This window comes from Flammeovirga sp. AWQ4_249 (assembly GCF_056161045.1).
Window position 1 is genome coordinate 1 of sequence record NZ_JBSWYJ010000030.1, and the last position, 57,671, is coordinate 57,671.

Consider the following 57,671-nt stretch of genomic DNA (forward strand, 5'->3'; position numbering starts at 1 on the left):
AACTTGCTACAGAGGAATATGTATTAGCCAACGAAAAAGTAGGTGCATTGATCGGTAAAGTGGGTGACACTAAATTCTTCATCGGTAACTATGCAACAATCCCTGCTGGTTTAGAAGGTGAATTAGAATTATGTATCAATGATAAAGCGGAAGAAGTAGCCAACAACCTTGGTGAAGTAACAATGAAAATTAGTATTGCATAATTTGCAATTGTAATTATACATTCAGAGCTACCTTTCCTATTTCTTAGTGAAAGGTAGCTTTTTTCTTTTAGACAAACTGAATAATACCTTTATTTGCATTATTAATTGTCAAAAGAAAGTATGGAACCTTTAGTTCAAGACCTATATCAAGCCATCAAACAAAGAGACATTCAGCAACTACAAGATAAACTGAATGCCATTGAAGAATTACCATTTTGGGCTGAAAATTTCTCTAAATTATTGAATAAATTAGTTCAAGATCATTCCAACCAATCAGTAGATCAAAATGAATCATTTTGGTTAGATGTTCAAAGAGCATTTATTGATGCAGTTCCTCAATAATTTAGAAGATTACTTTATGCAAACAATTGAATTGAATCGCACTATTATTAGAAAAATAAAAAGTGATGAGATAAAAATCGACAGCAGTTTGATCATATTTGGTTCTGTTTTTCTACTATCTCTTTTTTTGGGTACATACCGATATTTTACTGATGAAATATATAAAGGTTTAGTATTAAGTATTGGAATGTTAGCATTAATACCGTTAATCGTTTTTATTGCAACAAAAGTCAGATTCAATGATCAAATTAAAGAGGAAAATAAAGTCATTGGCTCAATAAATTTTGATGACAATTATTTATCAATAAATGATAAGGAGATTTCTCTACAATCTATAGAGAAGATTGCAATACATATCAATAATCATGGAAGTTTTGGATTTAGTTGGGAAAAATTACCTCTCAGCGAAAATCACTTTTTTAACCCTGATAATATAAGTATTGGAGGAAAACACGGTTTTCACCCCTCTAAAACATACAGTAATATCACTTTTTATCTAAAAGAAGGCCTGCCAATTAATAAAGCTTTTTATATTGATAGTCAATTAAAAAATAATACCATTAATAACTTTATATCAATTGTATATGATTGGAATATTGAAGTGCGAGAATACAATGATGGCTTAAAAGCCTATAAAACAAGAACCAATCTTACTTATGATGAAATCCAGGAAGTGAAATTAAAACACAACTTAAAATCATGGGTTTAGTAAGCATTTCAAATTATAATATTAAATTGAACTATGCTCACTCCTTAAAAAAATGATTACTTAAAAGCAATGAAGAAACGACTAATACAACTAACGATACTAGGTTTACTATATTTTCTATGCCAAGAATTATATATCATTTATGATGGATTAAATGATGATACTGAAAAAGCAAGATTCGCGGTCATTTTAGGATCAAAAGTCAATGAAGATGGTACACTTTCATCAAGATTAAAAGCACGTGTAGATAAAGGGTTAGCTCTTTATCAAAATCATCAAATCCAAAAAATATATGTTAGTGGTGGTCTCGGTAAAGAGGGGTATTATGAAGGAACTGAAATGGCGAATTATTTAATCCAAAAAGGAGTTAAAAGAAAAGATATTTTCATTGATGACGAAGGAATTAATACACGAGCGACAGCATTAAACTTTCATAGAGACTTCCCTAATGAGAAAGAAGTTATTGTCATCAGTCAGTATTTTCATATTACAAGATGTAAATTAGCATTACGTCAAGTTGGAATACCTCATGTTTATGGCGTACATTGTGACTTCTTTGAATGGAGAGATCCTTATTCTTTGTTTAGAGAATTTTTTGGCTGGTATAAGTATTATTTTTTCTATTAAAAAAAGGCGAAAGCATACTAAATTGATGCTTTCGCCTTTTTCATTTTTGTCAGAAATTATAAACTCTCAATATCTCCGTCAGTATAATTCGAGAAATATTCTACCGTACTCTCTTCCATTAATTTCTTCGGCCATTTCGCATACAATTCGCCCAACTTTCCTTTTGTATCAATAACCATATAATTTGGCATCCAATTGATTTTTAATGTTTTTAAAAGTTCAGCATCTGTTCCATTCTTGAGTAAATAATGATGATCTAGATCGGAATAAAACTGTTTTACATCTTCCCACTCATCGTCAACAGAAAGATTTAGAATTACTGTATTTTCTTCTGCTAATTTTGGTTTAAGGTTCGCCAAATAAGGTTGTGCTTCTTTACATGATGAACAACTCTTTGACCAAATATTTAGATAAACTACTTTTCCTTCTAGTTCTTTAATTACTTTTTCTAATTTAACTTCCTTATTTTCTTTCGTTAATAGTACCGTTTCATTAAAGTATTTTGGTAGTGCTTTTCCTAAAAGAGACTGTTTATAATTATATTGTTCGATTGCTTCTTCTACAGTATGTAAGGGCAATTTTTCTTTGGCTATTGCGTAAAAATTATGGATTGCTGTAGAATCGTAATTATTGAATGTCAATCTTGTATAGATCCATTGTGCTAAAACATACTCTTTTGTTTTTCCTGTTAATGAATCAGAGATAAAGTGTAATTGAGCATCCTTCATTTTCATTTCTGGGAATTGTTGTCGGATACTTGGAATACTTTGATACATCATACTTCTTACTTTTTTGATATAGTCGAAAGCATATATATTTTTATCGTTAAGTACATGTTCTAATGTATGTACTTTTTTATATTCCTCAGGTACATGAACATGATCTTCTTCCAAAGCTAGACGTTCCTCTAAAAGTTGATCATGAATAACCGATTCCTCTGCTAAAAAGTAATCCGTAAATTCTTTTTTCAACTTCGCCTTTTTCATCTTTTTTTCTCTTAAAGCAAAGAGTTGGCTCAACTTTATAGTATATAACGATAAATGTGTTTCCTTATTTAAATAAGTGGATTTAAACTTTTCAACACTAAAATTATCATGAAGAATAGACTGCAAGAAATTATTTCGATCTCCTCCATCGCCATTAAAAAAGAAATAATCTTGAACTAAATCAATATTTATAGAATCACCTGGAGTTGCCAATAAATCTATTTCTTTATCACTAATAGAAAATCGTATTCTAGCAAGATGATCAATATCTAATTTCACTAAGAAATCACCTTCATTATTTGTTTGTGATACATAATGTTTATCCTCAATGATCAATGGATTTTCTTCAATATCATAGATTTCAAAACGTACATTCGGCATCGTAGAAACACCTGTAATAATAACTTGATTTGATGTCCTTTTAGAAGTATTAGGTTGTTGCTTTTGACAAGCTCCAAATATCAGCAGAGAGAAAAAAATTAACGGTGAGTAGTTCATTATATAGTATTATTTAGTCCTATAACTAAATTAAAAAAAAGATTTTAAAATGAAATGCTTTCTCTAAAAAAAATACAATTAGACGTAATTGAAATGTATTCATAAAAAAATACCCTTCAACTGTTTACAATTGAAGGGCATCTCTCATCTATGTTATTATTAGTCTCTTTTAACTCCTAAAGCACTATCCAAGAATGTAACTATCGTTGAATAAACTAAAGAGAAAAGGAATGACATAAATAATGTTCCTGTGCTAAAACCATCTATTAACTCTCCAGCGAAATAAAACATTAAAGCATTGATTACTAATAAGAATAATCCTAATGTTAATATGGTAATAGGCAAAGTTAATAATGTAAGGATTGGCTTAACGAGTGCATTCATAAATCCAATGGCTAATGCTGCCCAAATAGCAGTACCATAATTAGTTACTCCAACACCAGAAGAAGGAATTAACCACTGAAAAAAGCCAGCACATGCCCACACTGCTACTGCAGAAACTAATAATTTTATAATAAATTCTTTCATTGTGTAAAAGGTTCAATTCTTATAATATATTTTCTTATTATACTTTAGAATGGTGTTTTAAATAGATAGTTTTCAATTCTTTTGTATAAAAATACAGTAATTTCGATAATTAACACTATAGTTAACGAATGATTTTTGTAATCTATCCTCTAATTTTCTCTAAAAAAATACCATTATAATGTTTCATTTCAAAAAATGACTTATCTATTTCAAACTTTGATTAAAATCTTCTTCTTTGGTAAAGTGATGTTAATCCCCTTATTTATCCTTTGACTTAACCCGTATTAGTATAAAAAACAATTATACTTTATACAGATGAAAAAGTTTATCTTTCTTGTTCTAATAGCGTTCTCTATGACTCACTTTGCTAATGCACAAGTTTATAGAAGAACTACCGTAACTAGAGCTTACCCACATTATAATTATCATGGTGCCACTGTAGTGCACACAGGTCCAACTGTTGTGCATTCTGGACCAATTTACGTTCATCATGGACCTGTATATGTTGGAGCTCCCATGTGGGGACCTTATTGGCATCCTGTTGGAGCAACTGTTGCTACAATTGCAGCTACAGCAGTTGTGGTGCATGCCATTGATGAAAATAATCAAAAACAAGATTATTATTGTGATAATGGAGTTTATTATGAAAAACAATCCAGCGGAAGTTATAAGGTAGTAGCGGCACCCATTGGTTCAACAATTGATAAATTGCCTAAAGAGAATGTAACATTGATCGTGAAAGGGAATACGTACTACTATTATGCTGGAAACTATTATCAAGCAAATGGAAAAGGGTATACTGTAATCGCTGCTCCTCAAGGAGCTGTTGTCAATGCTTTACCTGAAGGTACTAAAACTGAAATTGTCAATGGAGTTACCTATCATGTTTGTAATGGAGTTTGGTATATACAACAACAAGGGAACTCAAATTATGCTGTGACGACTGCTCCAGCTCAATAAAAATAAAGCCCACTTAATTTTTAGGATTAAGTGGGCTAATTTTATTATAAGAATGTATTGATTACTTCTTATACATTCCTTCAATCTCAGATTTATAATTCTCGTTGATTGTTTTTCTTTTCAATTTTAATGTTGGTGTCATTTCACCTTTTTCCATCGAAAATTCTTGAGGCAACAATGTGAATTTTTTCACTTTCTCAAAAGGAGCTAGATCATGTTGTAACATTTCTACTCTTTTCTCATACATCTTGATGATATCATGATCCTTAAGAAGTTCTTCGCGAGAATTGAAAGTAATACTATGCTCTTTTGCATATTCTTCGAGGTTTTCATAAGTAGGAACGATTAAAGCAGAAACAAAGTTTTTCCCATCTGCGATAATTGCAATTTGTTCTACGAAATGATCTTTACCGATTTTACCTTCTACGACTTGAGGAGCAATGTACTTACCATTTGAAGTTTTCATCAACTCTTTGATTCTATCCGTAATGAGCAAATTACCTTTTTCATCAAATTCGCCAGCGTCACCTGTTCTGAAAAATCCATCTTCAGTAAACACTTTAGCCGTTTCTTCCGGTTTGTTATAATAACCTTTCATGACAACATCTCCTTTTACAAGAATCTCATCATTTTCTCCGATTTTCACTTCTACACCTGACATCTGTGAGCCTACAGTATTCACATCAAATGTATCATTAATATGCCATGCAGTAACTGTTGCAGCTGTTTCGGTTAATCCATAACCTAGTACAACAGGAATACCAATAGCATGGAAGAATTCACCAATTTCTGGATCTAATTTAGCTCCTCCAGCAGGCATAAATTTAATATTACCTCCCATTAGTTTCTGGAATTTCGATAATACTAACTTGTTGGCCATATTGAATTGCATTTTTGCAAATACAGATGGCTTTTCACCTTTCCACTTCATATGTAGGTTTTTCTTCCCAACACCAACAGCCCAATTGAATAATTTTTGCATTGTTGGAGAAGCTTTACCTACTTTTTCGTGAATTGTAGAGTAAATTTTTTCATAGAAACGAGGAACCGCACACATTACATTAGGTTTCACTTCAATAAGTGCTTCTTTGATCAACTTTGTATCTTCAAGATAGCAGTTGATACCCCCCGTATACAATACATACGTTGACCATGCTCTCTCAAAAACGTGAGAAAGTGGCAAGAAGCTTAAGTTGACATCTTTATCAGAAAATTCTATAAAATTGTCATGTGCTTCAAATTGACGACCGAAATTGTGATAATCCATCATCACACCCTTTGGTTCACCTGTAGTTCCTGAAGTATATATTAATGTCATTAAATCCGTTAAAGATGCTTCTTCAACTCTTTTTAATAACTCTGGCTCTTGTTCTTTAGATCCTTTTTCTAAGAAATCATCCCAAAGAATACCTAATTTATGGCCTCTTCTATGGATACTTGATTTCATAGTAACAATCCATTCCAATGATGGACATTGGTCCGCAATTTCAGCTGCATTATCATATTGCTCTTGATCTCCAACAAAAAGAACTTTGATTTGAGCATCATTAATAATGTAAGCCGCTTGCTTTGATGTACTTGTTGCATAGATAGATACACTTACAGCTCTAATCTGCTGAGCAGCAAAGTCTGCAATTGTCCAATTAGGCATATTTTGGGCATAAATACCCACTTTGTCTTGTACTCCAATACCTGTAGACAGTAAACTTAAAGACAAATTGTCAATTTCTTGTGAAAAGTCAGTCCATGAGATGCTTTCCCAGATTTCATCTGCAACACGAAATCTAACGGCATCACGGTCTTTATATTTTTTAGCTTGTGAACGTATTTTATGTACTAAGTGCTCTAACTTCTTTGTCATTCTATATCGATATTATGTTATTTCAGTGCGAATTTATAAAAATTCGTTTGACATCAGCATAACAAGCTACGCTTCTTTTTTGTGACAAAAAATTGAATAAATATTCACAATAAGATTAAATATAAATATTTTAAGATATTTTATTGTTTTAATAATATTTAATATATCTTTGTAAAAACGTTTAACGATGTTATAAATAAGTCTAAATCAACAAAATGAACTTTACTAAATTAACCTTATTAACTTTTTCAATACTTTCTCTATTTTTTACAAAGAGCAAAGCACAAGAAAATCACTTTTTGGTCTCTTATTCTAATTCTCAAGGAGTAAGTGATATCCGATACCTCAACTTAAATGGTTTTCAAGTTGAGTGGCAACATCAGTTTAAAAATTCTCCTTTTTCACTAGGACTTTCTTTAGGATATCATTTTTCTAAAGAGGATGATTTTGTGGAAGTTATTCGCCCAATGCCATTACCATTACCGGCGGAAGGGAAAAGTATTATGAATAAAGATCAAATGACCAATGTCAAATCTATTCCTATTTTATTCTCTGCAAGGTATACATTTATAAAAAATAGATATCTAAAGCCCTTCATTGGTTTAGGTGCTGGATTATATCATCAATCACATGGCATTATCATTCAAACTTATGATGTAGGAAGTACTAAACGAACAATTTCTAAACAAGAATGGAGTTTTGGAGGAGCACCAGAATTGGGTGTTTTAACAGAACTTTTTCCTAGTGTTTCCATTTTTGCAAGCTTAAAATACAATTATATTTTTAATGATTTAGATAAAATTAATTACAATAATGTATCTTTCAATGTTGGTTTAATTTTATAATTGTTAGGAATGGATAAATTCTTCATCTTTTTTTTAGGCTTATTGATTATGATGACTTCTTGTAATTCTTCTAATGAAATACCATTAAGAACCGGGGTTTCGAAAGAATTAGCAGAGCATCGATTTAAGAATTTATCAGATTTAAGCTACAATTTACATTTCGAACTACCACTTCATAAAGAAGAACGCATACAAGCTGCTTTACATATTAAGGTGGAAATAAAAGATACTTCATCTCCATTAATATTAGACTTTAAAAGCGATTCTACTTCTTTAAAAAATCTTATCGTCAATAATCAACCTTCCTCCTATCAGTATGAACAGGAACATATTGTCATACCTGCTGATGCGTTAATTGAAGGAAAAAATAATATTTCATTCCAATTTATTGCAGGCGATCAATCACTCAATAGAAAAGAGGAGTACATGTATACCCTTCTTGTGCCAGATAGAGCAAGAACTCTTTTTCCTTGTTTTGATCAACCTGACCTAAAAGCTAAATACATTTTGAGTCTTAGTATGCCTGAAGATTGGCATGCAATTGCCGGTGAATATGGTACTACTAAACCTACTGACACAGGTAGAAAAGTAATTACTTTTGGGCAGACAAAACCTATTTCTACTTACCTTTTTTCATTTGTAGCAGGGGCATTTAAGAAGATAGAAAAAACCGTTGACGGTCGAAAATATACCATGCTTCACTTGGAAGAAGATGAAAAAATCAAAAAAAATGAAGCTCAGATTTTTGACCTACATGCTAAGTCAATTCAATGGCTTGAGGAATATACACAAATACCATTACCATTTCATAAGCTTGATTTTGCATTAATTCCTCCTTTTCAATACGGTGGAATGGAACATGTTGGAGCAATACAATATCGAGCTTCTTCATTGATTTTGGACGAGAATGCAGGCCCTGCAGAAAAACTTCGTCGTGCTCAACTTATTGCACATGAAGTGGCTCATATGTGGTTTGGTGATTTAGTGACCATGAAATGGTTTGATGATGTTTGGCTAAAAGAGGTTTTTGCAAATTTCATGGCCGCAAAAATTATCACTCCTTCATATCCTGAAATCAACCATGATTTACAATTCTATTTGTCACATCAATATAGAGCATATGTAGTTGACCGAACAGCAGGAACACATCCTATCCAACAGGAATTAGATAATTTAAATTTAGCAGGTACATTATATGGAGCTATTATTTATTGTAAAGCTCCCGTTGTAATGGCTCAATTAGAATTGATTGTTGGTGAAGAAAATTTGAGAAAATCATTACAGGTTTATCTAAATAAATATGCCTATAGTAATGCCACGTTTGATGATCTAATCCAGGTTATTTCTACCACATCCAAAGTCGATTTAAAAAATTGGGCAAACTTGTGGGTGAAAAATGCAGGAATGCCTCATTACCAATTAGAGCGTCAAAAAGATCAATTAGTGATTTCAACTTCTGATCATTCTAAATCACAAATTATTACTATTAATAATAATCGAGTTGATTTAGATAAAAATCAACTCTTAATCCCTCAAAAAGAAGGTGATTTCCCTATAGATCAAAGTGGTAAAAACTACGGCTATTTTGAACTGTCTAAGGCTTTAATTAAGGAGATTCAAGAGCATATTGATACGTATAATGAGACTGAAAAAGCAATTGCATACAGTACACTTTGGGAAAACTTTTTACATCAAAAGAACAATGCAAAAGAATTAGGTAATTTTCTACTCCAAAGAATTCTCAAAGAAGATAACTTATTGATTAAAAATCAATTATTGAGTCAGTATAATGAAATCTATTGGTATCATTTATCTGAACAAACACAAAATAATATTAGTACGGAGTATTTCTATAAGTTTAAAAATAAGATCCAGAAGTCATCTGAAAAGTCTATTCAATCCTTCTATTTTAAAGCGATTAGCAATTTAAGGCACCAACCTAATCAAATAAGTTTTCTTGAAAATTTCCTTTATTCTAAGTTCTCTAATCCTAACCTAAATGATAGAGAGAGGATCAACTTATTGATGAAAATAAGATTGGAAGGGTATATTCAAGATTCTACTAAAGTGAAAAGAGTAGAAGAGATGATTTCTTCTAAATATTATAAAGAATATTTGGCCTATATTCTCCCTTGTACCAGTGATGATGACCTTGTAAAAGATGACTTTTTTGAAAGCCTTAAAAAAGTAGAAAATAGAGGGAATGAACCTTGGGTAGAGAATGCTTTATACCTATTAAACCATCCTCTAAATGCGAAAAACTCTTTAAAATATACAAGAGCTACTTTAGCTTTACTTCCTGAAATTCAAAAAACAGGTGATATCTTCTTCCCCTATAATTACTTGAAAAATTCTATTGGGGTAAGAAGTGAACAGCAAGTCATTGATTGGACTAATACTTATTTAGAGAAAAATAAACTGGATGTAAAACTTAAAAATAAAGTACTCCAAAATTTAGATCCAGTGATCAGAAGACAACACTAAAAAAAATCCCAAGTTCTCATCAAAACTTGGGATTTTTTTATTTATAAACTTAACAAGACTCTTTCCTTCGTCCGTTTAAATTTAACATTATTATGTGCTTCCGCTATTTCTTCTAAAGGATAGACTTTATAGATAGCTAACCCTTTCCATCCATTTTCTAGAGAATCAGCTGCATCTTTCATTGCAATTTGTTTTGCTTTCAATGGGAAATCATCACTTCCCATAAAATGTACTGAAATATTATCGAATACGAGCTGCCAAAACGGTAAAGTAGGATCTGCTTTATCTGTTGCATAAGTCGCAATACTACCTCCAACTTTTAATAATTTTATGTTCGTTTCAAGATTTGCTTTAAAAGCAACTTCTACAATATGATCAACGGTATTTTCATAAAAGTTCAAGCAGTCAATTTGGTCATCACCAACATTAATCACTTCATCTGCTCCAGCATTTAAAGCAATTTCTTTGTCTTCTTGACTTCTTACGGTCGCAATCACTTTTGCTCCTCCTTTTTTCGCAAAATGAATTGCACATTGTCCTACGGCGCCTGCTCCACCACTCACTAAAATAGTTTTACCAGACGGATTTCCCGCTTTATAAATACAATAATGTCCTGTAATGGCAGGAATACCCATTTGAGCAGCCTGTTGTAAATCTACATTTTCAGAGAGTTCAACAATGTGTGAATCTGGAACACAACAATACTCAGCAGCAGTGCCAAATGCACGATAAGATTGAGCACCAAAACACATGACTTTTTTTCCTAGCCAATAAGTACTGACACCCTCTCCTATTTTTGTAACTACACCACTTCCATCACTATGAGGTATTACTTTAGGATATGGCATACTTCCACCAAATCTTGCTATTCTTTTCGAAATTTCACCAGGATTAATACCTGATAAAGAAATTTTTATCTGAACTTCTCCTTTTTTCGGCTCAATCTCATCGATCTCCCCAACTTTAAGAACGTCTTCTGCTTTTCCTTGTTGAGTATACCAAGCTACCTTCATGTGTATTTATCTTTAAAACCAAATTGTAAATTCACTACCGTGATCAACCTCACTTTTTACAGTAAGTCTAGCATTATTGTTCCTTAGAATTTGTCTAGAAATACTTAACCCTATTCCATTATGGCCTTTTTTAGTAGTGAAGAAAGGAACAAAAATACGGTTCAAAGCTTCTTCATCTATACCTACACCATTATCAATAATCTTAAGAATTGGTCTATTGGTAAGATCATCCTGTTTACAGATCAATTTGATTTGGCCATCATTTCTTTCACCAATAGCTTCTACTGCATTAGAAATGATATGTTGAATTACTTCATTCAATTGATGAGGATCGGTAGTTACCATTAGTCCTTCCACTTTTATTTTCAACTGCAATTCAATTCCACGGTGCTGATACGAAGATTCTGCTTGAAATAAAATCTCTTTACAAAGCTCACTAAGATTAATATGTTTGGATTCACTTTCTCTCAAATGAGCCATTTCCCTAAATCCTTGCGTAAGTTGAGACATATCTTTACTTCGTTGCTGAATTGAATTTAAGCCTAAAAGAAGATCTTCAAAATCCTCCACAGAAGGAGTTTCTCCATTTTCCTCTAGGTTTTCTTTCAAATATTTCACCTCAGAATGTACGGTATCACTTATGGATGAAATTGGAGCAATAGCATTCAAAACTTCATGCGTCAGTACTGTAATTAATGATTCCCAAGCCGTAATTTCTACAGCTTCCAACTCTTCTTGTACCCTTGTGATATTAAATATGGTAATGACTTCTCCCTTAACATAGACTGTCATTTTCTGAATTAAGAGTTTCTCAATACCATACTTACTTTTTACATCACAATAGTACGTTTCTATATCTTCTTCATTGGTGAAGATGTCATAGATTTCAGGGTAATGTGATTTGAAATTGGCTAAACTACTTGTTTTGATATCAGAAAAAATTCTCTTGGTCATTAAATTTGAAAAAATAACTTTTCCTGAAGGGTCAAAGGCAATTAAACCAGAATCAATATGTTGTGATATACTTTTATAAAACATTAAATCTGATTCCCTGTTAGACCGTATTTCTTTGAAACGATTTAATGCTTGAGAAAGAGATTTATTGAGTTCATTTTGAATATCGCCACTGGTATTTACAGAGAATGTTTGTGTAAAGTCATCATAATTGATTGCGTCTAAGAACTTTTTCATTTCAAAAGCAATTCCACTTAATTTTTGGATTAAGAGAAACACCTGATAAGATAAGAGTCCTAAAATAAAGAGCGTAGTTGCCCAATATTCCTTTAGGACAAAAAAGCTAAGGGCAATTGATGTTAGTACAATTAAAAATACTCTAAGGGATACTTGAAGTTTGAATTGTTTATAAACCATGCTTTTCTAGTCTTCTATACAAAGAGGCTCTAGTTAAGCCCAATGATTTGGCTGCTTTAGAAATGTTGCCAGAATATTTGCTGACCGCCTTCTGAATCATCATTTTCTCCACCGTATCCAAATCAAATTCAGAGAGATCAAATTCCTCTTCTTCTTTATTTTTTTCTACTAAAAATGTAAAATCTGTTGGTTGTAATTTATCACTATCTGCCATAATTACGGCACGTTCTAATGCATGTTGAAGTTCACGAACGTTACCCGGCCAATAATACTTTTGAAGCTTTTTCATTGTCGCATTTGCCACTTTTAATGGGCCACGACGGTATTTTTTAGCGTAAATTTCTAAGAAATGAGCGACTAATAATGGGATATCTTCAATTCTATCTCTCAACGGAGGTAGATGAATTTCCACAGTATTAATTCTGTATAATAAATCTTGACGGAATTCTTTATTTTCCACCATTTCATACACAGGCATATTGGTTGCACAAACTAATCTGATATCAATATTGATCGGTCTGTTATCTCCTACTCGCGTCACTTCTCTTTTCTGTAAAACCGTCAACAATTTAGACTGTAATGTCATCGGAAGGTTACCAATTTCATCTAAGAATAATGTTCCTTTATTTGCAATTTCAAAACGACCTGCTCGATCCTCTCTTGCATCAGTAAAGGCTCCTTTTTTATGACCAAAAAGTTCTGATTGGAATAAAGTCTCAGAAATTGAACCCATATCCACACCTATAAACACTTTATCAGAGCGTAAAGATTGTTCATGAACTGCACGAGCAATGACTTCCTTACCCGTACCGTTTTCTCCTAATATTAAGATATTGGCGTCCGTTTTTGCCACTTTGCTAATTAAAGCGAAAACCTTTTTCATGGCTGGGCTGTCCCCTATTACAATTCCTTCTCCACTTCCAGATTTATTAAGTGCTGTCGATAATTGTGTATTTTCTTCTGTTAATGATTTTACTTGATCATAAGATTTTCTCAATCTTACTGCTGAAGTAAGTGTAGCAATCAGTTTTTCGTTGTTCCAAGGCTTTAATACAAAGTCTGTTGCTCCTTGTTTTACAGCATTTACGGCCGTTTCTACATCTCCATAAGCGGTAATCATTACGATAACTGCGTTTGGATCAATCTCAAGGATTTGCTCTAACCAATGAAAGCCCTCTTTTCCACTTGTCGTATCTTTTGTGAAATTCATATCCAAAAGAATTACATCATAAGCGTCATTCTTCAGTAAAAATGGAATCTTTCCAGGATTACTTTCGACTTGAACTAAATCAGCATGTTTTTTTAAAAGCATTTTTGCGGCTAGCAAGATGTCTTCATTATCATCAATAACAAGAATTTTCCCTAGTGGCTTACTCATCGTAGTATGGTTAGTAAAATTTATTTTCTGAAAATAAATAGAGTTTCGGGAAAAGAAAAATTGATTCCTTTAAATTGTCCATATTCGAACACTTGAATTCGAAAATTTTATTAAAAAATACATTTCATTACAATCATTTTAAAGAAAGTTGAATTCTATTTTTGGGATTGATAATAAAGTAATGAACGCGTTTTTTATAGATGAGAATACAAAAAATATTTCTTTTAATATTAACGATCATTACACTTTTAAGTGTAACATAAACACCATATATTTAGTATACTAACTTAAAACACGTACTTATCACATATAAACATCATTAAACTATGTCATTCACTAAAAAATTAATCGGCATTGCTGTCTTATTTTCTAGTTTTTCATTGACTTCTTTTGCGGACAATAATCCAATCAAGAACAAGAAAAACATTCGAAAAAACTACAAAACTACCACAGTAGCATCAAGTAGAATTCAAACTGATGCAGATCAAGGTATCAAACCTAAAAAGAGAAAAGGAGCTTACCATATCCAAAACAAAGCAGGTCTAAATAGCCTTGCAGGAACTGAAAAAGTCGAAGGTGGTAAGCAATTATCAAGAGGCACCAATGGAGTTTACCCATTCATGAAATGGACAAAGTAAACTTTAATTAGATGAATATAGAGAACACTTGTCTGAAAAGATGAGTGTTTTTTTGTTTAGGATTTTCTAATGCTTTCTTTTGCATCGAAAACTAGAAAAACATGAAAAAACTATATTATATACTTACACTTTTTGTGATCGCATCATGCTCCAATGAAAAAAAGCCTTTTTCAATTCAAGATTTAAAGGAAGGAGATATAGTATTTCAAGATGTGGATTGTGGTCCTTTTTGTGAATCTATCGATAAAGTGACCTCTGGTGTTAATGGAAAAAACTTTTCTCATTGTGCCTTAGTAGTGAATGAAAATGATTCACTATTTATCATTGAAGCAGTGGGAAAAGGCGTGGTTAAAACGTCATTTGATGATTTCTTTGCAAAGAAAACAGCGAGCGGTGGGACCTTAGTTGGAAGAATGAAATCTGAACACCAAGCTTTGGCACCAAAAGCAGCAAAAAATGCATTCCAATATTTAGGAAAGAGTTATGATGATGTATTTGATATTGAAAATGACCAATATTATTGCTCTGAACTTATTTATGAAACTTACAAAGAGGCAAATAATAATCAGGAAGTATTCAAACTTTATCCTATGACTTACAAAGATCCCGATACTGGTGAGTTTTTTCCAATATGGGTAGATTACTTTAAAGAATTGAACTACAAAATTCCTGAAGGTGAGCCCGGCTTAAATCCTGGTGGAGTTTCAAAATCAAAGTATTTAGATATCTATGAAATTCAATTATAAAAAATTGAACTAGTTTGTATCTCTGTAAAGCCCTTTTTTGGGCTTATTTTTTTGGGAAAAATGCTTGTAAGCATTGTCAATAAAACGAAAGGGCCAAGTCAAAATTCTAATGATATAATAGAAAGCACTACTCAAAAACATTGAGCATAAGAAAAATAATGTAAACACTGTTTCAAAACAGGCTACAAACAAGAGTAATATTTTTCTTATTATGGCTTTCATAGTATTGATGAAGTTTGACTTGGTTACAAGGTAAGGAATATTAAAAGAAGTTCATTACCTCTGTAATTTTATTCAGCTCTTTGAATTTTTCTCCTTCAATTTTATGAGAAATCATTTCATGTTCCCAAGTACTGTGAAAGGGAACATGAAAAGCATGTCCACCAATTTTTAAAACGGGATCAATATCTGATTTTAAAGAATTACCGATCATTAAAAATTGATGAGGTTCAATATCCAAATGCTTGATAATTCTTTTGTATTCTTTTGTGGTTTTCTCTGATACAATTTCAGTGTGATGGAAATAAGCAGACAATCCAGATTTTTCAATCTTCTTTTCTTGCTCCAATAAATCTCCTTTTGTGGCTACAATTAATCTGTAACCTTTATTTCTTAGATAATCTAACGTATCAATTACACCATCCAATAATTCTATTGGATTGTTTAGCATCTTTTTACCAAGATCTAAAATTTGTACAATCTCTTCTGCCTTTACTTGACCTTCAGAAAATATTGTTGCTCCTTCAATCATCGATAAAGATAATCCTCGAGTACCATAACCATAAGTTGGTAAATTTTTGATCACAAGGTCAAACAACTTTTTCTTTAGTTTTTCTTTCTCCATGTAAGGAGACATCACTTCAAAGTAAGCTTCTTCGAAAACCCTAAAATAAGGTTCATTGATCCACAATGTATCATCCGCATCGAATGCAATTACTTTTAACTCTTGTAACATTTTTGATTAATTATTTTTGAAAGACAATGAAATGAGAGCCTTTATATTTCTTATAGAATACAAAGTAAATGGAATGCCAAAGAATTAACAAAAAAACGTCTTTTCGTTAGGCTTTCTTAAAAAATAAAATAGTGTCTAAGGTAAAAATATGTAGAAAGTAGCAATTATGAATACAATAAAGCAGTAAATAAAAAAAAAGAGAGCTATTCGATTTGTGTATTCAGTATTTCGTTTTCATTAATTATAATTTGCATTAATAGGATAATGAAAACAAGTATTCGCGATTAAACTTAAGACAATTATTAAGCCAAAACTGTAATTTTATTAATATTTATTATATAAATAATACAAAACAAAGGTAACAACGTAAACAATGTTAAGAGTTGACATAAAATAAAAAAAGGATATTGTTCATAATTAATAAGCAATATCCTTTCCCTAAATTTATTTAATCCTTGATTATTAATTAATTAATTAATTCAAATTCATCACACTTATAAGCCATATCAATACATACTTTTAGACTTAAGGTCTTCACTTGACCATCTTCATCCTCTCTATCTTGATAAAAAGTAAATACTTGAGGTTCTTTTCCAATCAGCTGTCCAACTTTATCAAAAGCTTCTTGATTATTTTCTTGTACTCTTAGCTTTAGATGATCATCATAGACTTCAATCTCTTTGTTAGGCATTTCAATAAAAAGCGTGGCTTTACTTGGTGAAATACCTTCAGCGTGTTCTGAAAAAATTAAGTCTCCTGTAATTGGACAATGAAATTTTGATGGGATATGATTAATGTTCATAGTTATGTAGTTTAGATTTAGTTGAAGAATAATTCATATAAATTTTTGGTCATATAGTTTTGGTTATGACTATACCAAAGATACAATAAGAAATTAAAAATGAAAGGTTAAAATCAGTCATTAAAAATGAAAAATCCTAAACCCATAGGATCTTGAATAATGATATTATCTGCAATCCCTTCTTTATTAAATTGAGTAATTTCTTCTGTAATAGGAATTTTTCTGCTTCGAATTTCGTCGATTACTTCCATATTATTTCCCCCATTGAAATAAGTCAAAGATGGATTGAAAAATTGATGAGGGCAATTTAAAGCTTGCATGATACTAAGGATAAAACCTTCTTTATTGATCATACTTAACCAACCTTGTTCGACATTACCCATTTGAACTTCAAAGCCCAATTCGGTCCAAAATTGAATAGAATGTTCTAAATTTAAACTCTCTAAACTCAGTCCTGCATAGTTTCCTAAAATTGATTTAGCTTCAGAGTTAGGTAAGAAATCTTTCCCTTTTCCTTTATAAATGTAAACCCAAATTCCACAAGGGGAACATAAAATATAACCGTCCTCAACCGCTACTACGTCATATTCATTTTTGACAGTTTCAATTTTTTCCAATAAGGAATCTGAAAAAATCACTAATCCTTTTCTTGCAAATTTGTTATTGTTTAATAGGATCTGAATAACACCATCATCGGCGATCAAAAAATCTTGGTATTCATAGACTTCATAATCAAGGTTTTCATAATATGATTTTGTCTGTTCATACGAAACAAAAGTAGTTTGAAGTAGAGTTTTCATAATAATTTGGGTAGCTAAACGATTACTTTCAAACTGAAAATTACAAAAAAAACCTTACTTAATATTGATAATAAGTAAGGTTCAAAATTATTTTTTAGTGGTTTCTTTTTACAATGTGAAATAGGAATAAGTTCCGGCAATTACTACTCCTAAGATTAGTGATAAATAAGCAGTATCTAAAATATCTGTTATCGTTAACTTCGGCAAGTTTAAATTTTCATCTTTTGACTTGTCAACTTTGTTACTCATAATTTTAAATATTTTTATATTTCGGTTATATAAAAGTGTTACATTAAAGTACGTATGACGTTATTTTAAGTTATTAAAAAATAAGGTAAGTGTTGTTAAATGAGTAGCTTAAGTATTTAAATAGGTTAATTTTCACAAAATAGTTCTATTTTCTACTTCAATACTTCTAAATGAATGTAAATATAGTATTTACATTCATTGTATTTTTCTGAGAATTGATTTGAACAATAATGTATTTTTTGTCAAAAACTTATGGATCAATTATCTTGATTAAAGAAAAACCTAGAGCCCATTATACTATCATGAAAAAGTACTACCTTTTACTGCTATTTGTTCTACTAATCGGCTGTGATCAAGAGCCTGTAATTTCTCGAAAAGAAATACGTATCGATATTGAAGCGGACTATACTGTAAATAATGTTAGGCGTTTTCAACGGGAAGTAACGTTTGTAAACCTTACAGATACGTTAGGAGCTCCTGCTCCTGTTTCATTAAGATGGGTTTGGGGAGATGGCAAAAACTCAGTGCCCACTACTGATACCATTATGCACACCTTTCCACAAGGTGATTCCACTTTCATCATTGAACTACAGTTAATAAGAAGTTCAAATGGTGAAGTTGTTTCAAGTAAAGTTGATAGTATCAATTTTGATCGTGATTATCCTGTACAATCTCCTTATACAGTTACCAATTTGACGGCTCAAACCGCTGCTTGGGATGCCAACGTGACTTGGGAAAGAAGTGATGCCAATAGTATTTCACCTTCTATTTTTATGAGTTTATCTACAGAAAGTGATTTCTCTTCTTTGATCGATATTGAAAATGGATTAATAAGTAGCTCAAATATTACTGAAAGAACAGGCATTACAACAACCAATAATCATCATTTCAAAAACTTACGATCATCTACTACTTATTATTATCGTCTTGAGTTGGAAGAAGAAGAAGATTATGTCAGTATCAATGAAGGTTCTTTTACAACTACAAGTATCAGCCTTCCTTCTATTACGATAAATACAACAGCTGATAATGGGTATTTATTTATTACGAATACCAGAAATAATCACTTCTATGATTCTATAGCCTCTGTATCTACTTTGTTATTATCTAACAATAGAAACCTGGATTTTATATATCAAGAAGAAGACACTTTTGTCTACGCCAAACCCTTTTATCAAGATGTAATTTTCACAAGTATGGAAGAAACCTTACAAAGGGCCTCAAATGAAACGAGTAACTCAGTCACTTCCTCATTTACTTCTGAAAATAAAGATCTTTATTATACTTCTGCTCAAGGTATTTTTGATGTAAACAATGAACATATAGCTGCTCAAGTGTATTTTTATCAAGATAATTATCGAATTTTTATTGGTGATAACACACAAAACGCAGCATATAATTTAGAAGGTATTCACATTACTTTAGGGCCATCTTTACCTTCTGAAGGAAGTTACTTCTATCTTAATTCAAATAATACAAAAGTTCGAGATACGAGTTTAACAGAAGAAATTGGACTTTTTGGTGAACAAGGCATCACTTCTTATCGTTTATATATTCATCAGAATCAAAATGACACCCTTTATTGTGGTGTCAATAATGTTGTGACCGATAATCAGAAAAAATTTAAATTGGTATTTAGTGATCCAAGTATAGATCAAAATTATTCTTCAGAAATAAATCATCTTTATTTTCATACCATAGACTTAGATGATTAGTTAACAATAATTGAGAAGTCTTTGAAATGATAATTTCTCCTCTATATTTGCATCTGCTTTTTATCAAGATCGAATATGCAAAACTTTATTATCAAATTTATAGACTTCTTTTATAAACCATTTAAAAGATTTATTCCCATAAAGACCTTTAGGTATGCAGCCTGTGGAGGTGGAAATATGGTAATGGATTTGATCTTGTATTTTTTAACATTCCATTATATCCTTCATCAAGCTAATGTAGATTTTGGCCTTTTTGTGATGAGTCCTCACATTGCTGCGTTATTCATTGTATACCCCATCACTTTGACTTCAGGTTTTTTATTACAAAAATATATTACCTTCCAAGATTCTGATTTAAAGGGATCGACACAATTTTTCAGATATTTTCAAGTAAGTATAGGTTCGATCTTCTTGAACTATGTTTTAATGAAAATCTTTGTAGATCTAATGCACATCTACCCTACTCCATCTAAGTTGTTGACAACAATCGTCACAGTTATTTTTACTTATATTTCTCAGCATCTGTATACTTTTAAAAAGAGTAAAACGGAAGATAAGGAGAAAGATAAAGTCACTACTTTTTAGCATAATTTTCTTTTTAAGGAAAATGAACAAATATGTTACGCCATTACTCCAATAATTTTTATTTCAAGTTTTTTTGTCGCATATTGATAATCTATTAATTATCAAAAGATTAATAGAAATATAAATTATCTTGTAACCCTTAAACGACACACTATTTACTACCATGGAAGTTTTATTTAACTCTAAAAGTTATAACCTAAAATTTGATCACACCACAGATCTGAACTCCAATCGCCAATATATTGCTTCTACTAGCGGTGATATATTATCTCGACTATCCCTCTTTAAATATGATGTTGGTGAACCTCTGCCTGAAGGCGGCACGATTGCTCACATTATCACCTTCTCAGAAATGGGGGAATTAGTACAAGTAGAACTTGATAAACTTCCAAAAAGGAAAAGACGTAAAAAAGAAGAAGAATAGAGATCTTCTCAAAATATAAAGACATACACAGCATTATTATTTGAAAATTTAATAATGCTGTGTTTTTTTGTAGAAAAGAAAACAAAGTGAAGTTACAGTTATTAAAAAGAAACGAAATAGAAAGCAAACTTTGGGATGAATGTGTTGCTACAGCTTCTTATCCTTTGGTGTATGCCTATTCTTGGTTTTTAGACTTAACTTCGAAAGATTGGTGGGGTGTAGTCTCTCTAGAAGAAGGAAAATATACATGGGTAATGCCTTTTCCAATTGATCAAAATAAAGGATATTATTTTATCCAAATGCCTTTATTTACCCCAGAATTAGGCTATTTCACTTCCTTAAACAATACTGAGAGTTACGTCACACATGCTATAGATTTGATTCGAAAAAAGGTAAAGTATTGTATTGAATATCATGGAAATTCTGAGGGGTACTATCCAGGCTTTCAGAATGCAAAGGATCTAATTATTGACCTAAATACGTCTCATCAACATATTAATTCCTTATTTTCTAAAGTAAAGAGAAAAAATGTACGTCAGGCCTATAAACGTAATACTCCTCCCATTAAGGATGATAATATTAACGGTTTCTTAAATTTGATGAAAGAATACACACTGCCTAAAATTGGCATTACATCTACGTCATCAATATTGAACATTCTTGAACCTTTGCTTTTTCAATTATTCAAAAGAGAATATCTACGTATTTATTCTATTTATAATGTAAAAGGAGAATTAGAAGCCTCTTCTTTATTTATTTTTCATCAAAGTAGATGGCAATATTTTCTAAACTCCGGGAAAGAGGAAACAAAAAATAAATTTGGGCGTTTATACATTTTTGATCTTTTTTTAGAAGAGGAACAACAACAAAAGCGATTATTACATTTAGGAACTTATACAGATAGTGAAAATGCCGATGATAAATATAAAAATGTTGTCCGTTCCTATTTTGAACAACTCACAAAAAAAGAGATTAATATACCTTATATCTCTTGGAATGATCTACCATGGTACATTAATCTCCCACATCAATTGAAAAAGTGGCTATTTCATAAAATTAAGCCATAATCAATTCTTTTTTCTTTGCTCTTTTATGCAATAATAAATAGGTTGATATTCCTAAAATAGAACATGCTATCATCACACCTAAAATAGGAAATAGTGTACCATTGTTTAAAGCAGAAGCTGTTGCCCCCGCTAGAGAACCTATAATAATTCCAACTACTCTCATTTGTGAATTGGCAATACCCGCATAATTTTTCTCAAATTTTTCTAATGCGATAGATGTTGCATTTCCTGAAATTAATCCTAAGGTAGAAACGTGCAATGTAATTAATGGTAAAACACTATAAATCGTAGGAGTCGTAAAAGAAATAACACCTAAAGTCATCAATAATGAAATAAGATGGATAGATAAACCTACATTCATCATCAATTCTGGCTTATATTTTTTAACCAATACAGCATTTATTTTATTGACAATGATTAATGATAGACCATTAATACCAAACAATAATGCAAAATGTTTCTCACTCAATCCAAAGAATTCTTGATAGATAAATGGTGCTGATGTAAGATAAGTATATAATGCACCTGAAGGTATAGCCATAGCAGACATGTAGGATAAGGCAGGTGTATTTTGATATACTTTTTGAAAGCCTTGAATAAAACTATGCTCTCTCTGCTTCGATTGCTTTTTCTCTTTTAAACCAAATTGTAAGAAGGTAAAAGCTAAGATGCCATATACAGCAATAAACATGAAAATAGCTTTCCATGATGCAATAGACAAAATAAAAGCTCCTATTGATGGAGCAACAAGTGGAGCTCCCATTGCAATCATTGCGATCATTGACATTGTGCTTGCAGCTTCACTTCCTTTAAAGTTATCTCTAACAATAGCAGCAATAGAAACGCCCACAAAACCAGCTCCTAAGGCTTGAATAAATCGCATGAGATAGAATACTTCAATTCTATTGACCATTATTAATACAAGGCTTGCAAAAATAGAAATCATCAAACCTCTCGATACGACCCACTTTCTACCTTTATTATCAGAAATGTAACCACCATAAAGTTGACCAATTCCAAAACCGAAAAAGAAGATACTTACATTGAATTCAACTTGTGTAAAAGTAACTCCCATATCATTTGCTATTTTACTAAATGCAGGAAGGCAAGTATCAATATTAAAAGGCCCAATCATTGAAAGTGACCCTAATAGAAAAATTAATATATTTTGTTTGTTTAGCTTCATCTACAGAAAAATTTCCTGTAAAGGTCGTTGGAACAAATTTATAATCAAAGCAATGTAGACATCTGTTTAGTATTATTCTCTGTCTTTAGCTGATCGCTGTAATTCTTGATTTAAATTAAAGTAAGATTGACTTAAAATATCTAGTCCATTTTGCACTTCTGATAGTAGTTCAATTCGCAATTTTAAGAGTTCCACATTATAATCTCCTTCATTACTAAGTAAAGTGGCTATTGCTTCCGAATTATCTTCCTTCATTAATGTATTGATGACAACTGCCCAACTTTCTTTAATATGATCTCTCATACTTCCCTTTTCATTTGAATTCAAGTCATTTTGATTGATTAGATACCACAAAGTCGGATAAAATAGACCTTGTTGATTATCTCCATCCCATACTTCTCTTAATAAATTATTTTCATGATTAATTTTCACATACTTCTCCGTTTTAGACGACTTTATTGCTAGATACGTCGCTGCTAATCCACCTCCGACGCCTATCCAATCAAAAGCATGACCGTCCTTCAATTCATCATTACTAGAAAATAAAATCCCTGCCGTCACCAATGCTGTCACAGTACCAATCATGATGGCTGCATTTGTAATATTTGTTTGTGTTTTATTATTGGCATGCCTTAGGTCGGATTCTATTTTAGCAAGTCTCAAAATTTCACATTGTATACTACTTGTCAATCCACGAAGCTCCAGATTTGCCTGTTCAAGACGTTGGCTTATTTCATTTTCATAGTATACCTTATAGAGGATAGTTTTATCATCAAATTTTCCTAATAAAAGTCGTTTTTGAATTTTCTTATATGCTCTTATTTCATCTATTAATTTATAAGTATTGGCAATCACTAAACTACTCTTAGAAAAACGTTTTAGCAGAAAGCTATCTTCTTCATAATTATAAGCTGTATCAATCGTGTAATTTTGAGTATACCTTTTATAGCAACGATCGGTTTCAGAACCATTCACAATGAGATAGTTTTTCCTACTACAAGAAGAAAAAGCAATAAGTAAAAGAAATCCTAAATATTTATACATTAAGTAATGGGTTTAAGTCTCTATCAATATAATGTATATATCTGACACGTCAGGCAATATTATTCTTGAAATCTTGTAAAAAAACATCCATTTCAATAGCGTATAGCACAAAAACTTGAAATCGTATCACTCAAAGAACATTTGAGTTTTAAAAACTTTTTGAGGTTAATTTTTAAAATAAAAAAGAGAAAAAATTAGATAGTATTATTGCAAGAATATGTTAGAAAATAGATTGATTATCAAGACTAAAAAGAGAAATTTAAAAAGTAAATTCTAACTTTAAATCGTCTAATAAACGTCATACTATTTCCATTATAATTGATGAATTATTTCATTTCAACAAACGAATACATTGTCAGACTATCGCTAAAAGGAATGCCCAAATTAAATAATTTAATTCATGCAATCAGAGAAAGTGCCGTCTCCATTAAAGAAAGTCAAAGCGACATCTTTTTTATTGACAGTAGTGAGCTTTCTACCCCTTTTGATATTACTGATCAGTACAGTGTTATTAATCAATTAGACCAACTTGGTTTAAGTCGAAAAACACAAATTGTTATTGTGACTTCTTTAACATCATTTGAGCGAACAACTTTAGAAAACATGGGTTTTAATAGAGGATGGAACGTTCATACATTTAAAAAGTTGAATATTGCCAAAAATTGGATGGACAACTACTTACACATGAAAAATGTTAGTCAAAATTCTAATGTTTGCTAGTCACTTACCCATTTTTACTTTTGTAATTACTTATTGTCAATGAATCAATGATGTAAAATTGAAGAACCATCTTTGTAAACTAATATACAAGGATGGTTTTATTTTTTATCAACAAAAATTCCTGAAGAAATATTAATATTATTGATAGAAAACTCCCTGATTTACATCTAAAAACGTATCCCCTATTTTTATAAGATTTCTTAAGTTTAAATTAACCTTATTTAGGTCTTTAAAATTCATCCTACCTCGATAAGGTAGTAGTTTTGTTTTACATTAATCAATATAACTATCTGAAATGAAAAGAAGTCTTTTCTACTTCATTATATCTACGATTATCATTCTTTTATCAACAGATACTTTATCCTATGCTCAAGATGATATTTTGTGGTTACATTATTTCAATCGCTATAAATTGTCGTATAAGTTTTCGATTGATTCTGACTTGGGGTACAGAGTTTATTTCCCAGAAGGAGATCGGTGGCAATTAAGAAGTGGATTACGCTATGACATTAATGAAAATATGTATGTCAGAAGTGGATTGATGTATGTCAATGGTACTGCAGCAAAAGAAGAAATCAGACCTTATCAGGATTTTGTAATCAATTCAAAATTTAGTGTTTTTACATTGACACAAAGAGTTCGATTTGAGGAACAATTTTACACTAATAGCTCAAAGACCAAATTCCGTTTAAGGTACAATCCCTCTATTAAGTTTTCAACATTTGCTGGATATGTTACACTTGGAACAGAACCCTTTATTGTGATGAATGATCCGAATAGTCGAATATCTAGTAATCGTGTATATGTAGGTATCACTCGTAGGGCTTATAAAAATGTACTCATAACATTACAATACATTAATGAAAGAAGTTATACAAAAGAGGAAACTGGCTATATACAAGAAACCAATATGATAAGAGTGAAAGTAGCACACACTATCAGACCTTTACGAACGGGTCCTCTCTTTGGACGTAAAAAACAAAACAGCTAATTCTAAAAAAAATACAACTTTAAGGAACTATTTTTTTTATTGTAAATAGATTGTAATCAGCTCAACCTCAATCCAAAGTGGGCGTAAGTATAAGTGTATTCGATTAATTCAGATAACTTTAAAACTCTATTATCATGGAAAAATTTACAAATGCAGATTTAGACAACGATTTATTATTAGACATCGATGAAACTAACATGGATGATGTTGATGAATTAGAGATGACTTATTGGGAAGAACAATTAGAATCGTTAGAAAAATTTGATCTAGATATCGACGAGGAATTATAAGATTTCTTAAAAAATATTTGAAAGGTTGTTGCTGTTAAAAAGTAACAACCTTTTCTTTTTTTAAGTGGAGATTTTCACTATATTTAATGTATCAAAAAAGCAATTTTTTGATAGTGCATTTATTAGAATTATCATTCAATTTTATACTTAACCTTTAATGATAGTTACGATGAAAGACTTCAAAAACAACACTACCCAAGAAAACCAAATGTATGACCAAAGAAAACGTTATACAGAATTGCAACTCGCAATAATTGACTTAAACAAAAAAAATAAAGAAAAACATTAAAATAAAATTAAGGCTGTATCACAAATACAGTCTTTTTTTATGCCTTAACCATTCTAAATAACAGATAAACTAACCTATTACAATTGGGAATCTCTGCTTTAATCTTAAATTTGTTATTAGTGCTATAATTTAAAACACTCGATTAACCTATTAATTTATAGCTGGATCTAATTATAGATCCTAAAAGTAGACTAAAATTATTCAATAATATTTAAACTTAATGGAATTAATTTCTAGAAATGCAGCCCAATTATGTGAGCTTTACAGTATCACAAAAGAAGATATTCAAGCGATTAGAAAGTTCAAAGACGTAGCAATTACTTCACTTCCTGACATGGTCAAAACTTGGTATCAATGGCTTAAAAGCACTACAGAATTTCAAGAATACTTTGCCGACCCTACTACCCTTGAGCGTGTTCAACGTTTACAAGTAGGCTTTTGGCAAGAATTTTTTGATGCTAATATCAATGATGATTATGTACGTTCTAGAAAAAGTGTTGGAGAAGTTCATGCTCGTATTGGCCTTTCTCAAGAAATATATCTTGCTGGTGTTGACCATTTCTTAAGTTTATTCATAGAGGTACTCCTTGCGCAGGATTGGGAAAGAAGTACAATTGATGAAATTAGAAGAGCGCTCAATAAAGTATGTCATCTAGATATGACGATCATTGTACAGAGTTATGAGAACATTGTTAATCAAAAAATTACTGCACAAAGTAAAACACTGATGGCAATGTCAACTCCTGTTACTCAACTTTGGGACGGACTCTTGTTATTACCTGTTGTGGGTCTTATTGATTCTAGAAGAGCGCAAGATATTATGGATAACACTTTAAATCACATTTCTCAACATCATGCTCAAAGTTTTATACTTGATATTTCTGGTGTTGCGGTAGTGGATACTGCTGTGGCCAATCATTTAATCAAGATTACGAAAGCAACAAAATTGATGGGTTGTGAGTGTATAATCTCAGGTTTATCTCCTGCTGTTGCTCAAACTATCGTAGAATTAGGTATTGATGTTGGAACTATTCGTACCACAGCCAACTTAAAAGCTGCCATAGAAATTGCTTTTGAAAAATTGAATATGAAATTAGAGAAGAAATAAAATGAATACATGGGCAAAGTCTGGTATTCCTATTCAATTACATAGCAAATGTATAATTGCTTCGTTTCAACTAGACCTTAATGTATCTTTATTAAAATTATTCCAACAAGAACTACTCAATGAGATTGTTAAGAATAGTAGAATAAAAGGGATTATATTTGATTTATCTGGATTGGATATCATCGACCTAACGGACTTTGAGGGGATTCGAAAAATTATTAGTATGATTAAGTTGACAGGGTATGATACCGTGATTTCAGGGTTGAGACCAAATGTCATTTCTTCATTAATAATGATGGATGCCAACATAGAAAATTTACTTTCCACAAGTAGTTTGGATGAAGCTTTAGTGATTCTTAATCAATATGACCATTAGTATAAAAGCAGAAAATGATATTCAATATGCACAGTTTGAAGGTGCAAGTTTTGCCAAAGGTATCGGATTGGGACCTTTGGCCATTACAAAAGTGTCGATCATTATTTCTGAGTTGGCTTATAATATTATTAAGTATGCTGAAAAAGGATTTATAAAGTTTTCAAACATTGAAGACAAGTTAGGAAATGTAGGTATTCAAATAGAAGCTATTGACAAAGGTCCTTCTATTGAAGACCTTGAAAAGGCTTTGAAAGATAATTATTCAACAGGTGGTTCATTAGGGCTTGGTTTACCAGGTATTAAAAGAATTGCCGATGAGTTTGAAATTGTCTCCAATAAAGAAGAAGGAACACATATATTAGTTAGATATTGGAAGAGATAAATGTAGATATTGGCTCCTACTCACGTCCCATTGCTGGAGAAGTCAAAAATGGAGATACACTTCTTATACATCATGAAAAAGATTTTATAATTTTGGCTATTATTGATGGAATTGGACATGGTGAGATAGCAAATGCTATTTCTTCAAAAGTAAAGGAGCATATCTTACAACATTTATCTTCTGATATCAACCAAGTCATTGAAAATGCACACAACTATATGAAAGGATCTTTGGGAGCTACAATTGGTATTGGTGTGATTTCGAAAAATGATTTCTACTTTGGGAGTTTAGGAAATATAACATGCAAAATAATTAACGAGAATACTTCTCAATTGCTCTCTACTGAAGGATTACTTGGTGTTCGTGGAAGAACCACGAAAGTAAGCCATCGAAAATTAAAGGAAAACGATATTATTGTCATGTATAGTGATGGTGTAAGTTCTGCCTTTTTACGTGATGAATATCTAAATTATCACCTTTTTTCAAGTGATATACTAGCAAAAAAAATTATACGGCAATATGGATCTAATTTTGATGATGCATCTTTAATTACCGTGAAAATAAAACGATAATGCAACTAGAGTTTAATAGACAAAAAATAACTAATGAACATGAAGTGATTGAGTTTAGAAAAAAAGTCTATCAGTCATTTCTCATCTGCTATGATAGTAGTAGCTTTTCTGTCAAAATCGCTACTATGCTATCTTCATTGTTAAAGAAAATTGTTCCACACCATGACTTTATATGTGTGGATACTACTTACCTTAAAATGGGTGAGCATATCAAAAGGATTAATTTAGAAATATATGATCCCTTTTATGCTATTGCCATGGAAGAACCGAATATGTATTTACACCATGTTACGGTTTCAAAAAAAGAAGGAAGCTTTTCTATTATCATTGAAAATCCTTTCCCTTTTGATCGTCTTGAAGATGCTACATTAATTTATAATGAAAAATCTAGAGATGAATTGATGAGAGAATTGCAGTCTAAAAATAAAGATCTTCAAGAATCTCTTGAGAACCTGAAAAAAGCAAAAGATCACAATGCGAGAATGGAAAGTGAACTTACTGTGGGTAGAAATATTCAAATGAGTATGCTACCAACAGATTTCCCTTCCAATGAAAAGTTAGAATTGCACGCAAAATTAGTACCCGCTCGTGAAGTTGGTGGTGACTTTTATGATTTTCAAATCATCGACGATACTTATTTGTATTTTGTTGTCGGTGATGTATCTGGAAAAGGTGTTCCTGCAGCCTTATTAATGGCAATGACAAAATCATTACTCCGTAGTAATGCGATGAATGAACACTCTACTAGAAAGATCATTACGCATGTAAATTCTGAAATTGCAAGAGACAATAAGAACAATATGTTTATCACTATTTTTATTGCTCTTTTAAATTTCAAAACAGGTGAACTCATCTATACCAATGCAGGGCATAATCCGAGTTATATTTTATCCAATAAGTCCAAAACCATTAAGCTTGATGAGCGTCATGGCCCTGTTGTAGGTGCATTAGAAGGGTTCGAATATCAAGAAACATCCCTTCAGTTACAACCTAATGATATCATTTTTGCTTATACAGATGGTGTTACTGAAGCGCTCAATAATCAACTTGAACTCTACACTAATCAACGCCTTCAAAAATTAATTGAAGATAATAAAAGGGAACGTGTACAAATATTGATTGAAAAAGTTATCAATGATGTTGCTGAACATGAAAAAGGTTCTGAACAAGCTGATGATATTACAGTCTTAAGCATTAAATATACAAAAGGTACTATTGCTGATTATGTGTTAGAATTTGACCTAACATTTGATGAGAAGGAGAAAATCACACCAGAGATTAATCGTTTTTTCTACGATAATCAATATCCAATTGGATTAGCTCAGAAAGTACAAATTATTTTAGATGAATTGATCTCAAATGCTATTAATTATGCATTAAAATTAGATAATCCGGGTAAAATGCAATTATCTTTGGTACTCTTAAAGGAGGAAGGAGGAATTGAATTACAACTAAAAGATAATGGTATTCCTTTTAACCCTTTGGAGATTGAAGAACCAGATACAACTTTATCAGTAGAAGAACGTCCAATCGGAGGTTTAGGTATACATATAGTTAGGAACTTAGTTGAGCATATTGAATATATTCGAAAAGACGAGCAGAATATTATCACATTGCTTTTAAAGAAATAAAAAAAATGGAAATTGAAGTAATAAATGTGAAAGACATCTCAGTTGTACATGTCAATGGATTCTTGGATGCAAGTACATCTCCAGTTGTTGATCAAAAGATTAATACCTTGATTAATGAAGGGAAACATAAGATCTTACTGAATCTTAAAGATGTTCCGTATATGAGCAGTTCTGGATTAAGAATATTTTTAGCCGCTTCCAAAAGTATTAAAGCTGTCAACGGTAAATTTATTGTCTGCGAAGCAAATGAAGTCGTTAAAGATATATTAAAGATATCAGGATTTGATTTAATAATTGAAGTCAAAGATAAATATGAAGAAGCATTGTTAAGCTTCTAATTGAAATGAGTCATTTTATTTATAAAGTGACTCATTTTTTTGCCCTTAAAACTAACCTATTGAAATAGAAATTAAATTACTTATTCCAATAACATTGAATTGTAGTTATCACAGATAGAGTATAATACTATTCATGATTCCTCATTATACACCCAAAATTTTGAATGATTCAAGTAAAAGTAGCGTTATCAGTTCGTAAATTCTAAGACCCAAAATAGCATAAAAGCTACGATTTTTAAGTAAAGCCAATTATTACAATGTACACGTCTATTATCAAATCTATAATCAGTTTCATATTGACAGTGATGATACTTTCACTTCTATCTCATAGTATTTATGCTCAAGAAACATCGCACGAAGGTGCTGAAGATGGATGGAAAAACTTCATCAATAGTCTGTCTATGCCTATAAATGGACGATTCGATTATAGAAGTCTTCGATATGGACGTGACAGTCCAAACTTCTTGGATGACAAAAGATTTCGAATGTCTTCTTTATTATTTATGTTGAATGGTAAAATTTCTGATAACCTTACATTCAATTATCGACAAGCATTTAACAGAGAAGGTGTTGATGATAGTAACCTGATGAATAATATTCAAGTGGCTACTATTAATTACACTACAAATAATAATAAATGGCTTTTTAAAGTAGGTAAGTTCTTCTATGGTTACGGTACAATGGAACAACAATATTGGCCTTATGATGTGTACAAATATTCCTATGTCAATAATAATGTAAGGCTTTGGAAAACGGGTGTGCACATAGAATATAACCCTAGACCTGGACAAAGAATCGCTTTTCAAGCTGTAAATGGTACTACAGAAGTCGATTCACTAGGCAATAAAATACAAGCTTTGCAGTACAATATTTTTTGGTGGGGATATATTAAGAAAGATTTCTTGAAAGTTTATTCTAATGTAGCGACACTAAGTAGTTATGATTATTTCAATGGCCTACCCTATGCTTATTCTTTTGGACTTCAATGGGACTTCAAAACATTTTGGTTAGATACCGATTTTATATCAGCTCGAAATATGCCCAATTTTCATAAAAATGGTACTTTTTATTCTATGCCATTACGATTAAAATACAATGGAAAGCACTTCAGACCATTTGTCAAATTTATTCTTGATACTGTAAAATTTGATGATACTTCCAATGGAGTGGTAGTGACTGACCCAATTACAGATGAGCAAGAAACAGTTGAGAAATCTGTAATGCTTACTTATGCTGCAGCCCTAGAATATTACCCTTGGGAAGATAAAGAATTCAATTTGCATATTTTCGTCGCATATTCGGATGCAAGTAATCATTATTTTGATCAAGCAAACGTGGATCCTAACACAAGAAATAGATTCCAAACCGAATTACAGATCCAAATTGGGTGTAGTTTTGGCTTTGACCCATTACATCCAAAAAAATAAAATAGAGGATTTGCTTTTCTTTTCACTCCTCAAAATACTAAAACAACGTAAAGCATATAATCCATAAAAATTATAAATAAGGCGTTTTATATATCAAACTTTAAAAATGAGAGTTTAAGGTGACAAAAATGACTTATGTCATGTTTTTCATATACATTTATCATTTTGTTAAAATTTAATGGATTACATTAAAAAGCGAACTTAGAAGTAGATAATATTTTGTGTTATTCTTGAATTGAAGAATAATATAAGCTTATGGAATAATAGCTTTTTTAAAGTAGAAAAGAAACAAATATAAAAGGAGTTTTTGTACCTAAAAAAAGCATTATGATATATTAAAAAGTGTATTAAAGCAACATATAATTTTATATAATACATATTAGTTTTACTTTATTTTAACGTTAAAAAGCTCTAAAAACAACAATGTTTCAATTTCTGTTTTAAATTTTGTGAAATAAAATCAACAAAGTTAAATAGAAACATTTAGTTCACATTAGTTCCGTTGTTTTGCACTCAGATCACAGATCTAAACCTAATATTATTTACCTAATCAAATATAATAATGTTTAAAAGGAGCTTTTTACCTTTCATCCTAGCGTTTTTTATGTTAAGTGCTTTTGTAGTTAAAGCACAAACGACTATAAAAGGTAACTTGGTTGATTCATCAACGAATGAACCAGTAATCGGTGCTAATGTTTCAATCATTGGTACAACAACAGGAGCTATCTCTGATTTTGATGGCAACTTTGCATTTGAATCAAAGTTAACTGACAAGCAAACTGTACTCATCTCTTTCGTTGGGATGAAATCTTTCAAAAAAGAAGTAACCTTAAATGGATCTACAATTGATTTAGGGCAAATTGCTCTTGAGACTGATGCAATTGGTCTAAGTGAAGTAGAAGTATTAGCTTCTGTAGCTATTGATCGTAAAACACCTGTAGCTGTATCATCAGTTGGTGTTGAAGAAATCGAAGCTAAATTAAGTAACCAAGATTTCCCAGCAGTATTAAAATCTTCTCCAGGTGTATATGTATCTGGTGCAGGTGGTGGTTTTGGTGACTCAAGAATCGCATTACGTGGTTTTGATTCTCAAAACGTTGCAGTAATGGTTAATGGTGTTCCTGTTAATGACATGGAAAACGGTACTGTATACTGGTCAAACTGGGCTGGTTTAGGTGATGTTACAAAAACAATGCAAGTACAAAGAGGCTTAGGTGCTTCGAAATTAGCTGTTCCTTCAGTTGGTGGTACTGTTAACATTGTAACAAAAACAACTGATGCTCAAAAAGGTGGTTCAGTATATGCTGGTATGGGTAACGATGGTTACTACAAAACTGGTTTATCTTTATCAACTGGTCTTATGGATAACGGTTGGGCTGTTACAGTTTTAGGTTCTCGTTCTCAAGGTAACGGTTATGTAGATGGTACTGAATTTACTGGATACTCTTACTTTGCGAATATTTCAAAGCAAATAAACGACAAACATACATTATCATTCACTGCTTTTGGTGCTCCTCAAGACCACGGTCAGAGACAATCACGTTTGACTGAAGAAGAGTATGATAAGTATGGTAAAAGATACAACAAAGACTGGGGTTACAGAGAAGGTGAAGCTTTCAATGCTGAAACTAACCACTACCACAAACCTCAAATGTCATTGAACCACTACTGGACAATCAATGAGAAAACAGATTTGTCAACTGCAGTTTATGTTTCTATCGGTAGAGGTGGAGGAACTGGTATTACTGGTTCAAACTACACAAATAACTACAGAAATGAAGAAACTGGTTTAGTTGAGTGGGATGACTTTATCGATAATAACGTTAATGACGACGGATCTTCGAAATCAGTAATCTATGATTCTAAAAACGAACACTTCTGGACAGGTGCATTATCTACTTTAACTCACGAGATAAATGACAACTGGACGTTTACTGGAGGTCTTGATTTAAGATACTATATGGGTAACCACTACCGTACAATTGAAGATTTAATGGGTGGTGAATACTATGATGACAAATATGCTTTTGGTGGTCAAGGACAACATGTTGAAGAAGGAGATACTTTCTCTTACTCAAATGACGGTCTAGTACAATGGCAAGGTTTATTCGGTCAAATCGAATACTCTAAAGATAAATTATCTGCTTTTGCTTCAGTAGCTGCTTCACACCAAGCTTATAAGCGTATTGATTACTTAGGTTACGAAAATACAGAGTCTACTGATTGGGCTAGTTTCTTCGGTGGTTCAGTAAAAGCAGGTGCAAACTACAACATTGATGATCACCACAATGTATTCGTTAATGGTGGTTTTATCTCACGTCAACCATTCTTTGATGCAGTTTACATCAACCATGGTAACAACTTAAATCCTGAGGCTAAGAATGAAACAATCTACAGTGGTGAAGTTGGATACGGATACCGTAGAAGTGGTTTCTCATTAAACGTGAATGGTTACTACACAATGTGGAAAGACAGAACTACTACAGCTTCATGGCAAGATCCTGAAACAGGTAACTGGTTCGATGCTAACTTATTAGGTGTAAATGCTCGTCATATGGGTATCGAAGTTGATGCTAAATATCAAATCACTAAAAAGTTAACTGTAGGTGGTATGCTTTCACTTGGTAACTGGGAATGGATGGATGATATCGATGGAGTTCAATTCTTTGATGACAACAACCAACCAATCGGTGATACTCAAACACTTTACTTAGAAGGGCTGAAAGTAGGTAACGCTGCACAAACTACAGCTGCAATTAATGTTTCTTACGAAGTACTACCTAAACTACGTTTAATGGGTGATGTAAACTACTTCGGTAACTTATATGCAGATTATGATGTTGAAGATCGTATCGATCCTTCTTACGAATCTGCAGGTGTATATGAAATCCCTTCGTACTTCTTAGTAGATCTTGGTATCATGTATAGCTTCAAAATTGGTAAATTAGACTTTACTGCCAATGGTAATATCAATAACTTACTTGATGAAGACTATATCGTTCAAGGTCAAGAAGGTGGATTATCTGAAGCTGGTCAACCAACAATGGGAACTTACTACATGGGTGTAGGTAGAACTTATTCATTTGGTTTAAAAATGAAATTCTAGTAATTACATCGTATTTACTTCAATATACAAAAGCACTTCCGCGCATAACGGAAGTGCTTTTTTTTGGTTACAAAACGGCTATTGTGTTGATGTAAGAAAAATTACTTTTTTATTGAATGAACGTAAACAGTTTCTTTGAAAAGTACTAACAAAACTTAATGATATTTTTAAAATGCAATGAAAATATTTGAATAGTACAATTAATGTAAAATATTAATAATCAGCGTTTTGAATTAAAAAAAAAATATTTTACTTTCGATATTGTTATCAATTATATTCATCCTTACCCTAACTCATGAAGAACTTTACACCCTTTGCCTTATTTCTCATGCTTTCTGTTTTTGCACTAGGATTTCACCTTTCTCCTTCTGTTGCAAATGCTGAGTATACTGAAATTATAAGTAACGAAACAAACAACCCAGATGAAATTGTAAACAAAATCAACAAACGTTTGAGAGATAATCATCAACGTCACTTAAATTGTGTATTTAAAAACGGTGATTTTCTTATTGAAAATAAAACTGAAGTTTTGTATACAGTAACTTATAATAAAGATTATAGTTATTCTACAGGTTTTGATAGACATCATAAATTAAAATATCTATACATCACTCAAGGATCAAAAATTATCGAATACCATGAATTTAAAAATCAATAAATCTTTATGGTATTGATGAAGAAGCAAACAGCATACAGTTGTTTGCTTTTTTTTTGTTTAAAACAAAAAGAGATGCCCTATAGTACAGAACATCTCTTCCACTGATCTTTTTTTCTTGTATTCCTTAACATCTACAAACATAAAAAGGGAGAACGTAATCTTGATACGTTCTCCCTTTTTATGTAAATTTTTATTTTTTAGGTTGATGAAAATTCAATTCAAAGGTCATTAATCTACTATCACTTTATTATCAATAGAGCTTTCTTTAAAGATTGAATTCGATAAAACCCAATATATTAATGGTAAGATAATAACAGCATAATCCGGATACATTGGTATTAAGTCATTTAAACTCAATGTATAAAAATCACCATATACATAGAAAATAGTAAATATTTTAATAACGTAGTTATTAATGGTTTGTATTAATATGAATCCTAAAACGCCTACATATAGATTTACACGATTTGTTAAATAAACTAATGAGACTAGCATCGTTAGGTTATAGAAAAATCCATTGACAATTTTGAAATGATAGTAATTATATCCTTCATAATAGGAGAGGAAATGAGAACTTATTGGTTCTACCAAAGCAAAAAGACATACCAAAAGAATACTTGATAAGCCATTAATATTTTTCTGATTTAATACCTGCAAACCAATTACTAATAGTATAGGAGTCAACAAACAATAAAAAATAAATGGAGTAATAAATCTCTCTTTGATTTCCTCAATAGGACTCGAAAACGTAATAGGTTCAATAAAGTATTTATCAGTTCCTAATCCATATTCTATGGTATGAAAAAATGATATATATATTTGCGATATTGTATATGATATCATCAAAGAAAATAGAAGTAATAAATATCCTTTCTTCTGATTTGTTCTAAGAATATTATCAATAGAAGTAAATTTCAGTAAATCAATATTAGAAACCAGTACTATCCAAAGATTACTAATTAATAAGTAAACGATATAGTATAAAATTTCAAACCTTGCTATAAACAAAGTCAACCCGCGAGCATTACCATCATTTTCCCAGAAAAAATAATTAGTCCAATCAAAAATGATATGAACAATAATTGATATACCATAGAGTTTCCAATATGTACTTTTTAGATTTTTGTTTAAAAGACAATTGATTATTCCTGTCAAAAGAGGAATCATAACATAAACCTCAGGTGTTACTGAACCATCAAAAGGTAGTTCAATAAAAGGTTTACAAATCAGTTGAATAACTAGAACAAGAAATAAAAATGAAACACTATAATTCTCATTATAAATTTTAGAAAGTTTGCTTAACATGATAGTTGAGTTTAAAAAAAATAATAGTTAAAACTATATAGAATATTACAAAGAACAAAAAAAGGAGAACTATAAATCCTCCTTTCTTCTTCATATTATTTGATTTGCATTGTGCCTATATAGTAATTTTCATTCACTTCTAAGCTATTCAACTCTTCTTTAAGTTCAATTGCTTGCCATTGACTATTTACTTTTAGACGCTGTTCTGAGCCATTAATTTTCACATCCAATTCCATTTCAAATTTAGGAATACAATTACTATATCTATAGAAAAGATATCCATTCAAGATACGATATTCAAAAGTAGGTATAATTGTAGTTCGTAAGTATTGATCAAATATTGGCTTAAGGTTTTTATTTAAATTCTCTACCATAAAATTTTCAATTTCTTGTGTATCAACAGTTTTATGATAGAATTTTTTATTCATCCCACGAAGTGTTGCTAACCATAAAGTATCATTAGCTGCAATTTGACGAATCATGTTCAACATGTTGGCTCCTTTATAATACATATCACCTGAACCTTCAGCATTGACATCATACTCTCCAATAATTGGGGTATCATTTTGAATATTTGAACGGGTTCCTCTTACATATTCTTGTCCAGCTTCTTTGCCATAAAAATAATCCAAAAATAGTGATTCAGAATAAGCCGTAAAACTTTCATGAATCCACATATCTGCAATATCTTTATTCGTAATATTATTAGCATACCATTCATGACCTGCTTCATGGATAATGATAAAATCGAACTTTAATCCCCAACCTGTCTGACTTAGATCTCTTCCTAGATATCCGTTTTGGTATTTATTCCCATATGTCACAGAACTTTGGTGTTCCATACCCAAATATGGCACCTCAACTAATTTAAAACCATCTTCATAAAAAGGGTAAGGACCAAACCAATGTTCAAATGCTTCTAACATTTGATTTGTTTGCTTGAATTGTTCTTTAGCTCTTTCCAGATTACCTTTTAATACATAATAATCCAAAGTCAATTCTCCATTCTCTCCATTATAAACATCATTAAAGTGAGTATAATCTCCAATATTGACGTTCACACCGTAATTGTTAATTGGATTATCTACAAACCAATGATAAGTTTTTGTTTTCTTTTTTCTATTCTTTTTGACTGCTATTAGACGTCCATTTGATACATCCATAAGATGTTGTGGTACTTCAACAGAAATTTTCATCGAGTCTACTTCATCGTACATATGATCTTTTAACGGCCACCAAACACTTGCTCCTAAACCTTGACAAGAAGTAGCAATAAAGTCATTTCCATCAAGATCCTTAGTCCAGGTAAAACCACCATCCCAAGGTGCACGCACTGCTTCACGAGGATGACCTTCATAATAGACTACAATACTATTGACATCACCAATATTTTGTTTTTTCTCTAATTCAACAAAAAATGCATTTCCGTTTCTATTGAATTTTAAATCCTTATCATCTTGAGTAATTTTACTAATCTTCATTGGTTCTTGAAGATCAATCTGAATTGTTTGATATTCTTTTAATACTGAATATTCAATGGTGTTACTACCTTTGATGTATTTTTCTGTTGGTATTACTTCAATATCAAGATGGTAATATCCTAGATCCCACCACTCTCTTTCAGGAGTAATACTACCTCTCAAGGTATCTTGCTCTGTAAAATGTTTATGGTCATGTGATAATAATTGACCATGACTTAGATTGGCAAAACCCAAAAAGATAAGGGTAAATACAAATAATTGCCCTAAAGTTTGATTGTAGTTGCTTGTCATATGGAAGTTCTAAATTCTTGATATTCTCATTTAATAGTCTGCAAAATTATTAATTTTAGTGTATTGAAATAAAGAATTCCACATATTTTATTATAATTTTTAAAATAAAAAAAGCCTATTAGTACTGGACTAACAGGCTTTCCTTAAATGAAAAAATCGTTACTGAACTTTCACATCTGCATTGTATAATAAAGTTTGAATAGCATGAGCAGGAATTTCTACCTCCACTTCATCACTTCCAACAATGAAATTATACTTCATATCTTTATCCGTTTCATTCATGACAATTGTAGCAATTGATCCATCTTCATTTCTAAATGAAGTACTAAGAAGCATACTTCTACTAGCTGTAGTACTAATACGTTGAGCACCTGGCTTGATATATTTTGAGAAATGACCGATATAGTAATAAGATGGAGTATAAATTAATTCTCCCTTAGTAACATCTGCATGGATTGGTGCAAAACATAAATTGTTGACATGATTAGGACCTCCAGTCTGATCTAACAGAATATTCCAATCTGTCCAACCCACTGTACCTTGGTTAAAATCATTGATCATATTTCGACCATAACGTTCTGCATTACTCCATCTCTGATAGTGTTTAGCATCAAAACCTTCTTGGCAACCTTCTGTAAATAATATATTTTTATCAGGATATGAATCTTGAATATTATCCAAATTTGCCTGCATTTCTATACTTCCAGTCCATGTTTCATACCAATGCATACCAATTCCCCAAGCATATTTTGCAGCATCTGGGTCATCAAAAATAACATTAGCACGGTGAGAAATTAAATCTCTATTATGATCCCAAACCACAATATTTTTATCAGACATACCTGCTTTCTCGAAAGTTGGGCCTAAATAATTTTTCAAGAAATCTCTTTCTTGCTCAGCAGTATAGATACAAGATTCCCACTTTTGCGTTGCCATTGGTTCATTTTGAATAGTCACACCCCACATTGGAATTCCTTGTTTTTCATATTCCTCTATAAATCTCACATAGTAATTTGCCCATGATTGATAAAATTCAGGTAAAAGAGATCCGCCTTTCAACATATCTTTCTTCCCTTTCATAAATGCTGGTGGAGACCAAGGGGAAGCATAAGTAGTGATAGCACCACCACTAGATGTAATAGCTTCTTTGATCATTGGAATTCTGAATTCTAGATCATGTTTAATTGAAAAAGTTTTTAAATCTTTATCACCTTCCTCAATATAAGTATAAGAATATGGTGAAAAATCACAGCTATGTATAGGTGTTCTCAATAAAGAATAATTGATTCCTTCAGTACTGTAATAAGCTTTGATTAATTCTTTCTTCTTATCATTAGGTAATTTTGCCCAAACTTCAGCAGACGCATCTGTGATGGCTCCACCAATACCTAAAAATGTTTGAAATGATTTATTTGGATTGACAAATACAGAAACTTCAGTTTCCATTGGTTGATCTGCTGTTTGGAAAGACTTTGTTTCAGTTTCCACTAAACGTAATTTCGTATTCGATGCTGTTGTAATGACTTTTACTTTAGCATCAGATTTTGGAGTACCATTAATAGCTTGGCTTTGGACACAACCAGTTGTTACAAATGCAGCTATAGCGATACTGAAATAACTTATTAATTTACTTTTCATATTTGGATAGTTTTTAATTTCATTTCACCCAAATGTAAAGTACATACAAGGTTTTATCATTCTGATTACTACCTAAATACAGTATACAGCAAATATGATATAGTATAATGAGAGTCTACACTAAATCACATATTATTGTTATTCAGCTACTTAATATGTATTTATTGATTAATAAAAAAGATATTTTTTTTAAATGATGATTCGTTTTCACACATAAAAAAAGGCACTAAAAAAGTACCTTTAAAATTTTTATAAATAGGGTAATACTTCAATTCCTTCTGAGGTAAGTATTACTTTAATATCATTTTGGTCTACAACAGCTTCAATAAGGCCATTCCTACATAATGTATGTGATATTTTTTTCAACTCACTAGTTGAAGTAGGTATGCCTAACACTTTTACTAAAACATTTAGAGAATGATATGATCCAGGTTCAAGTGCTTTTACTATTTGTAATGATTTTGATTGTATACTCATCACATTAAAATTAGTTTAACTTTGATACTAGACTAAACGGCTGTTAACAAAAAAAGGATACATAATCTCAACTATTTTTTAAAATAAAATCAAATTTCACCTTAATACAGTACTATTCTTTTCCCTAAGAAAATACAAAACATTCAGATTCATTGTTTTAAAAAAAGTGATTAGACTATGTTTAGAATAAGGATTTGAAAAACCCTAATTAATCTATAAATTTGCGAAGCAATTGTACATTCAAGCGACGAAATCAAAGATTATTTTGGAGATTTTGTCGCTAATGTATTTCCATTCTACCTTTTCATTAAAAAAGGAATCCCACAAAATAATATTCATAGAATTCCTCTTCTCTTTATAACAGTAATGCCATAGACTTATTTATATATGTATTACATTATTTAGTATCATCTTTTACCACATACAATTGTACATTTCCATTATCATTCATAGAAAAGATAATTTCTCTTACAGAATTATCAGGAGGGCTGTTACCCCAATTGATACTTTGTTTTAATCTTTCTCCTTCAAAAAATACTAAAAAGCATATGCTTAATAGTATAATGACTAACCGACTGTTGTGTTTCATAAGAGTTGTGTAATAAAATTGTTTCATTTAAACATTAGATAAATTATAGGCAAGTACTTGTAACCCTAATACATTTAATTAATTGTAAATGTTACAGTTATAAAGTATAATACAATCAGTTCTGACAAAAATGCAACGGATTTCGGTAATCATTTTCGTTAACTATTTCAAATATTTGATAATAAACAAGGAAAATAAGTCAAAAATTAGGACTATTGTGCAAAAATGATTTATCTCATTTTCTTAGATAGATATAAATAAATATACTTGCATACACTATTTATTATTATTACCAAGTTAACATGTCAACTGAATCTAAAATTACCAAACTTCTAGCTGGAATTTGCCTGAATTATGGTGCTTCCTTACAAACAATTGTCCGTCAATTTGGGATAAAAGCATCTACACCCGAATTGGAGCAAATGATTGAAGAATTACATAGCAGAGGCTATGTTCATTCAATTGAAAAAAGTCCTAAAGGGATTTTTGCCCAAATCACTACGGAAGGCAATGAGAAAGCTAAAGATCTTTTAGAGTATGCTTAGATAACTTACCTCTAATAGCCTAAAAAAAGGGGACTCATTTTTTATGAGGTCCCCTTTTTATATCCAACTTAAAACGAATCTTATAGAGTCTGTCTTTTCTGTGTTTTAAACTCACTTAAATAACTATACACTGCCTTTGTGATATCATCACAGAATTTCTTTTCACTAAGTTCTCTTTTAGAGATCATTTCTATTTTTTCTTTATGAAAAGACGACTTTATCTTGGTCAACTCTTTAATTATTTTTTGTTGCCTTTTCAGTTCTTCGTTTTCTTCTTTAATTGCCTCGAATTCCCAAACCAAAGCTTTATAATCTTCTCTTTTAGCTATCGTTTGCTCGTAAAAGACGTTTTTCAAAACATTAGTAATATTATCATATTCGATTTTATATTCATCCTCACCGTTAGACATGATATATAAACCCCTTAATAGATTCTGTTTTGTTGTAATTTCTCTTTTCATATTAGAAATTAACTTCGAGAGAGCAATATTATTTATCTGTAGCTCTTTATCGATAGAATTAATTGATTTAATCAAAATATCAATACTGTTATCCACTTTTGTTATTTGTGATGATTGATGACCAATTACCTGTAAAGTCACATCTACTTCTAAAAGCAATTTAAATTGTTGTAAATAGCTAGTTTGAGAAAAGTTTAAAGATTTTTTAATTAAGTATTGTTCTTTTCTTTTTTCCTTTAAAGCTGCATTTATATTTTTTATATCATAAATCTGATCTTCTAGCGACTGGATAATAGAATCTGATTCCAGTATCTGTTTTTTTGTTACTTTAAAGTAAATAGGATCTTTTTCTACTTTTCTTCTTGGCTTTCTAAGCACCATATAATGTTTCTTTCGAACTTTGTCTTCATAATTTTTCACATTATGATACACCTTCCTCAAGTAATTCTCTCTTTGTGAAATTTTCTGCTTATCAAGTAAATACCTATTGATGTACTTACTTCTCTTAGTAGTTGGTACTTCAATGTTATGTCTAACCCAAAGTACAAATGCTTCACGTTCAATTTTAGAATATAATGTAACATTACTTCTATATGACAGAGCTGAAGAAGCAGCTTGGTGTAGATATATTTGTTTCTGTTGGTAGTGTTCATCAATCTCTCTTTGTGAATAATCATTTCCTAAGACCATATTTTTCCCTTTTTTGAGGCTTGATATTGCCAATTGCTTATGGTTTTTAGAATTGAATTCAAACGAATTTTTAGAGCTTTCATATAGATAGTTCGAATTCTCCATTCTACTATATATGTCTAAAATTTCATTTTGATTTAATGCTTTTCCAACTCTAGAAAAGTCATTTTGAATAAATTCCTTTGAAGTTATGCTTTCTTGTAAAAGTTGCCAATTTGGATCAGAAGGCAAATGTGTTTTAATAAAATCTTGTGGCAATGGACAAAAATATTTCTCATAATTGTCACTTTGATTTACTTCATAGTTTACAGTATTTTCTAAAACATTGAAAGTCAATTTTTTTACACTCCCGAAATCACTCCCCCAAAGACAGTCCACATGATACCAGCTAGAATCTATCATTACTGCATTCCAATAATGATTGGGTTGATATAATACTTTAATAATAGGTTTATTTTCCGTAAAAGTATAACCTACAATTTGCTTACTTACAACACCAGCATTGTGACATAATGAATCAAACAATATAGAAAAGTCTTCTGCTGATCCTCTTTTTCTTTTTAAAGTTTGATGAATTGAAGCGTTTTTAGATTTTGATTTTACTCTTGTATCTAATTGAAAGTTTTTTGTAATCCAAGTATATATATTCTTCGCTTTATCATAATCATTACTTTCATTCTTTGTCAAATGACCACTCAATAATTCCATAGATTGTTCCACATTTTTGGGAACATAGACAGCATCTTGATGTGATTTTGCATGGACTGTATTTGTAATTACAGTAATGACAATGAATAGTATTAATTTATTTATATAGAAAGACATATTTGAAAACACAATAGCGATCGTATGAGGTAAATATTGCAATTGAAAAAATATCACGAATGATTATTTAGTTTTACTTCGTTAGACTGTTTAGTTTAATAACGTTGCACAATAATAATAAATTATATGACAACTCTTATTTTTTTTGAACGAAAAAAGGGATGATTGCTCATCCCTTATCTATTTTCTTCTTTTTGAGTCACTTAAAAAGTTGGTGCTATACCTGTCGTCCAATTTAATTCCGCAACAGATTTAGCATACTCAGCTTTCATTTTAAATAGTTTTGTCTGTGCCTCCAATAATTTACCTTCACGTACATTCATATAGAATACAGAACTTTCTCCTGCGTCAAACTTTTCTGTTTCACCCTGAAGTAAAATAAGGTAGTTTTCTGACATTTCTCTTTGCATATCTGTCAAGTCTACATAATTCTGTACAGCTAGAAAAGCCTTTCGAATGTTGTTTTCAATCTCTCTTTTCGCCATTACTAATTCCAAATCGTTGTTTTGAATTTTCAACTTTGTCATTTGTAATTTTGCTCTTTCTTTACGTAAGAAAATAGGCATAGAAAAAGAGGCTCCAAACTTATAGTTTTCAGACAAACCATATTCCCAACCACCAACAGGAGTTGTACCTAAATAATTATATTTCAAATTTAATTCAGGCTTTACTGCTTCTTTAGCAAGGCGCTGATCCACATTTAAAATTGTCGTTTTCGTTTGAATTTTTACTATATCAGGATGTTTTACTGCCGCTTCGGTTAATAAAGATTCCAATGTAGGTAAAACTTCTACTCCTAACTCTTCAGGTAGAACATTATCATTCAGTTCTAAAGGTTTTCCATCTTCATTCCACAAATGATTAGAGAGGACAAGTTTAGCTTTTTGCAACTCTAACTTTGACATCTTTAGATTGATTTCTCTATCTTGAATAGTAATCAAAGCTTCCGTACCGTCAACATTGGCTAAATCTCCTTGCTTGATTCTTTCATCAACTGCTTCTTTTCTAAAAATTGCTAATTGGTAACCTTCAGCAGCAAGTCTGTATTGATGAAATGCATAATACCATGTCCAATAATCTTTTGCAATCTGTAAAATCAACTTATTGATTAACTTGATTTGTTCAGCTTCTGTCAACTTTTGCATGGCAAAACCCTTTTTTAGTTGTGCCCTACGTTCGTCCATCAATAACCCTTTTAATACAGGTAATTCTAGCCCAATATACATTAAACCATTTCCACTATCTGTATCATTTTCTGGGTTAAGGTTAATACCATCATTCCTTTCATATCCTACATTAATGGAACCTGCCCAAACAGGAATTTTAGCATATGAATTCCATTTCTGATAATAATTTTTATCCTTAAAAACTTTTTGGTCGTATTTAGAATAAATTTTCGGATCAGAATATCCTTTACCTAAACGTACTTGTTGAAGACCTTGTTTTGTCAATAACGAAATTTGATTCGCTACGGGATGATATATCATCACCAGGTCATATAAGTCATCCAAAGAAAGGACACTAGTTGTTGTATCCAATGAGGCTTCATTGGCAACAGCTGTACTATCTTGACTTAAAGATTGATAGACAAATGATAAGTTTAGTAATAGAGCAATTAGTACTACTCTCATATTATTTCTTTGTTTCTTTAGTTTTACCAGAAGATTTGTAATCTTTTAAACTTGGAGGAAAACCATTAATTTGTCTCCATAGTTCATACCAAATTGGCACTTCTTCTAACATGACCCAACCGAAAACACCGGTACCCATTCTTAATTCTTTTGGCCAGTCATCGTCTTTATCATGTTTATCTTGAGTAATTAATACTCTAAATGTACCATCAGGTTGATTTACAAAGTCAACCACTTCTACTTTACCTCCAAAAGTACCAACAGATACACTTGGCCAACCCGAGAATTGGATAGAAGGCCAACCATCAAATCTTAATCTAACATGTCTTCCTGCTTCGATTAGCGGAACGTCCATTGTTTTCACATAAATAGCTGCTGCAAGGTGTGGATTTTCTGGTACTAACGTCATCAATACTTGACCACTTTTTACGTTCTCACCAATACCACTACTTAAAGCCTGAACAACAATACCACTTTGAGGTGCACGGATTACACGCATACCTGCTCTTAATTCCATACTTGAAAGTTCATTTCTGGCTTTAGCTAATGCCCCTTCACTATCTGCAATATCTGAAAGTGTAGTACTAAGTTCAGAATCCGTTTTAGCAATTTTATCCAACATCTCATTTCTAGTTACATTCTTACCTAGAATTGCGTTTTGATATTCATTGATTGCCATTTCATATTTTGTACGAGAGGCAACTTCCTTAGATACTGATTGTTGGTATTTCGAACGAACACCTTCTAATTTTGTTAATGAAATCAGTCCTTTAGAATATAATTCTTGATTGGCATTATATTGTCGGTCAGCATTTTTTAAATCTACTTTAGAAGCCACCCAAGCGTTACTATCACTCTCTACTTTTAATAAAGATTGCTGAATCTTGTTATCAAATTGTTTAAGTTTTATAACCAAACCATCTTCAAGGGCTCTTAATTGACGTTCTTTAGCAGAAACTTTATCCTTTTTAGCATCAATTGCTTCTCCTTTCGCCATGATACCTTCTTCTAAACGAAGAATCATATCAGGATCAATATATTTATCTTTTACCTCTGCAATTGTAAGTAATACCTGTCCAGAATCCACTTTTTGACCTTCTGCAACATTCCATTTTGCAATGGTTCCATCAATTGGACATTGAATTTTCTGTGGTCTATCTTGTGGCATTAAGGCTGTCATCTCCCCTCTTGCACGTATATTTTGTTGCCAAGGCAAAAACATTGAAATCACAACAATCACCATAATACCAACAATCCATTTTGCTAAAACTCTAGCTTCAGAAGGTGTATTAAGGGTATTTAATGTTCCATATCTTCTATCAAATTCTTGTTGATCAGAAGAGTTTTTTGGTGTGATGTTTAACATTACTTTCTGATTTAATTGTCAATTGAATTTGTTAAAAAACATTCTTTGAAACCTTGATGTTTCTTTACTTCATCTGCAGTTCCAACAATTTCCACTTTACCTTCAGACATGATGCCTACACGATCACAAAGTGAAGATAAGATAGGATCATTTCCGACGAATACGAGTGTCCAAGGATTGTTTCTATCAATAAGGAAAGAAAGAATTTTCAACCTTAGTGTCGTTTCTAACTCTTGGAATGTTTTGTTTAGAATTAAAAGTTTTGGTCGTACAACAATACATCTTGCTAACAATAAACGCATTGCAATACTTTCTGGATAAACTTGTACACCTGCAACAAGCGGTGTATTCAACCCTTGAGGCTGTTTATTAATAAAGTCAAGAAGTTCTACATTTTTGATAGCCCAAAGTACATTTTCATAGGTAACATTTTTCTTACCCATAGTAATGTTTTCAAGAATAGTTCCATCGAATAACTCCTCTTCAGTCAGGTTTTTAGAAATTAGATTTCTTATACCATTTAAATCAACGTCTTTTAAGTTATAATCGTCATACGTAATCGCACCTTGATATTCATCCAACATACTAGCCAAGGCTAATACCATTGTATCTTTACCAGAGAAATTATAGCCTGATAGACAAAAACGTTCTCCCTCTTTGATATGAAGATTAACGCCGTTTAAAGCCTTTGTTCCATTTGGATATTGGAAATGAAGGTCAGAAACTTTCACCTCTAAACCTTTGCTTTCCTTCTCAGGAATGATCAAACCATATTTACGTTCCAAAGGAAGATCCGTCACATGAGCAATTTTATCTACTGCTGTAAGCATATCGTAAGCTACTTCCATAGATAAAACAAGTTTTTCAGAAGCTGAAAGTACTAATACAATCACAATTTCTGATGCGACAAATTGGCCTAAGTTGATTTCACGATTGATCACTAACCAAGAACCAATAATTAATAAACCACCTGTCACTAGTGTTTTAAAAACATAAACATATAGGAATTGATTAATGACAACATTAAATTGTTTTGATCTATAATATAGGTAGTGATTTGTCAATTTTTCAGTTCTCTCATCAGGTAGAGAAGTGTCTCCGGCAATTTTGAATGAATAAAGTGTTCTTGCCATTTCTTCCAACCAATGCACAACTTTATACTTGTACTTTGACTCTACCATATTAGCTTCCAAGGCCTTAGGACCTGTAAAGTAAAACAAGATTACCAATAAAGAGATGAGAACGATACCAAAAACAATGAATAATGGATGGTAGAATGAAAGTAATACCATACCAAATAAAATTTGTAAGATCGCACCTGATAAATCTATTAAGAATTTTGGTAAACTCTTTTGAATCGTCAGTACATCAAAAAATCGGTTCATCAACTCTGGTGCATAACTACCTATTAATGATTCCAATTTAATTTTCGGTAAACGAAAGGCAAATTCAAAAGCTGCTTTGACAAAAACCCTTCGTTGCAAGGTCTCCACCAACTTCAACTGCATGATTTGAAGACCGCCAGTAAACATTGTTACGGCAATAACTAAACCGATCATTACAGTGATAGAATCAATCACTACTCCACCTGCAATTAGCTCAATAACTGTTTGTACACCAAGAGGTAATACAAGACCTAATAATGAGATTAATAAGGCGTATATATAAATGTATCCAATATCTTTTTTCTCTGCGGATAAAAGACGATAAAGTCTCGAAATTGAACTACTTTTCTCTTTTGTCTTAGCATCAGAAATCATCGGATTATTGGATACAGGAATCGCATATTCAATATCGCCTGATTCTAGTCGAATTAAATTTTCTAAAGCAACAGTGATATTTAATTCTGTTGCTTGTCCTAAAACATCTATGATTGATGCCACTGTTTTTCCTTTTTTATTCACTGAAAAAATGACAGGAAGAACAGTACCTTCAAAATTACCTAAGGCAATAAAAGGTGTAATACTTTTTTCTAAATGATGAGATAATGAGGTTATGGTACCTTTATTCTTAATAATAGCCAAGTTTATACCATCAGAATACCTTATTAAGTTACCCCAAAAATCATCTGCATTTTCTGGGTCTAAAATTGGTTCATTAACATCACCTTCGATTTGATGTCTAATGTGTTTTGATAGTAAATGACTAATTTCTCTATATCCTTTTGTGGTCATATAACAGAAGTTATTCGTCAAGTGTCAAGTCTTAATCGCAAAACTACACCAATTGTTTTATAGTACATGATTTATGATAGTAAATATTTCAAAATTTAAGAAATAAAGTGTAATTCTTTAAAAATTTTCAAATTTCGAACCTGAGAATATTAAGATATTTTAAGATGTAGATTTTAAAACAACTTAATCATAATTTATTTTTCAATAAATACCATTTTGTATATCAACACTATACACAAAAATAACGCTGTTTCATTTTTGAAATATAAAAAAATGTTCGTTCACAATGAGGGTAATCACCTTCTTGATTGTATAATATTTACAAATACAACAAAACGTGGAAAATTTAAATTATAATCCATAACTATTATTACTGTTTACTTAACTTTTTACACTTAGTAAAATTTTTAAAATAAGGGCGAATTGTCCTTATTTTTTTGCCCACAAAAATGAATGAGTTGTTATTCACAATTAAAGATTATAGTTTTGTTGTCTAAACAAATTAATTATGAAACCACTCATCAAATTACTTTCAGCCGCAGCACCTAATTTTGTGGTAAAACAAGCTTATAAGAAAATATTAGAACCTCAAGTTTTCAAACTAAGACCTCATGAAGTAGAATTTTTATCTACAGCTCAAAAAGAGAAAGTAGAAATCAATTCTATAGGTATTCAAACATATTCTTGGGGAAATGGACACAAGAAAATTTTATTAGTTCATGGATGGGAAGGTCAAGCTGGAAATTTCTCAGATATTATTCCTCAACTAGTCCAAGAAGGATATACAGTACATGCCTTTGACGCCCCTTCACATGGATATAGCGATAAAGGGTCAACTACAATGTTAGACTTTAGTGCGATCATTCATTATATGTTGACTACCTATTCTATTGATCAAATAATTTCTCATTCCTTTGGTAGTGTGGGTACGACTCATTGCTTATCGAATCATCAAAAAACACAAATTTCAAAATATATTATGTTGACTACGCCTGATCGATTTGAAAATCGAATTGATGAGGTTGCAGAATTCGTAGGCCTATCAAATAAGGTGAAAAACAAATTGATTCATAAATTGGAAAGTGACTTTAATTTGAAAGTTAAAGACCAAAATGTATCAGATTTCGTAAAAAAGTCCAATGTAAAAGAGGCTTTAATTATTCATGACATTAATGATAAGGTGATCAATATTGCACAATCAGAAGCTGTAAATAATGCTTGGGGAGATGCTTGTAAATTAGTAAAAGTGGAGCAAACAGGGCATTTTAGGATACTAAGAACAGATTTTATTGTGAATCAAATAGTTAAGTTTTTAAAATCTTAATAAAAAACCCGAATAATATATTAAATATACTATTCGGGCCACTTAATTCTTAATAGAAATTGTTGATTCAATTTAATAAAAATTTCCCAAACTTTTATACTCCAATTTTCAAGAAAATTATAGATTTCCCGTCAATCTTCGATTCAAGCGCATACGTGCATATTTCCATTAAAAAAAATTAAAATTTATTTGGAATTGATTTTTTATTAGAAGCAAATTTTCTGATTTTTCTAATAAAAAATGATTTTGGAAGTTATCATATATCTCTTTATAGAAAATTACTTAGCTAAAAAAAATCTAAAAAAAAGCATTGCCCTATTTCAGAACAATGCCTCTTGTGTTGGTTGATTTTTTTAATGCACAATTTCGATCAATCCACTTGCATGACTAGCTCCCTTCGCTGTCAATTGCGTTGTTGTTTTCTTGTAATGTAGATTGGTATTATAGATATACCCTTCATCTTCAAGAATCGCTACAATTTCATGAATTTCATCTTGGTTTGAAGAAAGTCCGAGGTGTTGTGCAATTTCCTCTATCGTTCTTCCTTCATTCAGGCAGAGTCCAATTAATAGTTTTTGGACTTTAAAATTTACATTGATCATTGGAATAAATATTTAGTTGAATAGGTTTACAAAGGATAATTTAAAAGCTTATTTAGGCTATTCTTTACTTTTCTATAAATAGTTCTTGATGTATAGTAAGTCATTAAGCTTAGCTAAAATTAGTAATTAAACTCCTGATATATAATGACTTCAATCACTATTTAAGAGAATTTAAACCGGTTGCAACCAATTATTCTTGATGATTTAATAGGTAATAAAAATAGTATCGCCTTTTACTATCAGTTTTTCTATAGTCTCACCATCAATATCATCTAAACTTTCAATTTGTTTATCATTTGCATAATAGATGACATTCTTATTAGCGTAAGTCTGCATACTTTGGATTACACTTTTCTCGGTAGATTCATCTATATGTGAAGCAGGTAAATCTACACTGATTTTTTCTAATTCTTCTGCCGTAAAATCTTGCTGAATATCAGATTTTTTATTTGATGAACAAGATGAAATTGTTAGTATTAAACCTAATGTTGAAAGTTGAAGAAAGGTTATTGGTTTCATAACTTAATCTGTTTTTGTTACAAAATTGAAAATAGGAAGTTAGCAATTAATTTAGAATTCTATCATTGATTGATGATAGTTTTTCATAATTTAAGTTTTGAAATGAAATATCATAATAAAGGTAAATTTATCAATCTTTTTATATGAATAACTCATTTTTGGCAATATATTCGTTTTCTTATTCCATTGGAATTTGAGTTCCCCTAACACTTTTTAAACTGGGATTCATTTAACACAACAATATGAACTATTTAAACAAATTCGTAGCATTATCGCTACTTGGTGCAACATTAGCTTTTTCATGTAATAACGCTACTAAGCAATCTGAAGAAGCAAATTCTGAGGAAGTAGTTGTAAGTGCTTCTGATGATAAAGCACAACCTTCTTCTTCTAGTTCTAGCAATTCCGCTAGTGCTAAAAAAGAAACTTCAAAGCCTACTGCTTCGAAGCCAAAGCCTCAAGCGAAGCCTGTTCAGTTTGCCATTCAAAAAGGTACATCAATTACTGTAAAACCTGTTAATCCAATTTCTACTGATGAAGTTGTTACTGGTGACAATGTACAAATGACTGTAGCTAAACCTATTATTGTGAATAGCCAAACAGTTGTTCCTGCAGGTGCTATCGTAAAAGCTAAAGTTGTCTTAGCTAAAAAGCAAAAAACTTTAGGTGGTAGATCTAAATTACATATTGAATTAACTTCTGTAAAAGTAGAAGGTAAAACGTATGCGTTATCAACTGACACTTTTGAATTAGAAGGTAAAAGTAATACTGGTAAAACTGCTGCGAAAGCTGGTGGTGGAGCTGCTGCGGGTGCTGCTATTGGTGCTTTAGCAGGTAAAAAAGGGAATAAAGGTAAAGGTGCTGCTATTGGTGCTGGCGTTGGTGCTGCTGCTGGTTTAGGTGCTGCTGCATTACAAAAGAAAGGTCCTGCTGTTATTGAAGAGGCTGTATCTTTTACAACACAAGAAACTACTCAAGTGACTGTTACATTAATGATGTAATTTTTACTTTATAGATACAAAAAGAGGAATAAATGCAATGTCATCTATTCCTCTTTTATTTATTTCAATATTCCTTCTATTTGATTTAATTCATCCGTAGAAAATTGAAGCTGATCTAAACTAGCTACATTTTCTACTAATTGTTCAGGTGAACTTGCCCCCACTAATACAGTGGTTACTGCTGGGTTATTGATCAACCAAGCAATGGCCATTTGGGAAAGTTTTTGACCTCTTGCTTGAGCGATTTCATTTAAAGCTTTGATTTGATCTAATTTTTGTTCTACTGCTTCAATATTCAAATAGGTATTGTCCTTCTTTGCTCTTGAATTTTCAGGAATACCATTGACATATTTATTGGTCAACATTCCTTGTGCTAAAGGTGAAAATACAATTGATCCGATATTAAGCTCTTGTAACTTTGGCATTAATTCAGCCTCAACTTCCCTTTCAAACATTGAATATTTTGACTGATGAATTAAAACTGGAGTTCCTAAATCATTTAATATTTTAGTCGCTCTTTGTGTTTCTTCAGCACTGTATCTTGATAAACCAATATATAATGCTTTCCCTTGTTTCACGATCTGCGAAAGTGCACCCATTGTTTCTTCCATGGGCGTATCCGGGTCAGGTCGATGATGATAGAAAACATCTACATAATCTAATCCCATTCTTATTAAACTCTGATCCAAGCTGGCGATCAGATATTTTTTTGACCCCCAATTTCCATAAGGACCTGGCCACATATCATACCCTGCCTTCGTCGCAATAAATAATTCATCGCGATGAGCAGCAAAATCTTTCTGTAATATTCTCCCAAAATTTTCTTCAGCTGAACCATATGGAGGTCCATAATTGTTGGCTAAATCAAGGTGCGTTATACCTAAATCAAATGCCTTTCGAAGTATATTCCTAGCATTTCCAAAGTTGTCATTAAAACCGAAATTATGCCATAACCCTAAAGAGATACGTGGAAGTAAAACACCACTATCCCCACATCTATGATATTGCATTGTATCATAACGATCTTCGCTTGGAAGATAAGCTTTTACAGGAGCTTTATCAGAAATATTCATTGTTTTTTATCTTCTTAAATTTAATTGAGTATCAATATACAAGAAGTATTATTTAAAAGGTAAAATCAATAAAATTACGATTGATATTTGCTGAAAATTAGTTACTTTTTTATCGAAATGGAATGAGAATTTACATACAAAAAACCATTCTCACAAAGTGAAAATGGTTTCCTAGTTATTCAAACTTTTTCTAATCAATATGAAATTCTTACTAAAATATTTTTCTATTTATTCATCACTTGTCTTTTGAGACCAACCTCCTCCTAATGCTTTATACAATGCAACATACGATTGTAAAATTTCACTTTTTACTTCTACATATTGTAACTGTGCATCGAAAGAAGAACGTTGTTGTTCTAGATATTCTAGATAGGATGTCACCCCTTTGTCATATCTTTCTTTTGAGAGGTATTCAGCACTTTTTGCCGCTGTTACATGCTTTTGTCGAGCTACCTCTTCTTCATTATAGTATTGTATGGAAGCCAAAGCATCTTCCACTTCTTTAAAACTTTGCCTCACATCCTTTTCATAGGCATAAATAGAGGCTTCAAGTCGTGCTTTTTCCGCTTCAATTTTTCGTTTATTTTTTCCCCATTCAAACAAAGGTCCTACTAAACCTGCGCCCAGATTCCATGCTCCTTTTGAAAGATTTGCAGACGATAAGGCTCCTGATGCAATGCCTCCTGCACCTGTAATGTTTATAGAAGGAAAACGATCTGCAATGGCTGCTCCTACTTTTGCATTTTGAGCCATAATTGCTGCTTCAGATTGCATCAAATCTGGTCGTCTTTTTAATAACTGAGAGGGAATACCAGAAGGAATAGCATCAGGTAATTGTTGTTCAGCCAATGCCCAACCTGTCACCACACTCCTTGGATTGTCTCCTAATAAAACACTTAATGTATTTTCGGCGAGAACGATCCCTCTTTTATAAACTGGCACTGCACTTTCAGCAATCGCTTGTTGGATTTGGGCTTGATTTAGATCAATTTCAGGAATTGTCCCTTTTGCAAATCTTGCATCCATAATCACCATAGAACTGTCTCTTGATGCCAACGTTCTTTCTGCAACCTCCAAACTCGCCTTATTTTTAAGTAATTCTATGTAATATTTCGATACATTAGCGACAAGTTCCATTTGAGTAGCCTGAAGGCCATAAATTGTATTTAAATAATCTGCCTGAGCAGCTTCAGAAAGTCTTTTATTTTTACCCCAAAGGTCAATTTCCCAATTCAAGTTTCCTCCTCCAAAATATGCACCTTGTTGATCATGCATATTCAGATTATTGTAATTCCCGTATTGGTATTGTCCATTGTAACCAATCATTGGTCTAGCACTTACTTTCTGAATTCTATATAACTTCTCAGCTTCAATAATTCTTTGCAATGCAATCTTCACATCTTGATTGTTTCTTAAAGCAGTTGAAATTAAAGTATCTAAAACTGGGTCTTGAATCAACATAGACCAATCCATGATCGAATCTACATTTTGATTGATTAAAGAATCTTCACCAAATCTATATTCCAGAGGCGTATCAATCACTGGAGCCTCGTAATCTTTCCCCATCTTACAACTTCCTAGTAGACTAATTAGAACTACTAAAGTGGATAAGTTTATTAGTATCTTTTTCATTTTCTTAGTCTATTAAATCGTTATTATTTTCTTCCAATTCCTGTTGTTTCTTTAGGTCTCTTTTTTCTTCATACTTGAAGATTTTACCAATCCAAACGAATAACATTGGATAGAAGAATACACCGAGTAAAGTCGCGATACCCATACCACCGATAAGTGTTACACCCATCACTTTTCTTGCTTCAGCACCTGCTCCAGAGGCTAAAACCAATGGTAAAACACCTAAGATAAATGCAAATGATGTCATCAAGATTGGGCGGAATCTTAATTTTGCTGCTTCAATAGCTGAATCATATAATGACATCCCTTCATGGAATTTTATTTCAGCATACTCAATAATTAGAATGGCATTTTTTGCTGCCATTGCAATCAACATAATCAGAGAAATTTGAGCGAAAATATTGTTCAAATAACTTAAACTGAAAAACCTTGCAATCCATAAGAATAAGAAAGCACCAAGTATAGCGAAGGGTGTTCCAAGCAAAATACTGAAGGGCATTGACCAAGAGTTGTATTGTGCTGCGAGGATTAAGAATACAAAGAATAATGAGAATGCAAATATTGCATACACTGAACCTGATGCTTGGTCTTCTTGATAAGACATACCGTTCCAAGTGTATGTAAAATTATCTGGTAATACTTCTGCTGCTACTTCTTCAAGTGCATTCATCGCATCTTTTGAACTGTATCCTTCTGCAGGGCCACCCGTAACTTCTACAGCACGCATCAAGTTAAAACGTGTGGTATATTCTGGACCATAAATATGTTTTACATCCACTAAAGTTGAAAGAGGTACTTTACTACCATCATTAGCAGTTACATAAAATAGATCCAATTGTTTTTCGTCCACTCTGTATTCAGGTTCTGCTTGAATATAAGCTCTATATAATCGACCAAATCTGTTGAAATCATTGACATAAGAACCTCCAAGGAATGCACCGAATGTAGTATAAACGTCATCAAGATTCACTCCTAATTTCAAGGCTTTATCTTTATTGATATCAATAAAGCGTTGTGGAGCATCCGCAGAGAATGTTGTGAATGCCATTCCAATTTCAGGTCTTTCATTCGCCGCTTTGATAAATTCTTGTGTTACCTCTGCTAGATGTTGAGGAGATCCACCTGATTTATCTTGTACCATAATACTAAAACCAGAGCCATTACCCAGACCAGGTATAGCAGGAGGTCCAAATGAGAATACTTTTGCGCCAGGAATTTCTTCAGAAAAACGTTTATTTAATTGATTTACTATTTCTGAAGCTGTATTTTCTCTTACACTCCAGTCTTTTAATTTAATAAATGAGAAACCTGAATTATACGCATTACTTCTTGTCAAAAGTGAGTAGCCATTGTTCACTGTTATTGCTTCTACATTTTCATTTTCAAGAACAATATTTTCCACTTTTTCCATTACTTTTTGTGTACGTTGTAATGAAGAAGCATTGGGAAGTTGAGCATTTACATAGATATAACCTTGATCTTCTTCAGGAATAAATCCATTAGGAAGTGATACCCCAAATACTCCTGCTAATACTGCCGTACCAACGATAAAAATGATTCCTAAAGTAAATTTTCGAGCTACTACTTTTGTTACACCCAAATACTTTTTTGTACTCTTATCAAAAGCAACATTAAATTTACTAAAGAACTTCCCTAACGCTCCTTTTGGAACTGTATGTTCTTTTAAGATTAATGAACATAATGCTGGTGAAAGTGTCAGAGCATTTAAGCCTGAGAAAAGAATTGAAATGGCCAATGTAATGGCAAATTGTTGATATAAACTTCCTGTTATTCCAGACATTGCCGCTACTGGAACAAATACCCCTGCCAAAACTAATGTTACAGCAATAATAGGAGCTGAAATTTCACTCATTGCTTTATTCGTCGCTTCTTTAGGTGAATAGCCTTCCTCGATGTACACTTGTACTGCATCTACTACAACAATGGCATCATCTACAACTAGACCAATGGCAAGTACTAAACCTAATAATGAAAGTACATTAATACTAAACCCTAATAGAGGGAAGAACATAAATGCTGAAATCAAAGAAACTGGAATTGCCAATACCGGAATTAAGGTTGCTCTCCAATCTTGGATAAATAAATAGACCACCAATACCACTAAAATTAAAGCGATAATCAA

Annotated in this window: 54 protein-coding genes (1 of these 54 running past the window's edge); 28 read left to right on the plus strand and 26 right to left on the minus strand. The window is 31.6% G+C overall.

Features of this window, described 5'->3' with window-relative positions:
* The 4 genes from ACXAHM_RS18710 to ACXAHM_RS18725 form a co-directional block, all read left to right on the plus strand.
* Positions 1 to 203 (plus strand): hypothetical protein (locus ACXAHM_RS18710; RefSeq protein ID WP_474963048.1); only part of this gene is annotated, 203 nt, incomplete at its 5' end.
* A 120-nt stretch (positions 204 to 323) separates the two neighbouring features.
* Positions 324 to 545, plus strand: a complete 222-nt coding sequence (locus tag ACXAHM_RS18715; protein WP_474963050.1) for a hypothetical protein — start codon at positions 324 to 326, stop codon at positions 543 to 545.
* 16 nt (positions 546 to 561) lie between these two features.
* On the plus strand, positions 562 to 1,254 hold the full coding sequence (locus tag ACXAHM_RS18720; RefSeq protein ID WP_474963052.1) for a hypothetical protein: 693 nt from the start codon (positions 562 to 564) through the stop codon (positions 1,252 to 1,254).
* A 69-nt stretch (positions 1,255 to 1,323) separates the two neighbouring features.
* Positions 1,324 to 1,881 (plus strand): YdcF family protein, encoded by a 558-nt coding sequence (locus tag ACXAHM_RS18725; RefSeq protein WP_474963054.1) that lies wholly within the window; start codon positions 1,324 to 1,326, stop codon positions 1,879 to 1,881.
* Positions 1,882 to 1,937: 56 nt separating this feature from the next.
* On the opposite strand, the gene ACXAHM_RS18730 is transcribed toward ACXAHM_RS18725, so the two are convergent.
* Together ACXAHM_RS18730 and ACXAHM_RS18735 are read right to left on the minus strand one after the other, a co-directional pair.
* Entirely contained in the window at positions 1,938 to 3,365 is a 1,428-nt protein-coding gene (locus ACXAHM_RS18730) for a TlpA family protein disulfide reductase (protein ID WP_474963056.1), read from the minus strand.
* A gap of 159 nt (positions 3,366 to 3,524) precedes the next feature.
* Complete coding sequence (locus tag ACXAHM_RS18735; RefSeq protein ID WP_474963058.1) at positions 3,525 to 3,893, minus strand: phage holin family protein; 369 nt, start codon at positions 3,891 to 3,893, stop codon at positions 3,525 to 3,527.
* A 354-nt stretch (positions 3,894 to 4,247) separates the two neighbouring features.
* Between ACXAHM_RS18735 and ACXAHM_RS18740 the strand changes: the two genes are divergently transcribed.
* Positions 4,248 to 4,853 carry a DUF6515 family protein gene (locus ACXAHM_RS18740; protein WP_474963060.1) on the plus strand — a complete coding sequence of 202 codons (606 nt, stop codon included), beginning with the start codon at positions 4,248 to 4,250 and terminating at the stop codon, positions 4,851 to 4,853.
* A gap of 61 nt (positions 4,854 to 4,914) precedes the next feature.
* Here the strand turns inward: ACXAHM_RS18740 and ACXAHM_RS18745 are convergent, their stop codons facing one another.
* Positions 4,915 to 6,714, minus strand: a complete 1,800-nt coding sequence (locus tag ACXAHM_RS18745) for an AMP-dependent synthetase/ligase (RefSeq protein WP_474963062.1) — start codon at positions 6,712 to 6,714, stop codon at positions 4,915 to 4,917.
* A 215-nt stretch (positions 6,715 to 6,929) separates the two neighbouring features.
* Here ACXAHM_RS18745 and ACXAHM_RS18750 point away from each other — a divergent pair, with 215 nt between their 5' ends.
* Together ACXAHM_RS18750 and ACXAHM_RS18755 are read left to right on the plus strand one after the other, a co-directional pair.
* On the plus strand, positions 6,930 to 7,559 hold the full coding sequence (locus ACXAHM_RS18750) for a hypothetical protein (RefSeq protein WP_474963064.1): 630 nt from the start codon (positions 6,930 to 6,932) through the stop codon (positions 7,557 to 7,559).
* 9 nt (positions 7,560 to 7,568) lie between these two features.
* The gene (locus ACXAHM_RS18755) at positions 7,569 to 10,043 is read left to right on the plus strand and encodes a M1 family metallopeptidase (protein ID WP_474963066.1); all 2,475 of its coding nucleotides are present in this window, start codon (positions 7,569 to 7,571) and stop codon (positions 10,041 to 10,043) included.
* Between the two features lie 41 nt (positions 10,044 to 10,084).
* Here the strand turns inward: ACXAHM_RS18755 and ACXAHM_RS18760 are convergent, their stop codons facing one another.
* The 3 genes from ACXAHM_RS18760 to ACXAHM_RS18770 form a co-directional block, all read right to left on the minus strand.
* A complete protein-coding gene (locus tag ACXAHM_RS18760) occupies positions 10,085 to 11,056 on the minus strand; it encodes an NADPH:quinone reductase (RefSeq protein ID WP_474963068.1) in 972 nt (323 codons plus the stop codon).
* 12 nt (positions 11,057 to 11,068) lie between these two features.
* A complete protein-coding gene (locus tag ACXAHM_RS18765; RefSeq protein ID WP_474963070.1) occupies positions 11,069 to 12,247 on the minus strand; it encodes a sensor histidine kinase in 1,179 nt (392 codons plus the stop codon).
* 169 nt (positions 12,248 to 12,416) lie between these two features.
* On the minus strand, positions 12,417 to 13,805 hold the full coding sequence (locus ACXAHM_RS18770; RefSeq protein WP_474963072.1) for a sigma-54-dependent transcriptional regulator: 1,389 nt from the start codon (positions 13,803 to 13,805) through the stop codon (positions 12,417 to 12,419).
* A 326-nt stretch (positions 13,806 to 14,131) separates the two neighbouring features.
* Between ACXAHM_RS18770 and ACXAHM_RS18775 the strand changes: the two genes are divergently transcribed.
* Entirely contained in the window at positions 14,132 to 14,443 is a 312-nt protein-coding gene (locus ACXAHM_RS18775; RefSeq protein ID WP_474963075.1) for a hypothetical protein, read from the plus strand.
* 101 nt (positions 14,444 to 14,544) lie between these two features.
* Positions 14,545 to 15,189, plus strand: a complete 645-nt coding sequence (locus ACXAHM_RS18780) for a YiiX/YebB-like N1pC/P60 family cysteine hydrolase (protein WP_474963078.1) — start codon at positions 14,545 to 14,547, stop codon at positions 15,187 to 15,189.
* 262 nt (positions 15,190 to 15,451) lie between these two features.
* Here the strand turns inward: ACXAHM_RS18780 and ACXAHM_RS18785 are convergent, their stop codons facing one another.
* The 4 genes from ACXAHM_RS18785 to ACXAHM_RS18800 form a co-directional block, all read right to left on the minus strand.
* The gene (locus tag ACXAHM_RS18785; RefSeq protein ID WP_474963082.1) at positions 15,452 to 16,144 is read right to left on the minus strand and encodes an HAD family hydrolase; all 693 of its coding nucleotides are present in this window, start codon (positions 16,142 to 16,144) and stop codon (positions 15,452 to 15,454) included.
* 466 nt (positions 16,145 to 16,610) lie between these two features.
* Complete coding sequence (locus ACXAHM_RS18790) at positions 16,611 to 16,946, minus strand: hypothetical protein (protein WP_474963086.1); 336 nt, start codon at positions 16,944 to 16,946, stop codon at positions 16,611 to 16,613.
* 113 nt (positions 16,947 to 17,059) lie between these two features.
* A complete protein-coding gene (locus ACXAHM_RS18795) occupies positions 17,060 to 17,746 on the minus strand; it encodes a hypothetical protein (protein ID WP_474963089.1) in 687 nt (228 codons plus the stop codon).
* Between the two features lie 108 nt (positions 17,747 to 17,854).
* Positions 17,855 to 17,995: a hypothetical protein gene (locus ACXAHM_RS18800; RefSeq protein ID WP_474963093.1), complete on the minus strand. Its 141-nt coding sequence runs from the start codon at positions 17,993 to 17,995 to the stop codon at positions 17,855 to 17,857.
* 302 nt (positions 17,996 to 18,297) lie between these two features.
* On the opposite strand from ACXAHM_RS18800, the gene ACXAHM_RS18805 reads away from it, so the two are divergent.
* From ACXAHM_RS18805 to ACXAHM_RS18820, 4 genes are all read left to right on the plus strand, one after another.
* Positions 18,298 to 19,710 (plus strand): hypothetical protein, encoded by a 1,413-nt coding sequence (locus ACXAHM_RS18805; RefSeq protein ID WP_474963097.1) that lies wholly within the window; start codon positions 18,298 to 18,300, stop codon positions 19,708 to 19,710.
* A 75-nt stretch (positions 19,711 to 19,785) separates the two neighbouring features.
* Positions 19,786 to 20,295: a GtrA family protein gene (locus tag ACXAHM_RS18810; protein ID WP_474963100.1), complete on the plus strand. Its 510-nt coding sequence runs from the start codon at positions 19,786 to 19,788 to the stop codon at positions 20,293 to 20,295.
* A 163-nt stretch (positions 20,296 to 20,458) separates the two neighbouring features.
* A complete protein-coding gene (locus ACXAHM_RS18815; protein ID WP_474963103.1) occupies positions 20,459 to 20,719 on the plus strand; it encodes a hypothetical protein in 261 nt (86 codons plus the stop codon).
* 86 nt (positions 20,720 to 20,805) lie between these two features.
* Positions 20,806 to 21,786 carry a hypothetical protein gene (locus ACXAHM_RS18820; protein WP_474963106.1) on the plus strand — a complete coding sequence of 327 codons (981 nt, stop codon included), beginning with the start codon at positions 20,806 to 20,808 and terminating at the stop codon, positions 21,784 to 21,786.
* Here the strand turns inward: ACXAHM_RS18820 and ACXAHM_RS18825 are convergent.
* Both ACXAHM_RS18825 and ACXAHM_RS18830 read right to left on the minus strand, forming a co-directional pair.
* Positions 21,776 to 22,972 (minus strand): multidrug effflux MFS transporter, encoded by a 1,197-nt coding sequence (locus ACXAHM_RS18825; protein ID WP_474963108.1) that lies wholly within the window; start codon positions 22,970 to 22,972, stop codon positions 21,776 to 21,778. The genes ACXAHM_RS18820 and ACXAHM_RS18825 overlap by 11 nt on opposite strands.
* 72 nt (positions 22,973 to 23,044) lie before the next feature.
* Entirely contained in the window at positions 23,045 to 24,016 is a 972-nt protein-coding gene (locus tag ACXAHM_RS18830) for a hypothetical protein (RefSeq protein WP_474963110.1), read from the minus strand.
* A gap of 375 nt (positions 24,017 to 24,391) precedes the next feature.
* On the opposite strand from ACXAHM_RS18830, the gene ACXAHM_RS18835 reads away from it, so the two are divergent.
* The 12 genes from ACXAHM_RS18835 to ACXAHM_RS18890 all read left to right on the plus strand — a co-directional run bounded on the left by ACXAHM_RS18835 (position 24,392) and on the right by ACXAHM_RS18890 (position 35,904).
* A complete protein-coding gene (locus ACXAHM_RS18835; protein ID WP_474963113.1) occupies positions 24,392 to 24,736 on the plus strand; it encodes a hypothetical protein in 345 nt (114 codons plus the stop codon).
* A gap of 295 nt (positions 24,737 to 25,031) precedes the next feature.
* Positions 25,032 to 25,727, plus strand: a complete 696-nt coding sequence (locus ACXAHM_RS18840; RefSeq protein WP_474963116.1) for a DUF2490 domain-containing protein — start codon at positions 25,032 to 25,034, stop codon at positions 25,725 to 25,727.
* Positions 25,728 to 25,861: 134 nt separating this feature from the next.
* Complete coding sequence (locus tag ACXAHM_RS18845; RefSeq protein ID WP_474963119.1) at positions 25,862 to 26,017, plus strand: hypothetical protein; 156 nt, start codon at positions 25,862 to 25,864, stop codon at positions 26,015 to 26,017.
* 509 nt (positions 26,018 to 26,526) lie between these two features.
* A complete protein-coding gene (locus tag ACXAHM_RS18850; RefSeq protein WP_474963121.1) occupies positions 26,527 to 27,414 on the plus strand; it encodes a protoglobin domain-containing protein in 888 nt (295 codons plus the stop codon).
* Between the two features lies 1 nt (position 27,415).
* Complete coding sequence (locus ACXAHM_RS18855) at positions 27,416 to 27,790, plus strand: STAS domain-containing protein (protein WP_474963124.1); 375 nt, start codon at positions 27,416 to 27,418, stop codon at positions 27,788 to 27,790.
* Positions 27,780 to 28,172 carry an ATP-binding protein gene (locus ACXAHM_RS18860; protein ID WP_474963126.1) on the plus strand — a complete coding sequence of 131 codons (393 nt, stop codon included), beginning with the start codon at positions 27,780 to 27,782 and terminating at the stop codon, positions 28,170 to 28,172. The genes ACXAHM_RS18855 and ACXAHM_RS18860 overlap by 11 nt, the downstream gene beginning before the upstream one ends.
* Positions 28,160 to 28,744 carry a SpoIIE family protein phosphatase gene (locus tag ACXAHM_RS18865; protein WP_474963129.1) on the plus strand — a complete coding sequence of 195 codons (585 nt, stop codon included), beginning with the start codon at positions 28,160 to 28,162 and terminating at the stop codon, positions 28,742 to 28,744. Before ACXAHM_RS18860 ends, ACXAHM_RS18865 begins: the two co-directional genes overlap by 13 nt.
* A complete protein-coding gene (locus ACXAHM_RS18870; protein ID WP_474963132.1) occupies positions 28,744 to 30,375 on the plus strand; it encodes a SpoIIE family protein phosphatase in 1,632 nt (543 codons plus the stop codon). The genes ACXAHM_RS18865 and ACXAHM_RS18870 overlap by 1 nt, the downstream gene beginning before the upstream one ends.
* 5 nt (positions 30,376 to 30,380) lie before the next feature.
* Positions 30,381 to 30,713: an STAS domain-containing protein gene (locus ACXAHM_RS18875; protein ID WP_474963135.1), complete on the plus strand. Its 333-nt coding sequence runs from the start codon at positions 30,381 to 30,383 to the stop codon at positions 30,711 to 30,713.
* Between the two features lie 305 nt (positions 30,714 to 31,018).
* A complete protein-coding gene (locus tag ACXAHM_RS18880; protein WP_474963137.1) occupies positions 31,019 to 32,140 on the plus strand; it encodes a hypothetical protein in 1,122 nt (373 codons plus the stop codon).
* Between the two features lie 604 nt (positions 32,141 to 32,744).
* Complete coding sequence (locus ACXAHM_RS18885) at positions 32,745 to 35,246, plus strand: TonB-dependent receptor (RefSeq protein ID WP_474963139.1); 2,502 nt, start codon at positions 32,745 to 32,747, stop codon at positions 35,244 to 35,246.
* A gap of 295 nt (positions 35,247 to 35,541) precedes the next feature.
* Entirely contained in the window at positions 35,542 to 35,904 is a 363-nt protein-coding gene (locus ACXAHM_RS18890) for a hypothetical protein (protein WP_474963141.1), read from the plus strand.
* Positions 35,905 to 36,132: 228 nt separating this feature from the next.
* Here the strand turns inward: ACXAHM_RS18890 and ACXAHM_RS18895 are convergent, their stop codons facing one another.
* The 5 genes from ACXAHM_RS18895 to ACXAHM_RS18915 form a co-directional block, all read right to left on the minus strand.
* Positions 36,133 to 37,209: a hypothetical protein gene (locus ACXAHM_RS18895; protein ID WP_474963145.1), complete on the minus strand. Its 1,077-nt coding sequence runs from the start codon at positions 37,207 to 37,209 to the stop codon at positions 36,133 to 36,135.
* Positions 37,210 to 37,304: 95 nt separating this feature from the next.
* Positions 37,305 to 38,981 carry a M1 family metallopeptidase gene (locus tag ACXAHM_RS18900; protein WP_474963148.1) on the minus strand — a complete coding sequence of 559 codons (1,677 nt, stop codon included), beginning with the start codon at positions 38,979 to 38,981 and terminating at the stop codon, positions 37,305 to 37,307.
* A gap of 159 nt (positions 38,982 to 39,140) precedes the next feature.
* Positions 39,141 to 40,619, minus strand: a complete 1,479-nt coding sequence (locus ACXAHM_RS18905; protein ID WP_474963151.1) for a glycoside hydrolase family 30 protein — start codon at positions 40,617 to 40,619, stop codon at positions 39,141 to 39,143.
* A 249-nt stretch (positions 40,620 to 40,868) separates the two neighbouring features.
* On the minus strand, positions 40,869 to 41,096 hold the full coding sequence (locus tag ACXAHM_RS18910) for a hypothetical protein (protein ID WP_474963155.1): 228 nt from the start codon (positions 41,094 to 41,096) through the stop codon (positions 40,869 to 40,871).
* Positions 41,097 to 41,493: 397 nt separating this feature from the next.
* Positions 41,494 to 41,685, minus strand: coding sequence for a hypothetical protein (locus ACXAHM_RS18915; RefSeq protein ID WP_474963157.1), 192 nt, complete (start codon positions 41,683 to 41,685; stop codon positions 41,494 to 41,496).
* Positions 41,686 to 41,987: 302 nt separating this feature from the next.
* On the opposite strand from ACXAHM_RS18915, the gene ACXAHM_RS18920 reads away from it, so the two are divergent.
* Complete coding sequence (locus ACXAHM_RS18920) at positions 41,988 to 42,230, plus strand: hypothetical protein (RefSeq protein WP_474963160.1); 243 nt, start codon at positions 41,988 to 41,990, stop codon at positions 42,228 to 42,230.
* An 80-nt stretch (positions 42,231 to 42,310) separates the two neighbouring features.
* Here the strand turns inward: ACXAHM_RS18920 and ACXAHM_RS18925 are convergent, their stop codons facing one another.
* From ACXAHM_RS18925 to ACXAHM_RS18940, 4 genes are all read right to left on the minus strand, one after another.
* Entirely contained in the window at positions 42,311 to 44,206 is a 1,896-nt protein-coding gene (locus ACXAHM_RS18925) for a transglutaminase domain-containing protein (protein ID WP_474963164.1), read from the minus strand.
* 203 nt (positions 44,207 to 44,409) lie between these two features.
* On the minus strand, positions 44,410 to 45,837 hold the full coding sequence (locus ACXAHM_RS18930; RefSeq protein WP_474963168.1) for a TolC family protein: 1,428 nt from the start codon (positions 45,835 to 45,837) through the stop codon (positions 44,410 to 44,412).
* A gap of 1 nt (position 45,838) precedes the next feature.
* Complete coding sequence (locus ACXAHM_RS18935; protein WP_474963172.1) at positions 45,839 to 47,203, minus strand: HlyD family secretion protein; 1,365 nt, start codon at positions 47,201 to 47,203, stop codon at positions 45,839 to 45,841.
* A gap of 11 nt (positions 47,204 to 47,214) precedes the next feature.
* Positions 47,215 to 49,377 carry a peptidase domain-containing ABC transporter gene (locus tag ACXAHM_RS18940; protein WP_474963176.1) on the minus strand — a complete coding sequence of 721 codons (2,163 nt, stop codon included), beginning with the start codon at positions 49,375 to 49,377 and terminating at the stop codon, positions 47,215 to 47,217.
* 508 nt (positions 49,378 to 49,885) lie between these two features.
* Between ACXAHM_RS18940 and ACXAHM_RS18945 the strand changes: the two genes are divergently transcribed.
* The gene (locus tag ACXAHM_RS18945) at positions 49,886 to 50,701 is read left to right on the plus strand and encodes an alpha/beta fold hydrolase (RefSeq protein ID WP_474963179.1); all 816 of its coding nucleotides are present in this window, start codon (positions 49,886 to 49,888) and stop codon (positions 50,699 to 50,701) included.
* A 353-nt stretch (positions 50,702 to 51,054) separates the two neighbouring features.
* Here the strand turns inward: ACXAHM_RS18945 and ACXAHM_RS18950 are convergent, their stop codons facing one another.
* Both ACXAHM_RS18950 and ACXAHM_RS18955 read right to left on the minus strand, forming a co-directional pair.
* Positions 51,055 to 51,303: a hypothetical protein gene (locus tag ACXAHM_RS18950; protein ID WP_474963182.1), complete on the minus strand. Its 249-nt coding sequence runs from the start codon at positions 51,301 to 51,303 to the stop codon at positions 51,055 to 51,057.
* A gap of 204 nt (positions 51,304 to 51,507) precedes the next feature.
* On the minus strand, positions 51,508 to 51,822 hold the full coding sequence (locus ACXAHM_RS18955) for a hypothetical protein (protein WP_474963186.1): 315 nt from the start codon (positions 51,820 to 51,822) through the stop codon (positions 51,508 to 51,510).
* Positions 51,823 to 52,064: 242 nt separating this feature from the next.
* On the opposite strand from ACXAHM_RS18955, the gene ACXAHM_RS18960 reads away from it, so the two are divergent.
* Positions 52,065 to 52,823: a hypothetical protein gene (locus ACXAHM_RS18960; RefSeq protein WP_474963188.1), complete on the plus strand. Its 759-nt coding sequence runs from the start codon at positions 52,065 to 52,067 to the stop codon at positions 52,821 to 52,823.
* Between the two features lie 59 nt (positions 52,824 to 52,882).
* On the opposite strand, the gene ACXAHM_RS18965 is transcribed toward ACXAHM_RS18960, so the two are convergent.
* From ACXAHM_RS18965 to ACXAHM_RS18975, 3 genes are all read right to left on the minus strand, one after another.
* Positions 52,883 to 53,896, minus strand: coding sequence for an aldo/keto reductase (locus ACXAHM_RS18965; protein WP_474963191.1), 1,014 nt, complete (start codon positions 53,894 to 53,896; stop codon positions 52,883 to 52,885).
* Between the two features lie 228 nt (positions 53,897 to 54,124).
* Positions 54,125 to 55,528 (minus strand): efflux transporter outer membrane subunit, encoded by a 1,404-nt coding sequence (locus ACXAHM_RS18970; RefSeq protein ID WP_474963195.1) that lies wholly within the window; start codon positions 55,526 to 55,528, stop codon positions 54,125 to 54,127.
* Between the two features lie 4 nt (positions 55,529 to 55,532).
* Positions 55,533 to 57,671, minus strand: the 3' portion of a protein-coding gene (locus tag ACXAHM_RS18975; protein WP_474963199.1) for an efflux RND transporter permease subunit. 1,050 nt of this gene lie beyond the right edge of the window; only the last 2,139 of its 3,189 coding nucleotides appear in the window; the start codon falls outside the window, past its right edge; it ends in the stop codon at positions 55,533 to 55,535.

Bases quoted from the DNA above. Each gene is read 5' to 3' on its own strand.
- ACXAHM_RS18715 (WP_474963050.1), top strand. From the start codon at position 324: ATGGAACCTTTAGTTCAAGACCTATATCAAGCCATCAAACAAAGAGAC.
- ACXAHM_RS18915 (WP_474963157.1), bottom strand. From the start codon at position 41,685: ATGAAACACAACAGTCGGTTAGTCATTATACTATTAAGCATATGCTTT.
- ACXAHM_RS18770 (WP_474963072.1), bottom strand. From the start codon at position 13,805: ATGAGTAAGCCACTAGGGAAAATTCTTGTTATTGATGATAATGAAGAC.
- ACXAHM_RS18740 (WP_474963060.1), top strand. From the start codon at position 4,248: ATGACTCACTTTGCTAATGCACAAGTTTATAGAAGAACTACCGTAACT.
- ACXAHM_RS18950 (WP_474963182.1), bottom strand. From the start codon at position 51,303: ATGATCAATGTAAATTTTAAAGTCCAAAAACTATTAATTGGACTCTGC.
- ACXAHM_RS18965 (WP_474963191.1), bottom strand. From the start codon at position 53,896: ATGAATATTTCTGATAAAGCTCCTGTAAAAGCTTATCTTCCAAGCGAA.
- ACXAHM_RS18930 (WP_474963168.1), bottom strand. From the start codon at position 45,837: ATGAGAGTAGTACTAATTGCTCTATTACTAAACTTATCATTTGTCTAT.
- ACXAHM_RS18885 (WP_474963139.1), top strand. From the start codon at position 32,745: ATGTTAAGTGCTTTTGTAGTTAAAGCACAAACGACTATAAAAGGTAAC.
- ACXAHM_RS18780 (WP_474963078.1), top strand. From the start codon at position 14,545: ATGAAAAAACTATATTATATACTTACACTTTTTGTGATCGCATCATGC.
- ACXAHM_RS18745 (WP_474963062.1), bottom strand. From the start codon at position 6,714: ATGACAAAGAAGTTAGAGCACTTAGTACATAAAATACGTTCACAAGCT.
- ACXAHM_RS18910 (WP_474963155.1), bottom strand. From the start codon at position 41,096: ATGAGTATACAATCAAAATCATTACAAATAGTAAAAGCACTTGAACCT.
- ACXAHM_RS18800 (WP_474963093.1), bottom strand. From the start codon at position 17,995: ATGAGTAACAAAGTTGACAAGTCAAAAGATGAAAATTTAAACTTGCCG.
- ACXAHM_RS18720 (WP_474963052.1), top strand. From the start codon at position 562: ATGCAAACAATTGAATTGAATCGCACTATTATTAGAAAAATAAAAAGT.
- ACXAHM_RS18855 (WP_474963124.1), top strand. From the start codon at position 27,416: ATGAATACATGGGCAAAGTCTGGTATTCCTATTCAATTACATAGCAAA.
- ACXAHM_RS18970 (WP_474963195.1), bottom strand. From the start codon at position 55,528: ATGAAAAAGATACTAATAAACTTATCCACTTTAGTAGTTCTAATTAGT.
- ACXAHM_RS18795 (WP_474963089.1), bottom strand. From the start codon at position 17,746: ATGAAAACTCTACTTCAAACTACTTTTGTTTCGTATGAACAGACAAAA.
- ACXAHM_RS18925 (WP_474963164.1), bottom strand. From the start codon at position 44,206: ATGTCTTTCTATATAAATAAATTAATACTATTCATTGTCATTACTGTA.
- ACXAHM_RS18735 (WP_474963058.1), bottom strand. From the start codon at position 3,893: ATGAAAGAATTTATTATAAAATTATTAGTTTCTGCAGTAGCAGTGTGG.
- ACXAHM_RS18835 (WP_474963113.1), top strand. From the start codon at position 24,392: ATGCCCAAATTAAATAATTTAATTCATGCAATCAGAGAAAGTGCCGTC.
- ACXAHM_RS18725 (WP_474963054.1), top strand. From the start codon at position 1,324: ATGAAGAAACGACTAATACAACTAACGATACTAGGTTTACTATATTTT.
- ACXAHM_RS18895 (WP_474963145.1), bottom strand. From the start codon at position 37,209: ATGTTAAGCAAACTTTCTAAAATTTATAATGAGAATTATAGTGTTTCA.
- ACXAHM_RS18815 (WP_474963103.1), top strand. From the start codon at position 20,459: ATGGAAGTTTTATTTAACTCTAAAAGTTATAACCTAAAATTTGATCAC.
- ACXAHM_RS18730 (WP_474963056.1), bottom strand. From the start codon at position 3,365: ATGAACTACTCACCGTTAATTTTTTTCTCTCTGCTGATATTTGGAGCT.
- ACXAHM_RS18880 (WP_474963137.1), top strand. From the start codon at position 31,019: ATGATACTTTCACTTCTATCTCATAGTATTTATGCTCAAGAAACATCG.
- ACXAHM_RS18790 (WP_474963086.1), bottom strand. From the start codon at position 16,946: ATGAACATTAATCATATCCCATCAAAATTTCATTGTCCAATTACAGGA.
- ACXAHM_RS18945 (WP_474963179.1), top strand. From the start codon at position 49,886: ATGAAACCACTCATCAAATTACTTTCAGCCGCAGCACCTAATTTTGTG.
- ACXAHM_RS18920 (WP_474963160.1), top strand. From the start codon at position 41,988: ATGTCAACTGAATCTAAAATTACCAAACTTCTAGCTGGAATTTGCCTG.
- ACXAHM_RS18765 (WP_474963070.1), bottom strand. From the start codon at position 12,247: ATGAAAAAGTTCTTAGACGCAATCAATTATGATGACTTTACACAAACA.
- ACXAHM_RS18785 (WP_474963082.1), bottom strand. From the start codon at position 16,144: ATGTTACAAGAGTTAAAAGTAATTGCATTCGATGCGGATGATACATTG.
- ACXAHM_RS18775 (WP_474963075.1), top strand. From the start codon at position 14,132: ATGTCATTCACTAAAAAATTAATCGGCATTGCTGTCTTATTTTCTAGT.
- ACXAHM_RS18860 (WP_474963126.1), top strand. From the start codon at position 27,780: ATGACCATTAGTATAAAAGCAGAAAATGATATTCAATATGCACAGTTT.
- ACXAHM_RS18935 (WP_474963172.1), bottom strand. From the start codon at position 47,203: ATGTTAAACATCACACCAAAAAACTCTTCTGATCAACAAGAATTTGAT.
- ACXAHM_RS18905 (WP_474963151.1), bottom strand. From the start codon at position 40,619: ATGAAAAGTAAATTAATAAGTTATTTCAGTATCGCTATAGCTGCATTT.
- ACXAHM_RS18810 (WP_474963100.1), top strand. From the start codon at position 19,786: ATGCAAAACTTTATTATCAAATTTATAGACTTCTTTTATAAACCATTT.
- ACXAHM_RS18830 (WP_474963110.1), bottom strand. From the start codon at position 24,016: ATGTATAAATATTTAGGATTTCTTTTACTTATTGCTTTTTCTTCTTGT.
- ACXAHM_RS18900 (WP_474963148.1), bottom strand. From the start codon at position 38,981: ATGACAAGCAACTACAATCAAACTTTAGGGCAATTATTTGTATTTACC.
- ACXAHM_RS18750 (WP_474963064.1), top strand. From the start codon at position 6,930: ATGAACTTTACTAAATTAACCTTATTAACTTTTTCAATACTTTCTCTA.
- ACXAHM_RS18955 (WP_474963186.1), bottom strand. From the start codon at position 51,822: ATGAAACCAATAACCTTTCTTCAACTTTCAACATTAGGTTTAATACTA.
- ACXAHM_RS18850 (WP_474963121.1), top strand. From the start codon at position 26,527: ATGGAATTAATTTCTAGAAATGCAGCCCAATTATGTGAGCTTTACAGT.
- ACXAHM_RS18870 (WP_474963132.1), top strand. From the start codon at position 28,744: ATGCAACTAGAGTTTAATAGACAAAAAATAACTAATGAACATGAAGTG.
- ACXAHM_RS18760 (WP_474963068.1), bottom strand. From the start codon at position 11,056: ATGAAGGTAGCTTGGTATACTCAACAAGGAAAAGCAGAAGACGTTCTT.
- ACXAHM_RS18960 (WP_474963188.1), top strand. From the start codon at position 52,065: ATGAACTATTTAAACAAATTCGTAGCATTATCGCTACTTGGTGCAACA.
- ACXAHM_RS18840 (WP_474963116.1), top strand. From the start codon at position 25,032: ATGAAAAGAAGTCTTTTCTACTTCATTATATCTACGATTATCATTCTT.
- ACXAHM_RS18875 (WP_474963135.1), top strand. From the start codon at position 30,381: ATGGAAATTGAAGTAATAAATGTGAAAGACATCTCAGTTGTACATGTC.
- ACXAHM_RS18755 (WP_474963066.1), top strand. From the start codon at position 7,569: ATGGATAAATTCTTCATCTTTTTTTTAGGCTTATTGATTATGATGACT.
- ACXAHM_RS18825 (WP_474963108.1), bottom strand. From the start codon at position 22,972: ATGAAGCTAAACAAACAAAATATATTAATTTTTCTATTAGGGTCACTT.
- ACXAHM_RS18845 (WP_474963119.1), top strand. From the start codon at position 25,862: ATGGAAAAATTTACAAATGCAGATTTAGACAACGATTTATTATTAGAC.
- ACXAHM_RS18890 (WP_474963141.1), top strand. From the start codon at position 35,542: ATGAAGAACTTTACACCCTTTGCCTTATTTCTCATGCTTTCTGTTTTT.
- ACXAHM_RS18940 (WP_474963176.1), bottom strand. From the start codon at position 49,377: ATGACCACAAAAGGATATAGAGAAATTAGTCATTTACTATCAAAACAC.
- ACXAHM_RS18805 (WP_474963097.1), top strand. From the start codon at position 18,298: ATGAAAAAGTACTACCTTTTACTGCTATTTGTTCTACTAATCGGCTGT.